Below are 57,671 nucleotides of genomic sequence, written 5' to 3'. Positions count from 1 at the left end.
CACTCCGACGAAGGATCGAACACGTATGCGACCTTGGACTAGCATAAGAATTCGCGAGGGTGGCGTGACAACGGCTCTACCAGGGCTCTGTACCCTCTGACCGGTGACAGACGCCGGGCCTTTACCCCACGGGGCCACATCTCAAATTCAGCGAGGAGCGAACCCGCGTGACCGCCGATACGTCCGTGCCGTCCACAGCGCTGCTGACAGCAGACCGTGACGGCTCCAACTACACCGCGCGGCACCTGCTCGTCCTTGAAGGACTCGAAGCGGTCCGCAAACGCCCCGGAATGTACATCGGGTCGACCGACAGCCGCGGCCTCATGCACTGCCTCTGGGAAATCATCGACAACTCCGTCGACGAGGCCCTGGGCGGACACTGCGACCGCATCGACGTGATCCTCCACGAGGACGGCTCGGTCGAGGTCAAGGACAACGGCCGGGGCATCCCCGTCGACGTCGAGCCCAAGACGGGGCTCTCCGGCGTCGAGGTCGTGATGACCAAGCTCCACGCGGGCGGCAAGTTCGGCGGCGGCTCGTACGCGGCCTCGGGCGGTCTGCACGGCGTGGGCGCCTCCGTCGTCAACGCCCTCTCCGCCCGTCTCGACGTCGAGGTGGACCGCAACGGCACCACCCACGCGATCAGCTTCCGGCGCGGTGTCCCCGGAATGTTCACCGAGCAGGGACCCGACAGCCCCTTCGACCCCGCGAACGGGCTGCGCAAGGCGAAGCGGGTGCCCAAGAACCGTATCGGCACCCGCGTGCGCTACTGGGCCGACCGGCAGATCTTCCTCAAGGACGCCAAGCTCTCCCTGGAGACGCTGCACCAGCGCGCCCGCCAGACCGCCTTCCTGGTCCCCGGGCTGACCATCGTCGTTCGGGACGAGCGGGGCATCGACGAGGGCGCGGGCGGCCCGGTCGAGGACACCTTCCGCTTCGACGGCGGCATCAGCGAGTTCTGCGAGTACCTGGCGCAGGACAAGGCCGTCTGCGACGTGCTGCGCCTCACCGGCCAGGGCACCTTCAAGGAGACCGTGCCGGTCCTGGACGACCGGGGCCACATGACCCCCACCGAGGTCACCCGCGAGCTGGGCGTCGATGTGGCGCTGCGCTGGGGCACCGGGTACGACACGACGCTCAAGTCGTTCGTCAACATCATCGCCACCCCCAAGGGCGGCACCCATGTGAGCGGATTCGAGCGTTCCCTGACCAAAACCGTCAACGAGGTGCTGCGCTCGGCCAAGATGCTGCGCGTCGCCGAGGACGACATCGTCAAGGACGACGCCCTGGAAGGTCTCACCGCCGTGGTCACGGTGCGGCTCGCGGAGCCCCAGTTCGAGGGCCAGACCAAGGAGGTCCTGGGCACCTCGGCGGCCAACCGGATCGTCGCCAACGTCATCGCCAAGGAGCTCAAGGAGTTCCTGACCTCGACGAAGCGCGACGCGAAGGCGCAGGCCCGCGCCGTACTGGAGAAGGCGGTCGCCGCCGCCCGCACCCGGATCGCGGCCCGCCAGCACAAGGACGCGCAGCGCAGGAAGACCGCGCTGGAGTCCTCCTCGCTGCCGGCCAAGCTCGCCGACTGCCGCAGCGACGACGTGGACCGCAGCGAGCTGTTCATCGTGGAGGGGGACTCCGCGCTCGGTACGGCGAAGCTCGCCAGGAACAGCGAGTTCCAGGCGCTGCTGCCGATCCGCGGCAAGATCCTCAATGTCCAGAAGGCATCCGTCACGGACATGCTCAAGAACGCCGAGTGCGGAGCGATCATCCAGGTCATAGGGGCGGGCTCGGGCCGGACCTTCGACATCGACGCCGCCCGCTACGGCAAGATCGTGCTCCTCGTCGACGCCGATGTCGACGGCGCTCACATCCGCATCCTGCTGCTCACGCTCTTCCAGCGCTACATGCGTCCGATGGTGGAGGCGGGCCGCGTCTACGCCGCCGTACCGCCGCTGCACCGGATCGAGCTGGTCCAGCCCAAGAAGGGCCAGGACAAGTACGTGTACACGTACTCGGACAACGAGCTGCGCCAGACGTTGCTGGAGTACCAGCGCAAGAACATCCGGTTCAAGGACTCCATCCAGCGCTACAAGGGCCTCGGAGAGATGGACGCCGACCAGCTCGCGGAGACGACGATGGACCCGCGCCACCGCACCCTGCGGCGCATCAACATCGGCGACCTGGAGTCGTCCGAGCAGATCTTCGATCTGCTGATGGGCAACGAGGTGGCGCCCCGCAAGGAGTTCATCACCAGCTCCGCCGCGACCCTGGACCGCTCGCGCATCGACGCCTGACCACCACCGCCCCGGGCAGCTCGCGGGGCACGCACGGCGCGGGACACGGCCTCCACCCACGGGTGGAGGCCGTTCCTCCACCCGGGACAGACATCACCTGATGGGGTGAAGTCGGGGAGAGACCGACAGCCGGTCCCCGTGCTCCGACCATCCTTGCTACGCGCGCCGAAACGGTTCGCTGACAAGGAGAGTTGACCGGTGGAGAAGCAGGAAGGGCGCGACGCCGCAGCGGTGCGGCTCGACGACCCGTGGTACGACGCGCTGGCCTCGGACTGGGGCGACCCGGACGGTACGGGGGCGGGTACGGCCTCCGGGCCCGGGCCGCGCCCCGGCCGGGGGGACGCGGCCGGAGCGGGCCGGCCAGCCGCCGACATCTACCGGGAGGTCCAGCGCAGCGCCGCCTTCCAGGAAGTACGCGGCAGGTACCGGAGGTTCGTCGTCCCCGCCTCGCTCGCCTTCTTCGTCTGGTACTTGGCGTACGTCGTCGCCGCGACCGCCGCGCCGGAGCTGATGGCCCGGCCGGTGGTGGGCGCGGTGAACGTGGCGATGGCCGCCGGTCTCGGACAGTTCCTCTCCACCTTCCTGCTGACCTGGGCGTACGCCCGCCACGCCCGGCTGCACCGGGACCGCGCGGCGCTCGAACTGCGCTGGGCCGTCTTCGACCACGAGCGCGCGGCGAAGGCCGAGCGCGACGGGCCGTCCGGGCCGTCCGCGGCGTCCGGGACGGCCCGGACGGGCGAGAGGGACGGGCGATGAGCGGCGACCACCAGACCCTGGCCCTGGTGCTGTTCAGCGCGTTCGTCGCGGTCACCCTCGCCATCACCACCTGGGTGAGCCGCCACCGCCACGGCACCGCCGAGGAGTTCTACGCCGGCGGCCGGCTCTTCTCGCCCATGGAGAACGGCTTCGCCATAGCCGGCGACTACATGTCCGCCGCCTCCTTCCTCGGCATCTCCGGTCTGATAGCCCTCTTCGGCTACGACGGCATGCTCTACTCGGTCGGCTTCCTCGTCGCCTGGCTGGTCGTCCTCTTCCTGGTCGCCGAACTCGTCCGTAACTGCGGCCGGTTCACCCTCGCCGACGTCGTCGCCTCCCGGATGGCCGAGCGGCCCGTCCGGATCGCCGCGGGCACCTCCTCCGTCACCGTCTCCGTGCTCTACCTCGTCGCGCAGATGGTCGGCGCGGGGAGCCTGGTCGCGCTGCTCCTCGGCGGGACGAGCGGCGCCGCGCGCACCTGGACCGTGATCGGCGTGGGCGCGCTGATGGTCGTCTACGTCTCGCTCGGCGGGATGCGCGCCACGACCTGGATCCAGATCGTCAAGGCGGTCCTGCTGCTGGCCGGTGCCGTCGCGCTGACCGTACTCGTCCTGGTCCGCTTCCACGGCGACGTCAACGCGCTGCTGAACAGCGCCGCCGCCCACAGCGGCCACGGCGCCGGCTTCCTCGTCCCCGGGCTGAAGTACGGCGGCGACTGGACCGCGCGCCTCGACTTCATCAGCCTGGGGCTCGCCCTCGTCCTCGGCACGGCCGGGCTGCCGCACATCCTGTCGCGCTTCTACACCGTGCCGACCGCGCGCGCCGCCCGCCGCTCGGTCGTCTGGTCCATCGGACTCATCGGCGGCTTCTACCTGATGACGATCGTGCTCGGCTTCGGCGCCGCGGCCCTCATCGGCTCGGACGCCGTCCGTACCTCCAACGCCGCGGGGAACACCGCGGTGCCGCTGCTCGCGCTCGCACTCGGCGGCGGCGCCGGTTCGACCGGCGGAACGATCCTGTTCGCCGTGGTCGCCGCCATCGCCTTCGCCACCATCCTCGCCGTCGTCGCGGGCATCACCCTCGCCTCCTCGGCCTCCGTCGCCCACGACCTGTACGCCTCGCTGCGGCGCCGGCGCCCCGGCTCCACGCCACGCGGCGAGGTCGCGGTGGCGCGGATCGCCGCGGCCGGTATCGGCGCCGTCGCCATCGCGCTCAGCCTGCTCGCACAGGAGCTGAACGTCGCCTTCCTGGTGGGGCTCGCCTTCGCCGTCGCCGCCTCGGCCAATCTGCCGGTGCTGCTCTACTCGCTGTTCTGGCGGAACTTCACCACGCGCGGCGCCGTCTGGTCCGTCTACGGCGGGCTGATCCCGGCTCTCCTGCTGGTGGCGCTCTCGCCGGTGGTGTCGGGGAGCCCCGCGTCCGTCCTCCCCGGGGTCGACTTCCATGTCTTCCCGCTGGAGAACCCGGGACTGGTCTCGATCCCGCTGGGCTTCCTCGCCGGGTGGATCGGTACGGTCACCTCCACCGAGCCGCCGGACGCGGCCCGCCACGCGGAGACCGAGGTCAGGTCGCTGACCGGCGCGGGAGCGGTCTGACGGGTCCCTGTGCGGTACGGGGGCGGTACGGTCCTGGGGAAGCCCGGCGCCCCCCGTACGTCAGACGCTCGCCGCCCACGCGTAGCGGTGCTCCGGGCGCCCCGTCTCGCCGTACCGCAGCGTCAGCCGTACCCGCCCCGACTGCTCCAGCAGCTTGAGATAGCGCTGCGCGGTCTGCCGGCTCATCCCCGCGTGCTCCGCGATCTCCTGGGCCGAGAGCGGCCCTTCGGCCTTCATGAGCACCTGACGGATCAGCTCGGCTGTGGTGGGGGAGTGGCCCTTGGGGAGGGAGGGGGCGCTCGCTGCGGAGAGCGCCCCGAACATCCGGTCCACCTCCGACTGCTCCGCCTCGCCGCCGCTCTCCAGGGTGCGGCGGAGCGTCGCGTACGCCTCCAGCTTGGCCCGCAGTCCGGCGAAATTGAACGGTTTGACCAGGTACTGGAGCGCGCCGTGGCGCATCGCCGACTGGACGGTGGCGACATCGCGCGCGGCCGTCACCATGATCACATCGGTCTGGTGGCCGAGCCGCCGCAGCTCACGGACGACGGCGAGCCCGTTCTCGTCCGGCAGGTAGTGGTCGAGCAGGATCAGATCGACGGCGTGCTCGGAGATGCTGGTCAGCGCTTCCGCGGCGGAGTGGGCCTGGGCGACGACGCGGAAGCCGGCCACCTTGGCCACATAGGCCGTGTTGATGCGCGCGACGCGGACGTCGTCGTCCACGACCAGTACATCGATCATTGTCTCTCCCCTGCCGTCGCCTGCTCCTGTGACGTACCGGCCGAGGGATCGGGTCCCACAGGCCCCTCGGATCCCACGGGCCCCGGGGTGCCCTCCTGCCCGGCCTCGGTCAGCGCCTCAGGGAGGACGACCGTGAACCGCGCGCCGCCGCCCGCCGCCGAGCCCACCCGCGCGCTGCCGCCCTGCCGCTCCGCGAGCCTGCGGACCAGGGCGAGGCCGAGCCCGCGCCTGCCGTGCGCCGGCGGCTTCTTGGTCGACCAGCCCTCTGTGAAGACCAGCTCGCGCCGCTCCTCGGGGATCCCGGGGCCGCTGTCGGAGACCACCGCCACGACGGTACGGCCCTCGGCGCGCAGCTCCACCTCGATACGCGGCTCCGGGGAACCGACCGCCGCGTCCAGCGCGTTGTCGACGAGGTTGCCCACGATCGTGACCAGGCCCTGCGGGTCCACCAGCCGGTCGGGCAGCAGGGTGGCGGGCGCCAGCCGCAGGGACACGCCGCGCTCGGCGGCGACCGTCGCCTTGCCGACCAGCAGGGCGGCCGGGAGAGGGTCGTGGATCCGCTCGGTGATCTGCTCGGCGGTGGCCCGGTGCACCCCGACCACCTCGGTGACGAACTCCACCGCCTCCTCGTGCAGCTCCAGCTCCAGCAGCCCCAGCAGTGTGTGCATCCGGTTCGCGTGCTCGTGGTCCTGGGCGCGCAGGGCGTCGATCAGCCCGCGGGTGGCGTCCAGCTCCCGGCCGAGCCGCTCCAGCTCGGTGCGGTCGCGCAGGGTGACGACCGCGCCCCCGTCGTCGGTGGGCATCCGGTTGGCGACCAGGACGCGGCTGCCCCGTACGGTGAGCAGGTCCTCGCCCCGTACCCGCCCGGTCAGCACCTCGGTGGTACGGCCTTCGCCCAGCACCTCGCCGAGCGGACGGCCCGTCGCGTCGGGACCGAGCCCCAGCAGCCGCTGCGCCTCGTCGTTCATCAGCCGGATCCGGCCGAAGCCGTCCAGCGCGACGACGCCCTCGCGCAGGCTGTGCAGCATGGCCTCACGCTCGGTGAGCAGGGCCGAGATGTCGGAGAACGCCAGGTCGTGGGTCCGGCGCTGGAGACGCCTGGAGATCAGGTACGCGGCGAGCGCCCCGGCCGCCAGGGCGGCGCCCGCGTACGCGAGGAGCCCGGGGATCGCGGCGAGGAGCCGGTCGCGGACGCTGTCGTACGCGATCCCGACCGAGACGGCGCCGACGATCGTGCCGTGGCTGTCGCGCAGCGGCACCTTGCCCCGGGCGGAGCGGCCGAGCGTGCCGTTGTCCAGCTCCATGACGTCCTTGCCGGCGAGGGCGTCGCTGGGGTCGGTGGAGACGACCCTGCCGATCTCGTCGACGTCGGTGTGGGACCAGCGCACCCCGCGCTTGTCCATGACCACGACGTACTCGGCGCCGGTGGCCCGCCTGATCCGTTCGGCCTCGGCCTGTACGGGTCCTTCGACCGTCGGCCGGGTGGCCAGCAGGTCCTCGGCGACGGGTACGGAGGCGGTGGTCTCGGCGATCGCGAGCGCGCGGCGCATCGCCTGGTCGTCCAGCTCGGCGCTGAAGGGGGCCAGGAAGAGGCCGGTGGCCAGCACGGTGACGCCCGCGGCGATGGCGAGCTGCATCAGCAGCACCTGGGAGAAGACCCGGCGCGGCCAGCCGAATCTTCGTCGTCCGCCCGCGGTGCTCGGTCCGGCACTCATGTACACGAACGGTAGAGGGCGCGCCGCGCTTTCCGAAATTTCGGCGGAATCGGTACGCGGCGGATCCTCGCCGGACGGCCGGCCCGATACCCGGCGAAGCCGGGTCGGGGCGCCCATATCCTGGAGCCGGGCGGCGGATTCATGATCGTCCGCCCGGGGCCCGACGCGGGTGCGCGGGACCGGACGACGCAGCACGGAGGCGCGAGGCGTGAGCAGGAAGCAGATCCCGGTGGTGGTTCTCACGGGCTTTCTGGGATCGGGGAAGACGACCCTGCTCAACCATCTGCTGCGCCGTCGCGCCGGCAACAGGATCGCGGTGGTCGTCAACGACTTCGGGGCGATCGAGATCGACGCCATGACGGTCGCTGGGCAGATCGGTTCGACGGTCTCGCTCGGCAACGGCTGTCTGTGCTGTGCCGTCGACGCGAGCGAGCTGGACGGCTACCTGGAGCGGCTGACCCGCCCGTCGGCCCGTATCGACCTGATCGTCATCGAGGCCAGCGGCCTGGCCGAGCCTGAGGAACTCGTCCGGATGATCCTCGCCGGGGACAACCCGCACACGGTGTACGGGGGGCTGGTCGAGGTGGTGGACGCCGCAGAGTTCGACGCGACCCGGGCGCGCCATCCGGAGATCGACCGCCATCTCGCGCTCGCCGATCTGGTGGTCCTGAACAAGACCGACCGGGTGGCGGCGGCGGATCACGTACGGATCCTCGACCTCCTGGAGTCGCTCGGTCCTGGGACGCCGGTGGTCTCCGCGTCGTACGGACGGGTCGACCCGGAGTTGCTCTTCGACCCCGCCGTCCGGCCCGCCGAGGAGGAGAAGGCACGCCAGCTCTCCTTCGAGGACCTGCACGAGGACGAGGACCCGCACGTGGACGGGGGACCGCACGACGGCGAGGACCGCGCCGGCCAGGACGCGGGCCACGGCGCGGGCCACGGCGCCGGTCACGAGGGGCATCTCCACACGGCGTACGAGAGCGTGTCGTTCACCGCGTCCGCCCCGATGCGTCCGCGCCGGCTGATGGCGTTCCTGGACTCCCGGCCCCCGGGGCTCTACCGGATCAAGGGCTTCGTGGACTTCGGCGCAGGCGACCCGGACCACCGGTACGGGGTGCACGCGGTCGGCCGCTTCCTGCGTTTCCGTCCGGAGCCCTGGGGCCGGGGTACGGAGCGGCTCACCCAGCTCGTCCTGATCGGCTCGGGCATCGACCCGGACGCGCTGCTGAAGGAGCTGGAGGCGTGCCAGGAGACCGAGGCGGAGGCGCGCGAGCGGGCGGGCGCGGGGGAGGGAGCCGAGGCCACGGCCGATCAGCGGGACATGTGGGGCGTCCTGCGCTACGTACCGGACCCGTCGGAGCCCGGAGACCTGTCGGAGCCGGGGGACCTCTCGGAGGCCGTGGATGCCGCGGAGCCCGTAGATCCCTCGGAATCCTGAGTTCCCTCGGACCGCGGAGACGTCCCGGACCGCGGAGACGTCCCGGACCACGGAAAGCCCTCGGGGGCCGGGTCCGAGGACCCGGCCCCCGAGGGCGGTCACCAGCTCACGTCCGCCGTCAGTGCGCGGGCCCGGCCAGTACGTCGACCACCGCCGTGAACGGTGTGCCCGAACCGTCCCTGCGCGGGTCGGGGGCCGGCAGTTCGACCGGTGTGCCGTTCTTCTGCGCCGCGCGCGCCGGGCTCGCCCCCGCCCAGGCCAGGGCCAGCATGTCCTCGCCCTTCAGGAAGCGGTGACAGCGCACCCCGCCCGTCGCCCTGCCCTTGCGCGGGTACTGGTCGAACGGGGTGAGCTTCGCCGTACGTACGGAGTCGTCCAGCGTGCCGTGCGACCCGGTGACCGTGAACACCACCGCGTCCGCCGCCGGGTCGACCGCGGTGAACGAGATCACCGTGGCGTCGTCGGCCAGCTTGACGCCCGCCATGCCGCCCGCGGCCCGGCCCTGCGGCCGTACCTGCCCCGCCGGATAGCGCAGGAGCTGGGCGTCCGAGGTGATGAAGACGAGGTCCTCCTCGCCCGTCCGCAGCTCGGCGCCGCCGACGACCCGGTCGCCGTCCTTGAGGGAGATGACCTCCAACTCCTCCTTGTTGGACGGGTAGTCGGGGACGACCCGTTTGACGACGCCCTGGAGCGTGCCGAGCGCGAGCCCGGGGGACGACTCGTCCAGCGTCGTCAGACAGACGAGGTCCTCGCCGTCGTCCAGCGCCAGGAACTCGGCGACCGGCGCCCCGCCCGACAGGTTGGGTGTCGCGGCCGTGTCCGGGAGCCGTGGCAGGTCGATCACGGCGATCCGCAGCAGCCGTCCCGTGGAGGTCACCGCGCCGATGTCGCCGCGCGCGGTCGCCGGGACGGCCGAGACGATCACGTCGTGCTTGACGCGCCGGCCCTCGCCCGCGTCCAGCGGCTCGCCGTTGGCCGTACGGGCCAGCAGCCCGGTGGAGGAGAGCAGCACCCGGCACGGGTCGTCCGCGACCTCCAGCGGCACCGAGGCCACCGCGGCGGCGCCCGACTCCAGCAGGACCGTACGGCGCGGGGTGCCGAACTTCTTCGCCACCGCGGCCAGTTCCGTCGAGACGAGCTTGCGCAGCTCGCTGTCGGAATCCAGGATGCCGGTCAGCTCGTCGATCTCGCCGTTGAGGCGGTCGCGCTCGCTCTCCAGCTCGATCCGGTCGAACCGGGTGAGCCGGCGCAGCGGCGTGTCCAGGATGTACTGCGTCTGGATGTCGCTGAGCGAGAAGTGCTCGATCAGCCGCTCCTTGGCCTGCGCCGAGTTGTCGCTCGACCGGATCAGCCGGATGACCTCGTCGATGTCGATGAGCGCGACGAGCAGCCCCTCGACCAGATGCAGCCGGTCGCGCCGCTTCGTCCTGCGGAACTCGCTGCGGCGGCGTACCACCGTGAACCGGTGGTCCAGATAGACCTCCAGCAGTTCCTTGAAGCCCAGCGTCAGCGGCTGGCCGTCCACCAGCGCCACGTTGTTGATGCCGAAGGACTCCTCCAGCGGCGTCAGCTTGTAGAGCTGCTCCAGCACCGCCTCCGGCACGAAGCCGTTCTTGACCTCGATGACCAGGCGCAGCCCGTGCGAGCGGTCCGTGAGGTCCTTGACGTCGGCGATGCCCTGGAGCTTCTTCGCGGAGACCAGGTCCTTGATCTTCGCGATGACCTTCTCGGGGCCGACCGTGAAGGGCAGTTCCGTGACGACGATGCCCTTGCGGCGCGGGGTGACGTCCTCCACCGTCGCCGTCGACCGGATCTTGAAGGTGCCCCGGCCCTTCTCGTACGCGTCCTTGATGCCCGTCAGACCGACGATCCGGCCGCCGGTCGGCAGGTCGGGACCCGGTACGAAACGCATCAGCGTCTCCAGGTCGGCGGCCGGGTGCTTGATGAGGTGGCGGGCGGCCGCCACGACCTCGCCCAGGTTGTGCGGCGGCATGTTCGTCGCCATGCCGACCGCGATACCGGTGGCCCCGTTGACCAGAAGATTGGGATACGCGGCCGGAAGTGTGACCGGTTCGCGCTCCTGGCCGTCGTAGTTCGGCTCGAAATCGACGGTGTCCTCGTCGATGGACTCCGTCATGAGCGACGTCGCGTCGGCCATCCGGGCCTCGGTGTACCGCATGGCGGCCGGCGGGTCGTCGTTCCCGAGGGAGCCGAAGTTGCCGTGGCCGTCCACCAGCGGCAGCCGCATCGAGAACGGCTGCGCCATGCGGACCATGGCGTCGTAGATCGACGCGTCCCCGTGCGGGTGGAGCTTTCCCATCACCTCGCCGACGACGCGGGCGCACTTCACGTAACCGCGGTCGGGGCGCAGGCCCATCTCGTTCATCTGGTACACGATGCGGCGGTGCACCGGCTTCATGCCGTCCCGGGCGTCGGGCAGGGCCCGGGAGTAGATCACCGAGTACGCGTACTCAAGGAAGGAGCCCTGCATTTCATCGACCACGTCGATGTCGAGGATCTTCTCCTCGAAGTCCTCCGGCGGCGGGGTCTTGGTGCTGCGGCGGGCCATCGCGGCTGCGGCTCCTTCACAAGTTCTGTACGGCAACTTCTGGAACTGACGCGGACCATTGTGGACCGCGCCACTGACAACGCCGACCTCGACCCGTCGTTGGGACGGGAAGGGGCGCGTGTCGGAAGGGTGCCAGATCCCGGACCTGTTACGGGAACTTCGCCAGGTGTCGGCACGCTTGCATACAGTGGCAGGACTTCTCCATATCGCGATCGAAGGGACGTACATGCCCATGGGTCACACGGCCACAGCGCAGGCCGGTTCCGGCGGCCTGACAGCGACTGAGCACCGCCTGGCCAACGGCCTCCGCGTGGTGCTCTCCGAGGACCACCTGACCCCGGTCGCCGCGGTCTGCCTCTGGTACGACGTCGGCTCACGCCACGAAGTCAAGGGCCGTACCGGCCTTGCCCACCTCTTCGAGCACCTGATGTTCCAGGGCTCGGCGCAGGTGTCGGGGAACGGCCACTTCGAGCTGGTGCAGGGGGCCGGCGGCTCCCTCAACGGCACCACCAGTTTCGAACGCACCAACTATTTCGAGACCATGCCCACCCACCAGCTCGAACTGGCGCTCTGGCTGGAAGCCGACCGGATGGGCTCCTTGCTCGCCGCGCTCGACGAGGAGTCCATGGAGAACCAGCGGGACGTCGTCAAGAACGAGCGCCGCCAGCGGTACGACAATGTGCCATACGGTACGGCCTTCGAACGACTGACCGCGCTCTCGTACCCCGAGGGCCACCCGTACCACCACACGCCGATCGGCTCGATGGCCGACCTGGACGCCGCCACCCTGGAGGACGCCCGCGCGTTCTTCCGTACGAACTACGCGCCGAACAACGCGGTGCTCTCCGTCGTCGGCGACATCGACCCCGAGCGCACCCTCGCCTGGATCGAGAAGTACTTCGGCTCCATCCCCTCGCACGACGGCAAGCAGCCGCCGCGCGACGGCACCCTCCCCGACACCATCGGCGAGCAGCTCCGCGAGGAGGTGCACGAGGAGGTCCCGGCCCGCGCGCTGATGGCCGCCTACCGGCTGCCGCACGACGGCACCCGCGAGTGCGACGCCGCCGACCTGGCGCTCACCGTCCTCGGCGGCGGCGAGTCCTCCCGCCTCCACAACCGGCTGGTACGCCGCGACCGCACCGCGGTCGCCGCCGGCTTCGGGCTGCTGCGGCTCGCGGGCGCCCCCTCGCTCGGCTGGCTGGACGTGAAGACGTCCGGCGGGGTCGAGGTCCCGGCGATCGAGACGGCCGTCGACGAGGAGCTGGCCAGGTTCGCCGCCGAGGGCCCCACCGCCGAGGAGATGGAGCGGGCCCAGGCCCAGCTCGAACGCGAATGGCTGGACCGGCTCGGCACGGTCGCCGGCCGCGCCGACGAACTGTGCCGGTTCGCCGTCCTGTTCGGCGACCCGCAGCTCGCGCTGACCGCCGTCGACCGCGTCCTGGACATCACCGCGGACGAGGTCAGGGCCGTCGCCGCGGCGCGGCTGCGCCCCGACAACCGGGCGGTGCTGGTGTACGAGCCGATCGCCCCCGAAGACGCGGCGGACGCCGACGAGACCGACGAGCACGAGGGGGCGGACCAGTGACCGACGCTGCCGTGACCATGGAGTTCCACCCGCAGCCGACCGCCGGCGAGGCCAGGCCCTGGGCCTTCCCCGCCCCCGAGCGCTCCACGCTCGGCAACGGCCTGACGGTGCTGCGCTGCGACCGTCCCGGCCAGCAGGTGGTCGCCGTCGAGATCAATCTCGACGCCCCGCTGGACGCCGAGCCGGAAGGGCTCGACGGCATCGCCACGATCATGGCGCGGGCGCTCTCCGAGGGCACCGACAAGCACAGCGCCGAGGAGTTCGCCGCCGAGCTGGAGCGCTGCGGCGCCACCCTCGACGCGCACGCGGACCACCCGGGCCTGCGGGTCTCCCTGGAGGTCCCCGTCTCCCGGCTGCTCAAGGCACTCGGCCTGCTCGCCGAGGCGCTGCGCGCCCCCGCCTTCGCGGACAGCGAGATCGAGCGGCTCGTACGGAACCGGCTCGACGAGATCCCGCACGAGACCGCCAACCCGGGCCGCCGCGCCGCCAAGCAGCTCTCCAAGGAGCTGTTCCCGGCCTCCCTGCGCATGTCACGACCGCGCCAGGGCACCGAGGAGACCGTGGAGCGCATCGACGCCGCGGGCGTCCGCGCCTTCTACGAGGCGCACGTACGCCCCGCCACGGCCACCGCGGTGATCGTCGGCGACCTGGCGGGCGTCGACCTGGACGCGATCCTCGCGGACACCCTCGGCGCCTGGACGGGCGACACGGCCGCGTCCAGGACCGCACCGGCCATCACGGCCGACGACACCGGCCGGGTCGTCATCGTGGACCGCCCCGGCGCCGTCCAGACCCAGCTTCTGATCGGCCGGATCGGCGCCGACCGGCACGACCGCGTCTGGCCCGCGCAGGTGCTGGGCACGTACTGCCTGGGCGGCACGCTCACCTCCCGGCTCGACCGCGTCCTGCGTGAGGAGAAGGGCTACACCTACGGCGTACGCGCCTTCGGCCAGGTGCTGCGCTCCCCGGCGCCGTCCTCCCCGGACGGGGGGACGGGCGCCGCGATGCTCGCCATCAGCGGCTCCGTGGACACCGCGTCCACCGGACCGGCGCTCGACGACCTCTGGAAGGTGCTGCGCACCCTCGCCGCCGAAGGGCTCACGGACGCCGAGCGCGACGTGGCCGTGCAGAACCTGGTGGGGGTCGCGCCGCTGAAGTACGAGACGGCCGCCTCCGTCGCCGCCACGCTGGCCGACCAGGTCGAGCAGCACCTCCCGGACGACTTCCAGGCGCGGCTCTACGCGCGGCTGGCCGAGACGGGCACGGTCGAGGCGACGGCCGCCGCCGTCAACGCCTTCCCGGTGGACCGGCTCGTCACCGTTCTGGTCGGGGACGCGGCGCAGATCAAGGAGCCGGTCGAGGCTCTCGGAATCGGTGAAGTGACGGTTGTCACAGGCTGATTCGTCTTTCCGTGGAACCCCGGCGACCGAGGTCGCCGGGGTTCTGCTTTATGTCCCCTTTGGTGGGGAGGATGCCCGTCTGCCCTGTGGTGTGCGCTACAAAAAACCTTGTCTGTTTGGTTATTGAAAGACGAGCCGCTTAGCGTCGGTCCGGCTGTTCGCCGTTGCGCCGCATCAGTGGCATCGGGCAGCCATCGCCGAGTCCCCGTCAGGCGCGAGCCTGGGGAGCCGGGGACCCACGTCCCTGGGGTGAATCGGACGGCCTTCGCGGGCACACCGCGCGGAGGGGTCCGTAGGAGACCTTCCTGCTCCGAACCCGTCAGCTAACCCGGTAGGCGAGAGGGAAGGAAAGGACCAGCCACTCCATGGCGTTCACCCGTGCCACCGGGAAGCACCGCGCCCCGAACCGCATCACCTGCAAGGGCGCGAGCGCCGCCGGGTTCGCGACGCTGACCGCGACCGGCGTCATCGGCTCCCTCGCCTCCCCGGCGCTCGCCGCCGACAGCTCCACCGAGGCCGCCACGCACACCGGACTGACCCAGGTCATCGCCATCGGCGACGCCGTCGCCGGCGCGGTCGACGACCAGGCCGAGGCTCAGCGCCACGCCGCCGAGAAGGTCGAACGGCTGAAGGCCGAGGCCACGGCGCGCGCCGCCGCGAAGGCCGAGGCGGAGCGCAAGGCGGAGGCCCGCGCGAAGGAGCTGCGCGAGGAGCGGGTGCGCGCCGCGCGCGCCGAGGAGCGCAAGCGGCTGGGCACCTTCCAGCTTCCCGTCGCCGGCTCGTACGTCACCACCGGCTACCAGTCCGGCGGCTCCCTCTGGTCCTCCGGCAGCCACTCGGGCGTCGACTTCCGCGCCGCGTCCGGCACCTCGGTCGTGGCCGTCGGCATGGGCACCGTGGTCGAGGCCGGCTGGGGCGGCTCGTACGGCAACAACATCGTCCTCAGGATGGCGGACGGCACCTACACCCAGTACGGCCACCTCTCCTCGATCGGCGTCTCGGTCGGCCAGAGCGTCACCCCGGGCCAGCAGATCGGCCTCTCGGGCGCCACCGGCAACGTCACCGGGCCGCACCTCCACTTCGAGGCCAGGACGAGCGCCGACTACGGCTCCGACATGGACCCGGTCGCGTACCTCCGCGCGCACGGCGTGGCGGTCTGACACCTCCCGCCCCACCCGCGCACCGCTTCCCCCGAAGGCCCCGGCTCCGCGCCGGGGCCTTCGCCGTGCTCCCGCGCTGGCCAAAAGATATCCATGGATTCCGGGCACCCATCGGAAATTCGCGTTGATTGCAATAGAGTCACGGAACAGGCGTCAATCGGCAGCGTTTCGCGCGGATTAAGGCGGAGGTTCGGACATGCGCATTCCCGCGCACTCGGTATGCACGGCCATTCGCGACGACATCGTCTCCGGACTGTTCGAGCGGGGCAGCCGGCTCACCGAGGAGCAGCTCGCGCGGCGCTACGGCGTCTCCCGCGTCCCGGTACGCGAAGCCCTGCGCACGCTGGAGTCGGAGGGCTTCGTGACCACGCGCCGCCATGTCGGCGCCTGTGTCGCCGAGCCCACGGAGCAGGAGGCCGCCGACCTGCTGGAGGTACGGCTGCTGCTGGAGCCGCTGGGCGCGGCGCGCGCCGCCCAGCGCCGTACGGAGGCCCACCTCAAGGTCCTGCGCGGCCTGGTCAGACTGGGCCAGGAACGGGCCCGTAGAGGCCAGGGCGAGGATCTGCGCTCGCTGGGCGCCTGGTTCCACGAGACGCTCGCCCAGGCGTCGGGAAGCCCCGCGCTCACCTCGCTGCTCACCCAGCTCCGCCACAAGATCGCCTGGATGTACGTGGTCGAGCAGCCCAGTCACCCGGTGGAGTCCTGGGCGGAGCACGGCGCGATCGTGGACGCGGTGGCGCGCGGCGACGGCGAACGCGCGCGGGCGCTCACCACCCTGCACGCGGAGCGCACGATGGCGGTGCACCGGCTGCGCCGCCCCGGGCACGGCCCCGACCCCGGCCGGGCCCGGGAAAAGGTGAGGGCTTCGCAACACGCCGTAAACATCGCGAGCGCACAGCATTAACAATCGAGCCGTATACAAAGAGAATAAATAGGTGCGGCCTATTCTTTGCTGCCCGCACGAAAAGACGGAGCCGTGGTCCACCGAATTCGGTGGACCACGGCTCCGTCGTGGAAATACGCTCCGGATCAGACCGTTTCGGGGAGCTCGTCGAGCCCCTCGGCGACCAGCTTGGCCAGCCGGTCCAGGGCGGCGTCCGCACCCTCGGCGTCGGAGGCCAGCACGATCTCCTCGCCGCCTTGCGCGCCCAGACCGAGCACCGCGAGCATCGACGCGGCGTTGACGGGGTCGCCGTCGGCCTTCGCGATCGTCATGGGGACGCCGGCGGCCGTGGCGGCGCGGACGAAGATGGAGGCGGGACGGGCGTGCAGGCCCTCGGCCCAGCCGACATTGACGCGGCGCTCAGCCATGGTGTTGCCCTTCAAGTCGCAAAAAGTCTCAAAACAGGTGTCCGTACCAGACTCTCATGGGGCGCGGGACGGCCCCCCGTCGCCCCCGATCACCGGTCACCGAGACCGCCCGCGCCGTAGGCTGGCGACATGGAGCACCCGCGGGACCACGCGTATCCAGGGCACTGGGAGGCGGACGTGGTGCTGCGCGACGGCGGCACGGCCCGGATCAGGCCCATCACCACCGAGGACGCGCAGCGGCTGGTCAGCTTCTACGAACAGGTCTCCGACGAGTCGAAGTACTACCGCTTCTTCGCCCCCTACCCGCGCCTCTCCGACCGCGACGTCCACCGCTTCACGCACCACGACTACGTGGACCGGGTCGGGCTCGCCGCGACGGTGGGCGGCGAGTTCATCGCGACCGTACGGTACGACCGCACCGACGAGCGCGGACTCCCCGCCTCCGCCCCCGCAGACGAGGCCGAGGTCGCCTTCCTCGTCCAGGACGCGCACCAGGGCCGCGGTGTCGCCTCCGCCCTCCTGGAGCACATCGGCGCGGTCGCCCGCGAGCGGGGCATCCGCCGTTTTGCCGCCGAGGTGCTGCCCGCCAACGCCAAGATGATCAAGGTGTTCCGGGACGCCGGGTACACCCAGAAGCGCAGCTTCGAGGACGGCGCCGTACGGCTCACCCTCGACCTGGAGCCGACCGCCGAGTCCCTGGCCGTCCAGCGCGGCCGTGAGCAGCGCGCGGAGGCCCGCTCCGTACAGCGCCTGCTGACCCCCGGCTCGGTCGCCGTCGTCGGGACCGGCCGCGCCCCCGGCGGCGTCGGCCGCACCGTGCTGCGCAACCTCCGCGACGCGGGCTTCGCGGGCCGCCTGTACGCGGTGAACAGCGCGTTCCCCGAGTCCACCGAGAGACTCGACGGCGTCCCCGCCGTACGCTCCGTCACCCGGATCGGTGAACCCGTCGACCTCGCGGTCCTCGCCGTCCCCGCCGACCGGGTGCCGGAAGCGGTCGAGGACTGCGGCCGCTCCGGCGTACAGGGCCTGGTGGTCCTCTCCGCCGGTTACGCGGAGAGCGGCGCCGAGGGCCGCGAACGCCAGCACGAACTGGTGCGGCGGGCCCGCTCGTACGGCATGCGCATCGTCGGCCCCAACGCCTTCGGGATCATCAACACCGCCGACGGCGCCCGGCTGAACGCCTCCCTCGCGCCCCAGCCGCCCGCACGCGGCCGGATCGGCCTGTTCACCCAGTCCGGTGCGATCGGCATCGCGCTGCTCGCCGGGCTCCACCGGCGCGGCGCCGGCCTGTCGTCCTTCATCTCGGCGGGCAACCGCGCGGACGTCTCGGGCAACGACATCCTCCAGTACTGGTTCGAGGACCCGGACACCGATGTCGCGCTGCTCTACCTCGAATCGATCGGCAACCCGCGCAAGTTCACCCGGCTCGCCCGGCGCACGGCCGCGGTCAAGCCGGTCGTCGTGGTGAAGGGCGCCCGGCACAGCGGCAGCGCCCCGCCGGGACACACCGTCCCCGTCACCCGCATCCCGGACGCCACGGTCTCGGCGCTACTGCGGCAGGCCGGGGTGATCCGCGTCGACACGGTCACCGAACTCGTCGACGCGGGCCTGCTGCTCGCCTCCCAGCCGCTCCCCGCGGGCCCGCGGGTCGCGATCCTCGGCAACTCCGAGTCGCTCGGCCTCCTCACGTACGACGCCTGCCTCACGGAGGGCCTGCGCCCCCTGCCGCCCCAGGACCTCACCACCGCCGCGGCGCCCGACGACTTCCGTACGGCGCTCACGGCGGCGCTGGCCGACCCCGGCTGCGACGCCGTCGTGGTGACCGCGATACCCCGGGTGGGGGAGACGGGCACGACGGACCCCGCCGACGGCGGCGCGCTGGGCACCGCGCTCAGGACTGCCGCGGCGACGGCCCCGGCGAAGCCGGTCACGGTGGTCCACGTCGAGATCGGCGGCCTGCCGGAGGCCCTGTCGGCGGCGACGAACAGCGGCCCGTCCCGGCCGTCACCGCCGACGCGGACGCCTCCGGAGCCTGCGCCCGAACCGTCCCCGCCGCCTGAGCCGTCCCCGCCGCCCGAGGTGCCTCCGTCCGCCGATGCCGATGCCCCCGCCCCCGCGCCCACCGCCGTACGCATCCCCGCCTACCCCGCCGCCGAACGCGCGGTCCGGGCGCTCGCCGAGGCCGTCCGGTACGCGCGGTGGCGGCGCCAGGCCGCCGAGCCCGGCAAGGTCCCCGAGTTCCTGGACGACGCCATCGACGCGAGCGGGGCCGCCGCCCTCATAGAGCGGCTCCTCGGCGCGGCCCCCGACGCCCGCCGCGTCTCCCTCACCCCCGACGACGCCCACGAGCTGCTCGCCCTCTACGGCATCCCCGTACGGCCGACCCTGCCCGCGCCGGGGCCCGACGCGGCCGTCGCCGCCGCCGCGCGGCTCGGCTACCCCGTCGCCCTGAAGACGACCGCCCCGCATCTGCGCCACCGCGCCGACCTCGGCGGCGTACGGCTCGACCTCGCCGACGAGGCACAACTGCGGCTCGCCCACCGCGAACTGACCGAGACGCTCGGCACCGCCGTCGAGCTGCGTCCCGTCGTCCAGGCCATGGCGCCCCGCGGCGTGGACACCGTCGTACGGGCCGCCATCGACGCCGCCGCCGGCGCCGTGCTCTCCTTCGGGCTGGCCGGCGCCCCCTCCGAGCTCCTCGGCGACCTCGCCCACCGGCTGGTCCCCGTCACCGACCGGGACGCCGCCGAGCTGATCCGGTCGATCCGTACGGCGCCGCTCCTCTTCGGCTGGCGCGGCTCCGCACCGGTCGACACCCCTGCCCTGGAGGAGGTGCTGCTGCGGGTGTCCCGGCTGGTCGACGACCACCCCGAGGTCGTCTCCGTCACCCTGGAGCCCGTCGTCGTCGCCACGCACGGGGTCTCGGTGCTCGGCGCCGCCGTCCGTCTCGCACCGCCGCCCGCCCGCGACGATCTGGGCCCGCGCACCCTTCCCAGCTACTACTAGGGCACTACGAGGCCACTGCTCAGCGGTTACCCCCGGGACAGGGCGTCTCCGGCAGCCATCCGGCCACCGTAGGATGAGCCCATGGCGAAGACCGGTACGACGACCCAGGGGCTGCGCACGGCGATCGAGCGCAGCGGCTACTACCCGGCTCTCGTGGCCGAGGCGGTGGAGGCCGCTGTCGGCGGTGAGCCGATCTCGTCGTACCTGGTGCACCAGGAGACCACGTTCGACGCCAACGAGGTGCGGCGGCATGTCACCGTCCTCGTGCTGACGGCCCACCGCTTCATCGTCAGCCACACCGACGAGCAGGCCGCCGACTCCAGCTCCCCGACGCCGTACGCCACCACCTCCACCGAGTCGGTCAAGATCGACCGCATCTCCTCCGTCGTGGTCAGCCGTGTCGTCGCCAACCCGGAGTCGTACAAGCCAGGCGCCCTGCCGCGCGAGGTCGTCCTCACCATCGGCTGGGGCGCCGTCTCCCGTATCGACCTGGAGCCCGCCGCCTGCGGCGACCCCAACTGCGAGGCGGACCACGGCTACACGGGCAGCTCCACCGCCGACGACCTGAGCCTGCGTGTCAGCGAGGCGGGCGACGGTCCGGACGCCGTGCGACAGACGCTCGCGTTCGCGCAGGCGCTCTCCGAGGCGATCGCGGCCACGGCGGCCACCGCGGCGACCGGCCGCTGATGGCAGCCGAACCCCTCTGGCCGGAGCCCGTCCCGCTCGCCCTCTCCAGCGCGCCGCTGCCGCAGTACGGCAGTGGCTCGCTCGCCGATCTGCTGCCGACGCTCGCCGCGGGCCAGGGTGTACCGGATCTGACCGCGACGATCACCGAACTGACCCCCGCCGACCGGAACTGCGTCTTTCTGATCGACGGCCTCGGCTGGGAGCAGCTCAAGGCCCACCCGGACGAAGCGCCGTACATGACGTCGCTGCTGGCCACCTCGCGCGGCTCCACGGGGCGCCCCCTCACCGCGGGCTTCCCCGCCACGACCGCGACCTCCCTCGCCTCCGTCGGTACGGGGCTGCCCCCCTCCGCGCACGGCCTGCCCGGCTACACCGTCCGCGACCCCGCGACCGGCGCGCTGATGAACCAGCTCCGCTGGAAGCCGTGGACCGCGCCGCACGTCTGGCAGCCGTACCCCACCGTCTTCACGCTGGCCGACGCGGCGGGCGTGCACACCGCGCAGGTGTCCTCCCCGACCTTCCAGCACACCCCGCTCACCAAGGTCGCGCTGAGCGGCGGCTCCTTCTTCGGCCGGCTCTCCGGCGAGGACCGGATGGACCTGGCCGCCGAGCAGCTCGCCGCGGGCGACCGGTCGCTGGTCTACACGTACTACAGCGAGGTCGACGGCAAGGGCCACCGCTTCGGGGTCGACTCCGACGCCTGGCGCGGCCAGTTGATGTACGTCGACCGGCTCGTCCAGCGCCTCGCCGAACAACTTCCGCCCCGTACCGCGCTCTACGTCACCGCCGACCACGGCATGATCGACATCCCCTTCGACGACGAGTCGCGCCTCGACTTCGACGAGGACTGGGAGCTGCGCGCCGGGGTCGCCCTGCTGGGCGGCGAGGGCCGGGCCCGTCATGTCTACGCCGTACCGGGCGCCGCCGCCGATGTCCTCACGGTCTGGCGCGAGGTGCTCGGCGAGCGGTTCTGGGTGGCGAGCCGCGACGAGGCGATCGCGGAGGGCTGGTTCGGACCGCCCGGCGCTATGGACGAGCGGGTGTACGGCCGGATCGGCGATGTCGTCGCCGCGGCCCACGACGACGTGGTGATCACGGCCTCCGTCCGGGAGCCGCACGAGTCGCAGATGGTCGGGATGCACGGCTCGATGACCCCCGTCGAGCAGCTCGTCCCCCTTCTCGAAGTACGCTCGTAACCGCTCGTACGCCCGTACGACGCCCTGACCGACCCCTGTGGCCGGCCCCGTACGACCGTGCGGACCCCTGTACGGTGCCGGTGCGGCGCCCGTCGACCGCAGCAGCCGAAGACCCGAAAGGCCGTCACCCCCTCATGCCAGAGCTGGTGTTCTTCTCCGGAACGATGGACTGCGGAAAGAGCACCCTCGCTCTGCAGATCGAGCACAACCGCTCGGCGCGCGGGCTCCAGGGCATGATCTTCACCCGCGACGACCGGGCCGGCGAGGGCAAGCTCTCCTCCCGCCTCGGCCTGGTCACCGACGCCGTCGAGGCCGCGGAGGGCTTCGACTTCTACGCGTATCTCGTGGAGCGGCTCTCCCAGGGCGGCCGGTGCGACTACGTCATCGCCGACGAGGCGCAGTTCCTCGCCCCGGTCCAGGTCGACCAGCTCGCCCGGGTCGTGGACGACCTGGAGCTGGACGTCTTCACCTTCGGCATCACCACCGACTTCCGCTCCAAGCTCTTCCCCGGCTCGCAGCGGCTGGTGGAGCTGGCCGACCGGGTCGAGGTCCTTCAGGTGGAGGCGCTCTGCTGGTGCGGCGCCCGCGCCACGCACAACGCGCGGACCGTCGGCGGCGCCATGGTGGTCGAGGGCGCGCAGGTCGTCGTCGGGGACGTCCACCAGGGCCGCGACGAGGTCGGCTACGAGGTGCTGTGCCGGCGCCACCACCGGCGCCGGATGACCGCGGCGACCGCACGGGCCGCCACGCTCTCCCCGGACGTCCTGCCGGTCTAGCGCATGGCCGCCGCCGGGGCCCGCGCCGCCCGTACGATCAGGCCCTAGACCGACCGTACGATCGTGAAGACCGCGCCCTCCGGGTCCGCGACCGTCGCGTGCCGTCCGTTCACGCCCTCGCGCGGCTGCTGGAGCACCTGCCCGCCCAGCTCCGTGACCAGCCGCGCGGCGGCGTCGGTGTCCTCCACCTCGAAGTGCGTCATCCAGTGCGCGCCCCGCTCCCGGGTGAGCGCGCGGCCCACCCCGTGCAGCGAGGCGACGGGACGGCCCCGCAGACGCAGGGTCAGGAAGTCGAAGTCGGCCGAGACCACCGCCTCCAGGTCGTAGCCGAAGAGCGCCGCGTAGAACTTGCCGACCGAGGACGTCTCGCGGGTGATCAGTTCGTTCCAGACGGGTGTGCCGTGCGCCCCGGCCACCGCCGTCCCCGTGTGCGCCGCCGCCTGCCAGATCCCGAAGACCGCGCCACTCGGGTCGGCGGCGATGGCCATCCGGCCGGCCTCCGCCGCGTCCAGCGGGCCGACGCCGACCGTGCCGCCGCAGCTCCTGATCGTCTCGGCCGTCAGATCCGCGTTGTCCGTGGCCAGGTAGGTCATCCAGGCGATGGGGAGATGCCGGTCGGGCGGCAACTGGCCGATCCCCGCGATCTCCTTGCCGTCGAGCAGCCCGCGGACGTACGGTCCGAGCTGCTGCGGCCCCGGCTCGAACTCCCAGCCGAACAGCGCTCCGTAGAACTCCTCCGTCGCGGCAAGTCCGTGCACCATCAGACTCACCCAGCAGGGTGTTCCAGGCGTGCGCCGGGTCGCTGCCTCGGTCATCGTCACTGTCTCCTCGGACCTTCGTGGTGGCCGTGCGGACCGGGCGCGCCGCGGGAGTAACTGCCGGTGGAACCGCGGAAGTACACGCGGAACCACCTGGGGAGGAACGGGACGGAAGCGGCCGTGCGCCCGTGCCGATGCTCGCACCCGGCGGCGCGCGGCGCCGCCCGGCCGCGCCGCACTTGGCGGGATCTCGATTCGCTGTTTACCGGCTGTTTCACGGGCCGTTACATCGCACGGTCCACCGCCGCTCCCGCCGCGGGGCGGCGGTACGGGAGGATGACGTTCATGACAGCCATCATCACAGCGGCCGAACTCACCGGCGAGTCGGCGGGTCCGCGTCCGCCCGTACTCCTCGACATCCGCTACCAGCTCGGCGGACCGCCCGGCCGCCCGCAGTACGAGGCGGGGCATCTGCCCGGCGCCGTGTACGTGGACCTCGACGCGGAGCTGGCCGGTCCGCCGGGCGAGGGCGGCCGTCATCCGCTGCCCGATGTGGCGGCCTTCGGCGCGGCGATGCGCCGTGCGGGTGTCGGCGCGGACACGCCGGTGGTCACGTACGACGGGGGCCTGGGGTGGGCGGCGGCCCGCGCCTGGTGGCTGCTGCGCTGGACGGGGCACGGCGACGTCCGGGTCCTGGACGGCGGTCTGGCCGGCTGGACGGGCCCGCTCTCCACCGAGATCCCGGAGCCGGCGGAAGGCGACTTCCGCCCCGTACCGGGCGCGCTCCCGGTGCTCGACGCGGACAGCGCCGCGGCCCTGGCCCGGGACGGGCTGCTGCTGGACGCCCGCGCCGCCGAGCGCTACCGCGGCGACGTCGAACCGATCGACCGGATCGGCGGCCACATCCCCGGCGCCGTCTCGGCTCCCACAGCGGAGAACATGGCCGAAAACGGCACCTTCCGCCCGGCGGCGGAACTCGCGGCCCGCTTCGAGGCGCTGGGAGCCACGGGCCGGAGCGTCGGCGTCTACTGCGGCTCGGGCGTCTCCGCCGCCCAGGAGGTACTGGCCCTGGAGCTGGCGGGCATCGGCGCGGCGCTCTACGCGGGCTCGTGGTCGCAGTGGTCGTCGGACCCCGACCGCCCGGTCGCCAAGGGGCCCGACCCCCGGTAACCAGGCGTGCCGGGCACCGGGAGAGCGCGCGAGGGGCGGGTACGCACCGCACGCGGTGAGTACCCGCCCCTCGGACTGCGTATAGGAGGGTGTGCGAACCCTGTCAGCCCCTGCCCGACCTGCTCAGTCCGTACCTGCTCCGCCCGTACCTGTTCTGCCTGTACCTGTTCGGTCCGTACCCGCTCTGTCAGTCCTGCTTCTTGCGGCGGGTGCCGAAGACGATCTCGTCCCAGCTCGGCACCGCGGCCCGCCGCCCGGGGCGGACGCCGTCCGCCTCCGCCTGTCGGTCCGTCGTGCCCGTGAGCCGGTCGCGGTGACCGGCCACCGAGCGCGGCATCAGTACGTCCGCGTACGCGGAACCGGCGCCGGCCGAGGCGGCGGGCGCCTCCTCCGCGTCGGGCTCGTCCTCCGGGTCCACGCCCCCGGGCTCCGGCGGCGCGGGGCGCTCGGGCACGACCATGTCGCCGCGGAAGCTCGGCACGGCCTCCAGCAGGCTGGTGAGCGAGTCGCGTTCGTCGGTGTCGTCCGGCTCCGGGGCGACGGGGCGCTCCAACTGCCGGTCGAGGGAACGGTCCAGCGGCCGGTCGCGCGGCAGCCGGGCGATCCGCGGTACGAACGGGAAGCTCGGCTCCTTCGTGACCGTGTCGTCGGTGTCGCCGATCAGCGCGCGCGCCTCGTCGTCGACGGCCTGGACGAGCCGCCGGGGCGGGTCGTACGTCCAGCTCGCCGAGTGCGGCTCGCCCGCGACCAGATAGACCAGCAGTACTTCCCAGGTGCCGTCGTCACGGCGCCACGAGTCCCACTGCACGGTCTCCTTGTCGGCGCCGCGCAGCGTCAGCCGCTCCTGGACCGCCTCGCCGAGCTGGGGTCCGGTGTTCTCACCGGGGCGGCGTACGGCGGTCTTCCTGGCCCGCTCGGCCATGAAGGCGCGCTCCGCGAGCACCGGGCCCTCGAAGCGGCGGACCCGGTCCACCGGGATCCCCGCGTGCTGCGCCACTTCCTCGGCCGTGGCACCGGCTCGTATACGCGCCTGGATGTCCCGTGGTCTGAGGTGGCTCTCCACCTCGATCTCGATCTGGCCGAGACGCGCGCGGTCGTTGCGTACGGCGGCGCGCAGCCGCTCGTCGATGGGGAGCGTGTACTCCGTGCTGTCGGCAGCCTTGAGCACCAGTCGTGTGCCGTCGTTGGAGACGGCCACGACACGCAGTTCGGGCATGGGAACCTCCCGGGTGGTGCCTGCCGACGTCACGTGCGTCGCTGCTTCCGCTAGTCGAGTGTGGCCTGCCCGGGTGCAGCCTGCCACAACCTTTCCGTGCTGCCCGGCGTGTCGGGCATGGGCCCTGGATCGCCGATGACACGGTTACCCTTTGCGACGCGAAGTGACGAAATGGTCACTCCGTGCAACAGGCGCCCGTGCGGTGCCGCGGCTCCGCCGGATCGAGTGCCATGTTCGGCTCCCTTCCCGTAGGTCCCGGACACCCATGAGGGGGTCCGGCCCCAGGGCTCGCCACAGTACTCCATTCGGGCCATCCGGGTGGACCGGCACGCCGCCCAAGTTCTCACGGCGCCGGGGAGTTGATGCCTCGGTGCGGTCCATGAGTGGCCGGATGTGGGTGTCCTGCTTCACAGAACCCGCCGAAGCGGAACTATCCGCTTCGCTCAGAGGTCACTCCCTGGTGCAAGGTGGGACAGATGTGCAAGCAGGGGCTGTAGATGGATCAGAGGCTGACGACCAGTACGCGAACGGGTGAGAAGCCGGAAAACGGCGCGACGGGCCCAGGCGCCGACCCGGAGGAAGGGGAGCGGAAGGGGCCCCGGATCGAACTGAGCCTGCCGCAGGTCGCGGGCAGCGCGCTCGCGGCGATCGCCGCGGCGGTGCTCGCCTCCCAACTCGGCGTGTACGGCACGATCATCGGCGCGGGCGTGGTCAGCGTGGTCGCCACCTGTGGCGGTTCGGTCTTCCAGCACCTGTTCAGCCGTACGGGGGAACAGATCCGCGTCGCGGCCGTCCAGGCGAAGCCCGGAGGGCGGCAGGTTCCGATATCGCCCGAACGGGGTGATCCGGGTCGACGGGATGACTCCACCGGCTCCGCCGATTCCGGACGTGGCGTCGACGCGACCAGGCTGATGCCCCAGGTGCCTCAGGCAGCTCCCGGGTCCCAGGCGTCTCCGGAGTCCCCGGCGTCTCCGAGCGAGGGGTTCACCCGCGCCACGACGCACGGCACGCGCGTCCGCGGCTGGAAGCGCCCGGTCCTCGCGGCCGGGATCGTCTTCGGCGTCGCGATGGGCGGGATCACCGGGTACGAGCTGATCTCCGGTCAGGACCTGAGCGGAGGTACGGGAACGACCGTCGGCTCCGTCGTGAGCGGCGGACACCGGACCACCCCCTCCACCCCGACCGACCCCTCCGCCACGCCTTCCCCCGACACCACTGCCTCCACCGGCGGCGACACGGGCACCACCCCGGAGGGCGGCACCTCGCCGTCCCCCTCCGGCGGCGGGCGGAGCGACGGGACGGACCAGGAGAGCGGCACAGGCTCCGGCTCGGACACCGGCACCGACCCGACGGGCACCCCGTCCGCCCCGGCCTCCGGCCCGACGGACTCCACGGGTTCCACCTCCGACTCCACCGGCGACGGCGACTCCGGCGCCTCGTCCGCCCCGGCCCCGACGCCCTCGGGCAGCGCCGACACCACGGCCGGCGGCGACGGCGGGACCACGAGCGGGGAGTAGGAGACGTACGGCGCGCATCGGTCCCCGTCAGTCCCCGAGGACCCGGCGCAGATAGTCGTTCCCGAACAGCCGGTCCGGGTCGAGCCGGTCCCGTACCGCCGTGAACTCCGCGAAGCGCGGGTACACCCCGGCGAGATACCCCGCGTCCCGTGTGTGGATCTTGCCCCAGTGCGGCCGGCCGCCGTGCGCGGTCATGATGCGTTCCACCGCCGTGAAGTACGAGCGGTGCGGCGTGCCCCGGTAGAGGTGCACGGCGATGTACGCGGTCTCCCGGCCCGAGGCCGTCGAGAGCGCGATGTCGTCGGCGGGCGCCGTGCGTATCTCCACCGGGAAACTCACCTTCAGAGGTGAGCGCTCGATCATCGCCTTGACCTCGCGCAGCGCCCCGACCGCCGCCTCCCTCGGCAGCGCGTACTCCATCTCCACGAAGCGCACCCGCCGCGGCGAGGTGAAGACCTTGTACGGAATGTCCGTGTAGGTACGGGCGGAGAGCGCCTGGCTGGAGACCTTGGCGAGGGCGGGGATCGTCGCGGGTACGGCGCGGCCGAGCGCGCAGGCCACCCGGAAGGCGCCGTTGGAGAGGAGTTCGTCCTCGATCCACCCGGGGACCCGGCCGGGCGGCGCCGCGGGACCGGCGCTGCGGTTGTTGCGCTTGGTGTTGCAGTTGCCGGTGTGCGGGAACCAGTAGAACTCGAAGTGCTCGTTCTCGGCCACGTGCTGGTCGAACTCCGCCGTGACCCGGTCGAAGGGCATCGGCTCCTCACGGGCCGTCAGCAGGAAGACCGGCTCCACCGCGAAGGTGACCGCGGTGATCACGCCCAGCGCGCCGAGGCCGATCCGCGCCACGGCGAAGATCTCCGGGTTCTCCTCGGCCGAGCAGCGCAGCAGCGCCCCGTCCGCCGTGACCAGTTCGAGCGCCCGGATCTGGGCGGCGACCGACGCGGAGTCGCGGCCGGTGCCATGGGTGCCGGTGGAGGTCGCGCCCGCGACGGTCTGCTCCATGATGTCGCCCATGTTCGTCAGCGACAGGCCCTCCCGGGCCAGCGCCGTGTTGAGGCGCTTGAGCGGGGTGCCGGCCGCCACCGTGACGGTGCCCGCGGCCCGGTCGATCTCCCGGATGCCGGTGAGCAGGTCAGGACGTACGAACACGCCGTCCGTTGCGGCGACGGAGGTGAACGAGTGCCCCGTGCCGACCGCCTTGACCCGGAGCCCGTCGGCCGCCGCCGCGCGGATCTCCCCGATCAGCTCCTCGACGGAGGAGGGGGACACCGTACGGGCCGGCCGGGCGGTCACGGTCCCCGCCCAGTTACGCCACGCGCTCGTGGTCGTCGTGCTCCTCAGGACTGTCCGGTCCCCGGTCATCCGCCCCATGCCCTCCCCGCCTCGGTACCGGCTCACGCAGCCGGCGGTACCCCAGGAACGCCACCGCGGCCGCGACGGCGCCCGCCACCACGGGCACCCTGTACCCCGCACGGGCCCCGGCGGCGTCGACCACCCAGCCGGCGGCCGAGGAGCCGAGCGCTATGCCGACCGCGAGCCCGGTACTGGTCCAGGTCATGCCCTCGGTCAGCTTGGTGCGCGGTACATGCGCTTCGACGAGGGCCATGGTGGTCACCATGGTCGGGGCAACGGAGAGGCCCGCGACGAAGAGCGCCACGGCCAGGAGCGGCAGGCTCCCGGCCAGTTGGAGGGGGATCATACTCACGGCCATCGCGCAGACACCCACCAGCCACCTCCGGGCCGGGGGACCGGCGAGGTGCAGCAGCCCGAACACCACGCCCGCGCAGCAGGACCCCAGCGCGTAGACGGAGAGCACCAGGCTCGCCGCCGCCTTGTCCCCCCGCTCCTCGGCGAAGGCGACCGTGACCACGTCGACCGCGCCGAAGATCGCCCCCGTCGCCACGAAGGTCGCCACCAGCACCCGCAGCCCGGCCGAACCGAGCGCCGAACCCCCGGTGTGCTCCGCGCGGGGCCGCGGTACGGGCTCGGTGGCCCGCTGCGCCGTCAGCCACAGGACACCGACCACCAGGAACACCCCGGCGACCAGCGGGCCCGCCTCGGGGAACCAGGCCGTCGAGAGCCCGATCGAGACGATCGGGCCGAAGATGAAGCAGATCTCGTCGATCACGGACTCCCAGGAGTACGCGGTGTGCAGCGCGCGCGGGGAGTCCCGGTGGACCGTCGCCCAGCGCGCCCGCACCATCGCCCCCACGCTCGGCATGCACCCGGTACCGGCCGCGAAGACGAAGAGCGTCCAGTCGGGGGCGCCCTGCTGGGCGCAGAGCAGCAGCCCCGCGATCGCCGTCACCGAGACGAGCATCGCCGGGCGCAGCACCCGCCGCTGGCCGTGCCGGTCGACCAGCCGGGAGACCTGCGGGCCGAGCACCGCGGCCGACATGGCCATCGCCGCCGAGACGGCGCCCGCGAGGCCGTACCGGCCGGTGAGCTGGGAGATCATCGTGACGGCGCCGATGCTCAGCATGGCGAGCGGCATCCGGCCGATCAGCCCGGCGGCGCTGAATCCCTTCGTACCGGGAACGTCGAACAGCGCACGGTAGGAACGGGGCAACGCAGGCAACGGACGCTCCGGTAAGCGATGATTCTGGCCGCGACAGCTTACGGCTGCCCAGGCGCCGCGCGCCTCCGGTTTTCCGCCGGGTTCCCGGGCGTTCCCCGGACCCGGCGGGGCGGGGCCGCCGCCCGGCGTACCGGGGCGGATGGCAGGATCGGAGCATGCCAGAACAGCCGGCGACTTCGCCCTACGACGCTCTGCTCCTGCTGTCCTTCGGTGGCCCCGAAGGCCCGGACGACGTGGTTCCGTTCCTGGAGAACGTCACCCGGGGCCGTGGCATCCCGAGGGAACGGCTCAAGGAGGTCGGCCGGCACTACTTCCTGTTCGGCGGGGTCAGCCCGATCAACGAACAGAACCGGGTGCTGCTGGACGCGCTGCGCAAGGACTTCGCCGGGCACGGCCTGGACCTGCCGGTCTACTGGGGCAACCGCAACTGGGCGCCGTACCTGACCGACACGCTGCGCGAGATGGCCGCCGACGGGCGCCGCCGGATCGCCGTCCTCGCCACCAGCGCGTACGCCTCGTACTCCGGCTGCCGCCAGTACCGCGAGGACCTGGCGGGCGCCCTCGCCACCCTGGCCGACGAGGGGATCGAACCGCCCCGCGTGGACAAGCTGCGCCACTACTTCAACCACCCCGGCTTCCTGGAGCCCATGACCGACGGGGTGCTCGCCTCCCTCGCCGACCTGCCCGAGGACGTACGGGCGGGGGCGCATCTCGCCTTCACCACCCACTCCATCCCGATCGCCGCGGCCGACACCTCGGGCCCGGCCGGGGGACACGGCGAGGGCGGCGCGTACGTCGCCCAGCACCTCGACGTCGCCCGGCTGGTGGTGGCCGCCGTCCGCGAGGAGACCGGGATCGCCCACCCCTGGCAGCTCGTCTACCAGTCACGCAGCGGCGCCCCGCACATCCCCTGGCTGGAACCGGACATCTGCGACCACCTGGAGACGCTGCACGGGGAGGGCGTCCCCGCCGTCGTGATGGCCCCCATCGGCTTCGTCTCCGACCACATGGAGGTCCTGTACGACCTCGACACGGAGGCCACCGCCAAGGCCGCCGAGCTGGGGCTGCCCGTACGCCGCTCGGCCACCGTCGGCGCGGACCCCCGGTTCGCCGCCGCCGTACGCGACCTCGTCCTGGAACGCGCCGCGGCCGAGCGCGGACGCGCCGTGGAGCGGTGTGCCCTCGGCGCGCTCGGCCCCAGCCACGACCTCTGCCCCGTCGGCTGCTGCCCGGCGCGCGCCCCCAAGCCCGCCGCCGCGGGTGCCGACAGCCCGTACGCCTGAAGGAGCCCGCTGTGACCGACGCCCTCACCGGTGAACTGCTCGCGCTCGCCCTGGAGGCCGCCCGCCGGGCCGGCGCGCTGCTGCGCGACGGACGCCCCGACGATCTGGCCGTCGCCGCCACGAAGTCCAGCCCCATCGATGTCGTCACCGAGATGGACATCGCCGCGGAGAAGCTGATCACCGGCTATCTCGCGGACCATCGCCCCGACGACGGCTTCCTCGGCGAGGAGGGCGCCAGTACGGCGGGCAGCAGCGGAGTCCGCTGGGTCATCGACCCGCTGGACGGCACCGTCAACTACCTCTACGGGCTGCCCACCTGGTCCGTCTCCATCGCCGCCGAACGCGACGGGGAGACTCTGGTGGGCGTCGTCGAGGCCCCGATGCGCCGCGAGACCTTCCGGGCCGTGCTCGGCGGCGGCGCCTTCCTGGGGGACCGCCCGCTGCGCTGCCGCCCCGCGCCGCCGCTGGAGCAGGCCCTGGTCTCCACCGGCTTCAACTACGTGACCACCGTCCGTGCCCACCAGGCGGAGATCGCCCAGCGGCTGATCCCGCGACTGCGGGACATCCGGCGCGGCGGCTCGGCGGCCATCGACCTCTGCGACGTGGCGGCCGGCCGGCTGGACGGCTACTACGAACGGGGGCTGCACCCGTGGGACCTCGCGGCGGGCGATCTCATCGCCCGTGAGGCGGGCGCCCGGACGGGTGGGCGCCCCGGTACCCGCCCCGGCTTCGATCTGGCCGTGGCAGCCCCGCCAGGCGTCTTCGAGCCCCTTCAGGAGCTGCTGGAGGGGTACGGCGCCTGGCACGACTGACCCGGCACCACGACCGCCCCGGCGCCGCGACCGAACCGGCGCGCACGACTGACCCGGCGCACGGAAGGGCCCCGGCACCGTCCCCTCGGTGCCGGGGCCCTTCTCAGCAGATCGTGTGCGGCTCTTCGTTGGATGCTCTGATATTTCGTATGTCTGTACGACTGTGTCCGTACGACTGCGATGTATCGGGTCAGACGCCGGCGGCGCCGACCTCCACACCGTGCTCGGCGGCGAGCCGACGCAGGTCGTCCAGCTCTTCCTGTTCGACATCCGCGAGGAAGTCGTCACCCGTCTCACGTGCTCGGGTGAGGTCTGTTTCCGTGGCCTTTATGCGCTGGAGAAGCCCGGCGGTGAACGCGTCCATTGCGCCCCCTCGTCGTGGGTCAGTGGCACGGGGGTGTGCCGACGGCGGGAAGATCAGGCGCCCACTGTCTTCTGGAGGACAGTTATCCGGTGGGCAGATAAGGGTGTGGCATGCCACAAACAGGGCGTGATCTCGGGTGTGAAGTCGTCTTCCCCAGGGTCCGTCTCCGAGAAACCTCTCTGACCCGACGAATCCCGTCCCGCCCCGGACGTGCCTGGTCACCCGGCATCGTCTTACCGCCGGTTTATGGCCGATACGGGCAGGATGGGCCCGCACAGCGACTGTGACGACCTGCCCTGATCACAGGAGACGGGCCCAGAGGAAGGAAAAACGACGTGCGCGTACTCGTCGTCGAGGACGAGCAACTGCTCGCCGATGCGGTGGCCACCGGACTGCGCCGGGAGGCCATGGCCGTCGACGTCGTGTACGACGGTGCGGCGGCCCTGGAGCGGATCGGGGTCAACGACTACGACGTGGTGGTGCTCGACAGAGACCTCCCGGTCGTGCACGGCGACGACGTCTGCCGCAAGATCGTCGAGCTGGGGATGCCCACCCGGGTCCTGATGCTGACCGCCTCGGGCGATGTCAGCGACCGGGTCGAGGGCCTGGAGCTGGGCGCGGACGACTATCTGCCCAAGCCCTTCGCCTTCACCGAGCTGACCGCCCGGGTCAGGGCGCTGGGACGGCGTACGACGGTGCCGCTGCCGCCCGTCCTGGAGCGCTCCGGGATCAAGCTCGACCCCAACCGCCGCGAGGTCTTCCGCGACGGCAAGGAGATCCAGCTCGCGCCCAAGGAGTTCGCGGTCCTGGAGGTCCTGATGCGCAGCGAGGGCGCGGTCGTCTCGGCCGAGCAACTCCTGGAGAAGGCGTGGGACGAGAACACCGACCCGTTCACCAATGTCGTCCGCGTGACGGTGATGACCCTGCGGCGCAAGCTCGGTGAGCCGCCCGTGATCGTCACCGTGCCCGGCTCCGGCTACCGGATCTGAGGCCGGTGGCCACCACCCCGGCGCCGCCGGCGGCGCCTCCGAAGCCGACCTGGGACCCGAGAAAGCCCGACCAGTCGCTCCCCTGGGTCCGCCCCACCATCCGCATACGTCTGACGCTGCTCTACGGCGGGATGTTCCTGATCGCGGGCATCCTGCTGCTCTCGATCATCTACCTGCTGGCCGCCCAGGCCCTGCACGTCGGCAGTGAGCTGCCGTTCCAGATCGTCAGCGGCAAGGTGAGCAGCGACACCTGCAACTTCCCCGACCAGGCGACGCCCGACCGCTTCAACACCGCGATGAACGCCTGCGTCAACCACCAGCGCCAGCAGGCGCTCGACGATCTGCTCAGCCGCTCGCTCTTCGCGCTGGTCGGGCTGAGCGTCATCGCGTTCGCCTTCGGCTACGCGATGGCCGGCCGGGTGCTGTCCCCGCTGGGCCGGATCACCCGTACCGCGCGCCGCGTGGTCGGCACCGACCTCGCGCGCCGGATCGAGCTGGACGGCCCGGACGACGAGCTGAAGGAGCTCGCCGACACCTTCGACGAGATGCTGGAACGGCTGGAGCGCGCCTTCACCGCGCAGCAGCGCTTCGTCGCGAACGCGTCGCACGAGCTCCGTACGCCGCTCGCGATCAACCGGACCCTCCTGGAGGTCCATCTCTCGGATCCGGGGGCTCCCATGGAGCTCCAGCAGCTCGGGAAGACCCTTCTGGCGACCAACGAGCGCAGCGAGCAACTGGTGGAGGGGCTGCTGCTGCTCGCCCGCAGCGACAACCAGCTCGTGGAGCGCAAGCCGGTCGACCTCGCGGAGGTCGCCACCCGCGCCGTGGACCAGGCGCTCTCCGAGGCGGAGGCGAAGGGCGTGGAGATCCGTTCGGAGTGCGTTCCGGCGGTCGTCCAGGGCAACGGCGTCCTGCTGGAGCGGATCGCCCTGAACCTGGTGCAGAACGCCGTGCGGTACAACATCCAGGAGGACGGCTGGGTGGAGGTCAGCACGGAACTCCAGCAGGGCCAGGCGGTCCTGGTGGTGTCGAACACGGGGCCCGTGGTCCCCGCGTACGAGATCGACAACCTCTTCGAGCCGTTCCGCCGCCTGCGTACGGAGCGGACCGGCAGCGACAAGGGGGTGGGTCTCGGTCTGTCGATCGCCCGCTCGGTCGCCCGCGCCCACGGCGGACGGATCTTCGCGGAGCCGCGTGAGGGGGGTGGACTGGTGATGCGTGTCACTCTCCCGATCTGAGAGACTGCGCTCGGTATTCATGCGGCGGATTACTTTGTTCGCTTTGCGCGGAATTTCCTCGATGAGTTTTTGGCGGATCCTTGTGTGATCGATCACAGGGGCGAATTCCCGCCTATCGACTCTGTGTGATCAAGCCTTCATCGGAAAGCCGGTAAAGTCCGGGTTTCCGGGGGTCGTGATCACGGGAAGTACACGGGGTGGCGCCCGTGCGGCAGGAAAGAGGGACCGTGTACGGTCCCCCTCGCCACCCGAAGCCGATCACTCCTGAGGAGTCCGGTTGGGTGTCGATTGAGTAACAGACCTTGATGTGAGGCAAAATCTCCGCCTCAGGTCGGGCACAAGTCCGGCCTCTCACGCGTTACGTGCGCTGAGACACCACAGACACCCAGAGGGGGAGAGCGACGACATGGCAACGGATTACGACACCCCACGCAAGACCGATGACGACGTCGATCAGGACAGCCTTGAGGAACTGAAGGCCCGTCGGAACGACAAGTCGACCTCGGCGGTCGACGTCGACGAGTTCGAGCAGGCCGAGGGCCTTGAGCTGCCCGGCGCGGATCTCTCCAACGAGGAGCTGTCCGTCCGGGTCCTGCCGCGGCAGGCCGACGAGTTCACGTGCATGAGCTGCTTCCTCGTGCACCACCGCTCCCAGCTCGCCCGGGAGAAGAACGGTCAGCCCATCTGCCGCGACTGCGACTGAGGTCCGACAGGCCGTGGCAGGCGACACACCGTTCCGGAAACGGCGCTTCCGGCGCAAGAACGCCCCGGAGGCACCGGATACGTATCAGGGCGGCTCAGGCCCGGCAGAAGGCGATCAGCCCGCTGCCGAGCACTCCGCCCTGCTGCCCCAGCACGGCGCGCACGAGGACGAGCGGGGCCGGTCGGCCTCGCTCGAAGCCGTCCGGGACGACCACGGCGGCCCCACGACCGGGGGCCGGCGCCTGGACAGCGTGAAACGGGGCGTGCGCAAGGGGAGTGACGGAGCCAAGGCGGCCCTGGCGTTCGTCGCCGACCGGATCATCGAGAACGCACCCCGGATCCCGGTCCGCGACCTCGCGACCCTGCGCGCCCAGTTCCCGGGCCTCGGCCCCGAGGAGCTGGCCGACAAACTGGTCGCGGGCGCCGCGAACAGCAGCTCCACCGTCGGGGCGGGCGTCGGCGCCGCCGCGATGATGCCCGTACCACCCGCGATGCCGGCCGAACTGGCCGCCGAGATCACCGCCGTCGCCGCGATCGAGCTGAAGCTCATCGCGGAGCTGCACGAGGTCTACGGACAGCGCGCGCCCGGCACGCTCAGGGAGCGCAGCGCCGCCTATCTGACGTCCTGGACCGAGGAGCGCGGCGTCGACATCACCAAGCCGTCGTCCTTCAACGGCGCGCTCAGCGGCGGCATGAAGCGCGAGCTGCGCCACCAGATCACCAAGCGCATGGTCCGCAGCCTGCCCAACCTGGTCCCCTTCATGATCGGGGCCGCCGTGGGCGCCCTGATGAACCGGCGGGACACCAAGAAGGTCGCCGAACACGTCCGCAAGGACCTGCGGACCCGCCAGGTGCCCTGGGACGCGCTGCCCGCCCTGCCGCCCCTGGAGCGGCCCGACGAGCTGCCGCCGGGTCTGCCCGAGGAGCTGGGCCACTAGCGGCCACCAGGACCTCCCCGCCGGGTCTCAGCCCGTACGTACCGCGTCCAGCGCCGCCGCCAGCGCCTGCGGGGTCCTGGTCGACAGATAGACGTACGGCGTCGGGTCGTCCGGATCCGTGATCTCCACCCGCAGCGCCGTCGGCACATAGCTGCGCAGCAGCATGAAGGCGCGCGGGTCGGCCTTCTCCAGCCGCCAGGCCCGCGCCTCCTCCGGATCCAGCACCTCGGCCGCGCCGAGCGCCGCGACGGGGATCCGCGCGTCGCCCGCGACCAGCGAGTCCGCCACCACCCGGATCCGCGCGGAGCCGTAAGCGCTGACCCCGGCCGCCGCGAGCGCGCCCGCCACGATCACCCCGCCGAGCATCGGCAGCGCGCCCAGTGGCAGCGTCATCAGGCCGCCTGCCACGGCGAGGAGAGCGGCGATACCCCACCAGGCGGGGGGTGCGGTCAGGCGTTCGTCGTAACGCGCGGGGGAAGGCTCCATGGAGCCAAGCTTGGCACGGTGCGCCCCACGGGCGACCGCGCGGGTAAGGTCTGCGCCTGTGAGTAACGTGCCATCCCCGGGGACGACCCCCGCACCCCGCGCGGAGCCAGAGGTGACCCCATGAGTCCGGTGCCCGGTGCTCCGGTGGACGTACTGATCCGCCGCGTCGACCCGGAGGTCCCGCTGCCCTCGTACGCGCACCCGGGCGACGCGGGGGCCGATCTGGTCACCACGGAGGCCGCCGAGCTGGCCCCCGGCGAGCGTGCCGTGCTGCCGACCGGCATCTCCGTCGCCCTGCCCGACGGCTACGCGGCCTTCGTGCACCCGCGCTCCGGGCTCGCCGCCCGCTGCGGGGTCGCGCTGGTGAATGCCCCCGGGACGGTGGATGCCGGGTACCGTGGGGAGATCAAAGTGATCGTGGTCAATCTGGACCCCCGCGAGAGCGTGCGGTTCGAGCGGTTCGACCGGATTGCCCAGCTCGTCGTCCAGCAGGTCGAGAAGGTGCGCTTCCACGAGGTGGCGGAGCTTCCCGGTTCCGCGCGGGCCGAGGGGGGCTTCGGGTCCACCGGCGGTCATGCCGCCGTGGGCGGGGTACAGGGTGGGAATCGATACGCTTCGGTCGTATCCGACCGGGAAGGACAGTGACGTGTTCGGACGTCGCAAGAAAAGTGGTTCCGCCGAGGACGAGGCGGGGACAGCGGGCGAGACCGAGCAGTTCATCGACGCCGCCGGTGAGGACACCGGGGACGCCGACGACACCGAGGCGGCGCCCGCGCCCCGCCGTGCGAACCTTCCGCCGGCGCCCAGGCCCGACGGTCCCTGGGACATCTCCGAGGTCTCCAGGCCCGACGAGGGCCGTGTCGACCTCGGGGGCATCTTCGTCCCCGCGGTCGAGGGCATGGAGCTGCGCGTAGAGGTCGCCGGTGACGCGATCGTCGCCGCCACGGTCGTCGTACGGGACAGCGCCGTACAGCTCCAAGCCTTCGCCGCGCCCAAGAAGGAGGGCATCTGGGGCGAGGTCCGCGAGGAGATCGCCACGGGCATCACCCAGCAGGGCGGCATCATCGACGAGGTCGAGGGTCCGCTGGGCTGGGAGCTGCGCGCGCAGGTCCCCGTACAGCTCCCGGACGGCACCGGAGGCGTACAGCTCGTGCGCTTCATCGGGGTCGACGGCCCGCGCTGGTTCCTGCGCGGGGTGATCTCCGGGCAGGGCGCGGTGCAGCCCGAGGCCGCCGGGCTGCTGGAGCAGATCTTCCGGGACACCGTCGTCGTCCGCGGGGAGGGCCCGATGGCGCCCCGCGACCCGATCGTCCTCAAGCTCCCGGACGACGCGCAGATGGTCGCCGAGGGCGTCCAGCAGGAGGACCAGGAGAGCTCACGCTTCTCCGGTGGGATGGGACAGCTCCAGCGCGGTCCCGAGATCACCGAGGTGCGCTGACACCCGTAAGGGCAGGAGATGGGCCGTACCCCGGGCGGGGTACGGCCCATCCGCGTGACGGGGCGCGCCGCGCGTCGGCCGCCCCCGTTCGCCGCGCCTCGGCCGGCCCCCGTCCCGCGCCGTCAGAATCGTGTCAAAACCGGCCCGGGACCCCCTCGTGGCGACCGCGCGCGTCGTCACCGGCGGTAGTTTCGTCAGGACGGTCGGCAGGTCGGGCACGCCGGCCCTTCTGGAAGACAATGGGGCCATGGGACGCGGCAAGCTTCGTATCTACCTGGGCGCGGCACCGGGCGTCGGCAAGACGTACGCGATGCTCTCCGAGGCGCACCGCCGGGTGGAGCGGGGCACGGACTGTGTCGTCGGGTTCGTCGAGCACCACGACCGGCCGCGTACGGAAGTGATGCTGCACGGCCTGGAGGCGGTCGAGCGGCGCGAACTGGAGTACCGCGGGACCGTCTTCACCGAGATGGACGTCGACGCCGTCCTGGAGCGCCGCCCCGCCGTCGCGCTGGTGGACGAGCTGGCCCACACCAACGTGCCCGGCTCCCGCAACGCCAAGCGCTGGCAGGACGTCGAGGAACTGCTCAAGGCCGGCATCGAGGTCGTCTCCACCGTCAACATCCAGCACCTGGAATCGCTCGGTGACGTCGTCGAGTCGATAACCGGGGTACGGCAGCGCGAGACCGTCCCCGACGAGATGGTCCGGCGCGCCGACCAGATCGAACTGGTCGACATGTCGCCCCAGGCGCTGCGCCGCCGGATGGCCCACGGCAACGTCTACAAGCCCGACAAGGTCGACGCCGCGCTCTCCCACTACTTCCGCCCCGGCAACCTCACCGCGCTGCGCGAGCTGGCGCTGCTCTGGGTCGCGGACCGGGTGGACGAATACCTCCAGCAGTACCGCGGCGAGCACAACATCCGTACCACCTGGCAGGCCCGCGAGCGGATCGTCGTCGGCCTCACCGGCGGCCCCGAGGGCCGTACGCTGATCCGCCGCGCCGCCCGGATGGCCGCCAAGGGGTCCGGCAGCGAGATCCTGGCCGTCTACATAGCCCGCAGCGACGGCCTCACGGCCGCCTCGCCCAAGGAGCTGGCGGTCCAGCGCAAGCTGGTCGAGGACCTGGGCGGCACCTTCCACCATGTGATCGGCGACGACATCCCCTCCGCGCTGCTGGAGTTCGCGCGCGGCGTCAACGCCACCCAGATCGTGCTGGGCTCCAGCCGCCGCAAGACCTGGCAGTACATCTTCGGCCCCGGTGTGGGCGCCACCGTGGCGCGCGAGTCGGGGCCCGACCTGGACGTGCACATCGTCACGCACGAGGAGGTCGCCAAGGGGCGCGGGCTGCCCGGCGCGCGCGGCGCCCGCCTCGGCCGCTCCCGGCTCATCTGGGGCTGGCTGGCCGGGGTCGTCGCGCCCGTCCTGCTGGCGGTGCTGCTGACCGCGCTGAACAACACCCTCGGGCTCGCCAACGACGTCCTGCTCTTCCTCTTCCTGACCGTACTGGCCGCCCTGCTCGGCGGGTTGCGGCCCGCGCTCGCCTCGGCCGCCGTGGGGTCGATGCTGCTCAACTTCTACTTCACGCCGCCCACCCACAACCTGACCATCCAGGACCCCAAGAACCTGGTCGCCATCGTGATCTTCTTCGCGGTGGCCGTGGCGGTGGCCTCCGTGGTGGACCTGGCGGCCCGCCGTACCCATACGGCCTCCCGGCTGCGCGCCGAGTCCGAGATCCTGTCCTTCCTCGCGGGCAGCGTGCTGCGCGGGGAGACGGCCCTGGACGCCCTGCTGGAGCGGGTCCGCGAGACCTTCGCCATGGAGTCCGTCGCGCTGCTCGAACGCAAGAGCGACGTCGACCCGTGGACCCGGGCCGGCAGCGTGGGCCCCCAGCCCGTCGACCGCCCCGAGTCCGCCGATGTGGACATGCCCGTCGGCGACCACATGGCGCTGGCGCTCTCCGGGCGGGTGCTGCCCGCGGAGGACCGCCGGGTGCTCGCCGCGTTCGCCGCGCAGGCCGCCGTCGTACTCGACCGCCAGCGCCTGGTCGGCGAGGCCGAGCAGGCCCGCGCGCTCGCCGAGGGCAACCGCATCCGTACGGCCCTGCTCGCCGCCGTCAGCCACGATCTGCGCACCCCGCTGGCCGGCATCAAGGCCGCGGTCTCCTCGCTCCGCTCCGACGACGTCGAATGGTCCGAGGAGGACCAGGCGGAGCTGCTGGAGGGCATCGAGCACGGCGCGGACCGCCTCGACCACCTCGTGGGCAACCTCCTCGACATGTCCCGGCTCCAGACCGGCACCGTCACCCCGCTGATGCGCGAGATCGACCTGGACGAGGTCGTCCCGATGGCGCTCGGCGGCGTACCGGAGAACAGCGTGGAGCTGGACATCCCCGAGTCGCTGCCCATGGTGGCCGTCGACCCCGGGCTGCTGGAGCGCGCGGTCGCCAACATCGTCGAGAACGCCGTCAAGTACAGCCCCGAGGGGCGGCGCGTCACCGTCGCCGCCAGCGCGCTCGGCGCCCGGGTCGAGGTACGGGTGGTGGACCGCGGCCCCGGCGTCCCCGAGGACGCCAAGGAACGTATCTTCGAACCCTTCCAGCGCCACGGCGACGCCCCGCGCGGGGCCGGCGTCGGCCTCGGGCTCGCCGTCGCCCGCGGCTTCGTGGACGCGATGGGCGGCACCCTCGCCGCCGAGGACACCCCCGGCGGCGGCCTGACCATGGTGCTCACCCTCTCCGCGGCGGCCGGCCCCGTGCCGGCGCGCCCCGAACCTCCCGCCCGGGTCGGCTCATGACCGGGACAGCAGAAAGGCGGACCTCTATGACCCGGGTGCTCGTGGTCGACGACGAGCCACAGATCGTACGGGCTCTCGTGATCAATCTGAGGGCACGCAAGTACGAGGTGGACGCGGCCTCCGACGGCGCGACCGCGCTGGAGCTGGCGGCGGCGCGCCACCCCGACGTGGTCGTGCTCGACCTCGGGCTGCCGGACATGGACGGTGTCGAGGTGATCAAGGGCCTGCGCGGCTGGACGCGCGTCCCGATCCTGGTGCTCTCCGCACGCCACACCTCCGACGAGAAGGTCGAGGCGCTGGACGCGGGCGCCGACGACTACGTCACCAAGCCGTTCGGCATGGACGAGCTGCTGGCCCGGCTGCGCGCCGCGGTCCGCCGGGCCGAACCGCTCGGCGGGGACGGCGACGAGACCGTCGCCGTGGTCGAGACGGCGGGGTTCACCGTCGACCTGGCGGCGAAGAAGGTGCACCGCGAGGGCCGCGACGTACGGCTCACCCCGACCGAATGGCACCTGCTGGAGGTCCTGGTACGGAACACGGGCCGGCTGGTCAGCCAGAAGCAGCTCCTCCAGGAGGTCTGGGGCCCCTCGTACGGCACCGAGACCAACTACCTGCGGGTCTACATGGCCCAGCTCCGGCGGAAGCTGGAGGCGGACCCCTCGCACCCCCGGCACTTCGTCACAGAGCCGGGCATGGGCTACCGCTTCGAACGGTGATCCGATTCCGGTGATCCGGTTGCGCCGTTGCGTTCTCCTGTCGCACCCGTACCCCGGTACCCTTCAGACATGAGTGCTGAGAAGCCGACCGGCCGCTTCCGCCGGATGCTCGACCGGCTCTCCAGCTCCCAGGAGGATCTGGAGTCCGAGGAGCTGCGCGAGGACGCCCAGGCGTCCGGATGCACCCGTATCTCCGAGTGCGACGACCGCCAGATCGTCCGGGTGGCTGGTACGTTGCGGACGGTCACCCTGCGACCCCGGGCCGGTGTGCCCGCGCTGGAGGCGGAGCTGTTCGACGGCACCGCGCCGTTGGACGTGGTGTGGCTGGGCCGGCGCTCCATCGTGGGCATAGAGCCGGGCCGCAAGCTGATCGCCTCCGGCCGGATCTCCCTGAGCCACGGCCGGCGGGTGCTGTTCAATCCCAAATACGAACTCCGACCGCTCGGACAGGAGTAGCCGGTGACGTCACCCGACAAGCCCACCGCCCCGACCGTTTCCCCCGCACCGTCCTCATCCGCGGCACCCGACCCGGACGGTGATGCGAAAGCCGTCACGGAGGCGGCGCTCTTCGAGGCGTTCGGCGGCGTGCGCGGCATGGTGGAGACGGTCCTTCCCGGCCTGCTCTTCGTCACGATCTTCACCGTCAACAAGGACCTGCACACCTCGGCGATCGCGGCGCTCGCCGTCTCGCTGCTGCTGGTGGTGGTGCGGCTGATCCGCCGGGACACCGTCAAGCACGCCTTCAGCGGGGTCTTCGGCGTCGCCTTCGGTGTCGTCTTCGCGATGATGACCGGCAACGCCAAGGACTTCTACCTCCCCGGCATGCTCTACACGCTGGGGCTGGCACTCGCCTACATCATCACCACGCTGGCGGGCGTGCCGCTGATCGGCCTGATCCTGGGCCCGGTCTTCAAGGAGAACCTCTCCTGGCGCACCCGCAACCCCGGCCGCAAGAAGGCGTACGCCAAGGCCAGTTGGGCCTGGGGGCTGATCCTGCTCGCCAAGTGCGCGATCCTCTTCCCGCTCTACTGGTGGGCGGACACGACACAGCTCGGCTGGGTGCTGATCTCGCTCAAGATCCCGCCGTTCCTGCTGGCCGTCTATCTGACCTGGGTCTTCCTCGCGAAGGCGCCCCCGCCGATCGACGTCTTCGCCGAGATGGAGGCGGAGGAGCAGGCCGAGAAGGAGCGCGCGGCGCAGGCCGCCGCCGTGACCGGCGACCGGGGCCCGGCCAGGCACCGGAGGTAGCACACGTACAGACGAATCGCCGGGGACGGGCAGCGGCCCGTCCCCGGCGATTCGTGCGTACCGGCGATCCGTCTCGGCGATGCGCGGGTACGGGACGTCCCGTCAGTCCGCGTCCCGTACGCACGCGTGCCGTCAGTCCGCGTCCGGTCAGTCCGCGGTGTCCTCGCGGCGTACCGACAGCAGATCCTCCAACTGCTCCTCGCGCGCCTGCGCCGCCACGAACAGCAGCTCGTCGCCCGCCTCCAGCGTCTCCTCCGGATGGGGCGTCAGCACCCGCGTCCCCCGGATGATCGTCACCAGCGAGGTGTCCTCCGGCCAGTTCACCGAACCGACCTGCGTCCCGGTCACCGCGGACTCCGGCGGCAGCGTCAGCTCGACCAGGTTGGCGTCGCCGTGGCTGAAGCGCAGCAGCCGTACGAGATCGCCGACGCTCACCGCCTCCTCCACCAGCGCCGACATCAGCCGCGGTGTCGACACGGCGACATCGACGCCCCACGACTCGTTGAACAGCCACTCGTTCTTGGGGTTGTTGACCCGGGCGACCACCCGCGGCACGCCGTACTCCGTCTTGGCGAGCAGCGACACGACCAGGTTGACCTTGTCGTCACCGGTCGCGGCGATCACCACGTTGCAGCGCTGGAGCGCCGCCTCGTCCAGCGAGGTGATCTCGCAGGCGTCCGCCAGCAGCCACTCGGCGAGCGGCACCCGCTCCACCGAGATGGCGGTCGGCGCCTTGTCGACCAGCAGCACCTCGTGCCCGTTCTCCAGCAGCTCCGCCGCGATGGAACGACCCACCGCGCCGGCCCCGGCAATCGCGACGCGCATCAGTTCCCGCCTCCGTCCGGGCCCTCGGCGAATGCCGCCTCGACCTTCTCTATGTCGTCCGTACGCATCATCACGTGGACGAGATCGCCCTCCTGGAGCACCGTCTGCGACGTCGGCAGCATCGCTTCGCCCAACCGGGTGAGGAACGCCACGCGGACGCCCGTCTCCTCCTGGAGCGTGCTGATCTTGTGGCCGATCCAGCTCTCCGCCGTATGGACCTCGGCGAGCTGCACCCCGCCGCTCGGGTCGCGCCACAGCGGCTCCGCCCCGGACGGCAGCAGACGGCGCATCATCTGGTCGGCGGTCCAGCGGACCGTGGCCACGGTCGGGATCCCGAGCCGCTGGTAGACCTCGGCGCGGCGCGGGTCGTAGATACGGGCCGCGACGTTCTCGATGCCGAACATCTCGCGGGCCACCCGGGCGGCGATGATGTTGGAGTTGTCACCGCTGCTCACCGCGGCGAACGCCCCGGCGTCCTCGATGCCCGCCTCGCGCAGGGTGTCCTGGTCGAAGCCGACACCGCTGACGCGGCGGCCACCGAAGCCGGAGCCGAGCCGGCGGAACGCTGTGGGGTCCTGGTCGATGACGGCGACCGTGTGCCCTTGCTGCTCCAGGTTCTGCGCGAGTGCGGCGCCCACCCGGCCGCAGCCCATGATGACGATATGCACGGCCCTACACCACACTCCCCGCAGGTCCTCTGACCTGCGTAAATGTCCTGCTCATGTCTCTCTTTCGGCTCGCCGGGCTACAGCGGCGGCCGGTTTGCGGTCGCCAGGCACCATCATGCCGGTGGAACCCGGAGCGGCCCCCTCGCGGGGGCCGGGGTGGCGCCCGCTGTTGCCCGAGACCAACGTATCGGTAAGGACCGACAGGCCGACGCCGGGCCGGTGCCCGGCGCGGACGGTGTGAGCATGACGGATGCCGGCCGGGTGTGAGCGTGACGGGTGCCGGCCGGGTGGCGACCGCCGCCAGGCGTCGGCGTCGGCACACCTCCCGACCACGGTGGGGCGACCCGGAACCCGTTGCACACCGGATGGGGGTGGTGCCCGCACACGTCACTGTTCGAACGCATACGATCCCTTCCGTGTCCAAACTGACCGACGTGCCCAAACGCATCCTGATCGGGCGGGCGCTGCGTAGCGACAGGCTGGGGGAGACCCTCCTCCCCAAGCGCATCGCCCTGCCCGTCTTCGCCTCCGACCCGCTGTCCTCGGTGGCGTACGCGCCCGGAGAAGTGCTCCTGGTCCTGTCCATCGCGGGGGTGTCGGCGTACCACTTCAGCCCGTGGATCGCCCTGGCCGTCGTCGTCCTGATGTTCACGGTCGTGGCGTCGTACCGGCAGAACGTGCACGCGTACCCGAGCGGTGGTGGCGACTACGAGGTCGCCACGACCAACCTCGGCCCCAAAGCGGGCCTCACCGTCGCGAGCGCCCTCCTCGTCGACTACGTGCTGACCGTCGCCGTGTCGATCTCCTCCGGCATCGAGAACCTCGGCTCCGCGATCCCGTTCGTAGTCGAGCACAAGGTCCTCTGCGCCGTCGCGGTCATCGTCCTGCTCACCCTGATGAACCTGCGCGGCGTACGCGAGTCGGGCAAGCTCTTCGCGATCCCCACCTACGTCTTCGTCGGCGGCGTCTTCATCATGATCGCCTGGGGCGCCTTCCGCGGTCTCGTCCTCGGCGAGTCCATGCAGGCCCCCACCGCCGACTACCAGATCAAGCCCGAGCACCAGGGGCTCGCCGGGTTCGCGCTGGTCTTCCTGCTGCTGCGGGCCTTCTCCTCCGGCTGCGCCGCCCTGACCGGCGTCGAGGCCATCAGCAACGGTGTTCCCGCCTTCCGCAAGCCCAAGAGCAAGAACGCGGCGACCACGCTCGCCCTGATGGGCGGCCTCGCCGTCACCATGTTCTGCGGCATCATCGGGCTGGCCATGGCCACCGACGTGAAGATGGCCGAGAACCCGGCCACCGACCTGATCAACGGGGGTGTCCCGGTCGGCTCCGGCTATGTCCAGAACCCGGTGATCTCCCAGGTCGCCGCCGCCGTCTTCGGCAGCGGGACGTTCTTCTTCGTCCTCCTCGCCGCGGCCACCGCGCTCGTCCTCTTCCTGGCCGCGAACACCGCGTACAACGGCTTCCCGCTGCTCGGCTCGATCCTCGCGCAGGACCGCTATCTGCCGCGCCAGCTCCACACCCGCGGCGACCGGCTCGCCTTCTCCAACGGCATCGTGCTGCTGGCCGGGGCCGCCGCGCTTCTCGTGGGCGTGTACGGGGCCGACTCGACCCGGCTGATCCAGCTCTACATCGTCGGCGTGTTCGTCTCGTTCACGCTCAGCCAGACCGGCATGGTCCGGCACTGGAACCGCCATCTGCGGACCGAGCGGAACGTCGCCAAGCGCCGCCACATGATCCGCTCCCGGGCGATCAACACCTTCGGCGCGTTCTTCACCGGGCTCGTGCTGATCGTCGTCCTCGCCACCAAGTTCACCCACGGCGCCTGGGTCGCCCTGCTCGGGATGGTGATCTTCTACGGCACGATGACCGCGATCCGCAAGCACTACGACCGGGTCGCCGCGGAGATCGCCGCCGCCGAGGACTCGGTCGCCGACACCGTACGGCCCTCGCGCGTCCACTCCATCGTGCTGGTCTCCAAGCTCCACAAGCCCACGCTGCGCGCCCTCGGCTACGCCAAGCTGATGCGCTCGGACACCCTGGAGGCGCTCTCCATCAACGTCGACGCGGCGGAGACGAAGGCGCTCAGGGAGGACTGGGAGCGGCGCGGCATCAACGTACCGCTGAAGATCCTCGACTCCCCGTACCGGGAGATCACCCGTCCGGTCATCGAGTACGTACGCGGACTGCGCACCGAGAATCCGCGCGACGCGATCAGCATCTACATCCCGGAGTACGTCGTCGGGCGCTGGTACGAGCACCTGCTGCACAACCAGAGCGCCCTGCGGCTCAAGGGGCGGCTGCTCTTCACACCGGGCGTGATGGTCACCTCGGTGCCGTACCAGCTCGAATCCTCGGAGCTGGCGAAGCAGCGGGCGAAGCGGCGCGGGATGTACAACGCGCCGGGCGCGGTGCGCCGCGGCCCGGTCGACGCGCGACCGAAGGACCCCGGTCCGGGGGAGTGACGGGGCGGTCCCGGCCGGACACGGGGCCGAAGTCCGCCGCGTAGACTGGTGGGCTGTCGTCCGGCCGGGACGCCCGTACCCCTTGATTCCCCCTGATCTTTTGGAGCCACCCCGTCATGAGCACAGAACCGCAGGCTTCGCTGATCGGGGAGGAGTACGAGGTCGAGGTGGGCCCCGTCGCCCATGGCGGCCACTGCATCGCCCGTAACGACGAGGGCCGGGTGCTCTTCGTACGGCACGCCCTGCCCGGCGAGCGGATCCGCGCCCGGGTGACGGAGGGCGAGGCGGACTCGCGCTACCTGCGCGCCGACGCCGTGGAGATCCTCGACGCCTCCAAGGACCGCGTCGAGGCCCCCTGCAAGTACGCGGGCCCCGGGCGGTGCGGCGGCTGCGACTGGCAGCACGCCAAGCCCGGCGCGCAGCGCCGCTTCAAGGGCGAGGTCATCGCGGAACAGCTCCAGCGGCTCGCCGGACTCACCCCTGAGGAAGCGGGCTGGGACGGTACGGTCATGCCCGCACCCGGCGACAAGCTCCCGGCGGGCGAGGTGCCGGCGTGGCGCTCGCGCGTGCAGTACGCCGTCGACGAGAAGGGCCGCGCCGGGCTCCGCAAGCACCGCTCGCACGACGTGGAACCGGTCGACCACTGCCTGATCGCCACGGAGGGCGTCAGCGAACTGGGCATCGAGCGCCGGGAATGGCCGCAGATCGCCACGGTCGAGGCCATCGCCGCCTCGGGCTCCGGCGACCGCCAGGTCGTCCTCACCCCGCGCGAGGGCGGCCGGCTCCCGCTGGTGGAACTGGACAAGCCCGTCTCCGTCCTCCGGGTGGAGGAGCACGACGGCGGGGTGCACCGCGTCCACGGCCGAGCCTTCGTCCGCGAACGCGCCGACGGCCGTACGTACCGCGTCGGCATGGGCGGCTTCTGGCAGGTCCACCCGCAGGCACCGCAACTGCTGGTGGAGGCCGTGATGCAGGGCCTGATGCCGAGGAAGGGCGAGACCGCCCTCGACCTGTACTGCGGGGTCGGCCTGTTCGCCGGGGCGATCGCGGAACGCGTCGGCGAGAGCGGCGCGGTCCTCGGCATCGAATCCGGCAAACGCGCGGTCGAGGACGCCCGCCACAACCTGAAGGACCTCCCGAGGGTCCGCATCGAACAGGGCAAGGTCGACCAGGTACTCCCGCGCACCCGCATCACGGAAACAGACCTGATCGTCCTGGACCCGCCCCGCGCGGGCGCGGGCAAACAGACGGTCAAACACCTCACCGGCCTGGGCGCCCGCCGCATCGCCTACGTCGCCTGCGACCCGGCGGCACTCGCGCGCGACCTGGCGTACTTCCGGGAGGGCGGGTACAAGCCGCGGACGCTGCGGGCGTTCGACCTGTTCCCGATGACGCACCATGTGGAGTGCGTGGCGATCCTTGAGCCTGCCGAAAAGGGCGCCTGACCTGCGGGTTTGGGTGGTGTGTGCTATGTGCATTGTGGGCGTTACGGGCGATATCTTGACGCTGAAATGACGCTCCGCGAGGCATCTTGACGCTCATTTGACGCTCGTTCTGATGGAGCGTCAGGCGCGAGTCCTTGCAGGTGGCAGGCGTCGGGTGCGAAGTCCTGCTGCCCTGCCTTTGCTGCTTGTTGGTGTGGCGCTGTCGGTTATGGCCTCATTTGTGGGTGAGGGGATGTGCGGTTCGCAAACGCCTGCTGGGCGAGTACCGGTGCGAGATCCGTGGTGCTGGGTCATGGCGGCGTGGGCTTCGTGCAGGGCGACTTCTCGGTCTTGCCGTGTCGCTTCCCGGTATGAATCAGAGTGAATGTGGCTACGTGTCGAGGCCACGGCTCACTGAAAGGGGCAGGACGTGACGGATCAGCCGGTTTTCTTGCTGGGGCAAGGGCTGCAGGTGGAGGTCAAGCGAGCCACCGACACCAGGGTCCGCCGCGAGGTGGTGGGGCAGATGCTCGACTACGCCGCTAACGGAGCCCGCTACTGGCCGGCGGCCCTGCTGCAGCACTCTTTCGAGGAGACGTGCAAGGCTGATGGCCGAGATCTGACCTTCTGTCACCACACTCCGCATCTCGGGGGAACCTCACTACCTGTCGGTGAGCGTGGAGAGCCGAATGGATTCAGTGAGGGCGGTTTCCGCGCCCGTTGAGTCCATGAGGCGTGCGGCGAGTGTTGCCTCGGCCAGACGGGAGGGGAGCGCCTCGCTGAACTTGAGACCGCGGATCGCGTGGCCGTCGACTTGGGGGAGGGCGAGGTTCGCTTGGGCGTCGCGCAAGGCGTTCTGCCAGCGTGGCGGTGTGAGGTCCTCGCGAAGCCGGATCCAGTCGCCGTTCGTTCGGCGGTGCGGAACGACGACGGAGGGGAGCGTGGCGGACAGTGTGGCGTTCGCGCGGTGCCCGGCCCAGGTCCACCATCGAACGTCCCCGCCGCCGCGCCGGACGATCAGTGTTCCGCCGGGGTGGACCGTGTCCAGGAACATCTCGCGTGCTTCTGTGAGCCGCAGAGAGGCCCGGTTGGTGAGGCGTACCGGAGGGTCTTCTCCCAGTAGGACGTCCCTGGTCGCACGAGTGAGGGTGAAGGAGCGGACGCGCTCGGCTCCGAACCCGTTCCAGCGGGCGCGCCCGCCTTCGTCGACCGGTTCCACGAAGCAGCGCTTGCGGTGCCAGTCGATGTACGTCACCTGCCAGTTGCGGCCCGCGAGCAGGAGTCGGCGGGGGCCTTTGATCTCCTCGGTGAGCAGATCGGGGTCGGTGCGACCGATTTCGGTGCGGCCGTTGAACACGGTGAACTCAGGGGGCGCGGTGAAGACGGCGGTGAGATTCATGAAGTGGCGGTGCCCGTAGCGCCGTTCGGCCTCGGGGCCGATGAACAGCAGGCCGCCGTCTTGGTCCAGATAGCCCTCCTGGACGAGGTGGTTGACGACACGTTCGGCTCCTGCGTGGAACGGGGTGAGTCCGTTCCACCACTGCTGCCAGAGGTTTTCGCCGACCCGGTGCTCCTGGAGGCATAGCGCGAGGATCTGCTGGGCGATCAGGTGACGAGGCTCTGGGGGAGCGATGACGGGTTCGACCCAGCCGCGGGACCACTGCAGGAGCAGAGCCGCCGAGGAGAGCAGGGCCTCCTCGCTCACCGAGAGAAACAAGCAGTTGCGGAGAGTGCCCGGCCGGCGGCCGGTCCGTCCGATGCGTTGGAGGAATGAGGCGACGGTAGCGGGGGCGTCGAGTTGGATCACCCGGTCCAAGTCGCCTACGTCGATGCCGAGTTCGAGTGTGCTGGTGGAGACGATGACGCAGTCCCGGGCCTCGGCGAATGCTGTTTCGGCACGGCGCCGTTCGTCGACAGAGAGGGAGGCGTGGGAGAGGAAGGTGGTGATCCCTCTCAGGCGGAGCTGTTCGCCGAGTTCCTCGACGGTGCGGCGGCTCTCGCAGAAGACGAGTCGCTTCTCGCCGCGGTGCAGCGCGGCAATGACAGTGGCGGCGTTGGAGACAGACCCCACGTAGTCGAGTTCAATGTCACCAGGAGGATGGGCCGGGACCGTTCCCTCTGCCGCGTGGCGGAGCGCTTCACGCTGCTCGTCTGCCAGATGGGGAGCGACGACCTGGCCCGGGCGGGTGCCGTGTCCGGAGCCCTGGAGCCAGGTCAGCAGGTCGTCGGGGTTCCCGACGGTTGCGGACAGGCCGATCCGCTGGAGTGGGCGCCCGGTGACGCGTGTGAGTCGTTCCAGTACGGCCAGTAGGTGCCAGCCTCGGTCGTCACCGGCGAAGGCGTGGACTTCGTCGACGACGATGCTGTGCAGGCCGCTGAAGAAGGCGCGGTGGTCGACATGGGTACTCACCAACATAGATTCCAGCGATTCCGGGGTGGTGAGCAGGATGTCGGGCCGTTGGGTCAGGATGCGGCGCCGCTTTGTGCTCGCGATGTCACCGTGCCAGAGCCCGACGGTTCGGCCCAGCCAGTCGGCGTAGGTCTCAAGGCGCGGGTGGAGGTTGTTCAGGAGAGCCTTGAGCGGACATACGTACAGAACGCTGGTGCCCTTCCAGCCTCGCTGGTTCATGCGTGTCAGCAGAGGGAAGGCGGCGGCCTCCGTCTTCCCGCCGGCGGTGGGGGCCAGGAGAACCGTGTCCTGTCCGCTTAGGAGAGGCTCGATGGCTTGTTCCTGCAGGGGGCGTAGGGAGCGCCAGCCGAGGGAGTTGACGATGTGGTGCCCCAGGACTGGATCGAGGAGATCGAACACGTCTGCTGGAGTGGTCATGGCAGTTCCAGCGCGATGTCTCCGGCGCCGGTGGCCGCGCTGCGTTCGGTCTCGCTGAGTTCGGAGGTGTTCAGGGTGAGGGAGTAGTGCCGACGGGGATCGAAGTCTTCGAATTCATCGACGCGGTCCAGCACGTCGGCAACGAGTTTTCGCAGGTAGAGGCGGGGTGCGATGCCGACTTTGCCTCCGAGGGAACCGGTGAGTGCGGCGGCGAGTTCGTCGAGGTAGGCATCGTCGACCCGAGCGGTGAGGATGTCAGGGTGCTGGGCACCGCCTACGTACAGGTCGCGTACCTTGCGGCCGAGGTCGCCGAGCGAGGCCAGGTCGAAACCGGGCAGGCGCAGTTGTACGGCGCGTGGCGAGTCGAAGCGGGGATCGGTGGTGAAGTCGGTAGCCAGGCGTTGAGCGAGGGGCGCGAGACGCTGCACGCCTTGCTGTCCGTCGTAGAAGGCGGGGGTGCCGGTGATGACGAGAAAGAGACCCGGAAACCGTCCGGCGTCGATCTCGTCGAGAAGCTGGCGGAGTGCGTTGAGTGATTTCTCCCGGACGTCGCCGCGTACTCGTTGCAGGGTCTCCACTTCGTCGAGTACGAGCAGCAGACCCGGGTGGCCGCAGTCGCGCAGGACGGTCAGTAGCCCCTGGAGGAATCCGAGGGCGGCGAAGTGGTCGAGGTCGCCGCGGATGCCGGCGGCCCGCTTCGCGGAAGCGGCGACCGAACGCTGGCCCGCCAGCCAGGCGATGAGTGCCTCGGCGTGGGCACCGTTGTCGTCCGCGACGGCCTGACGGTAGCCGCGCAGGGCGGCGGAGAATGCGGGGGTGGTGCGGGCGACGTCGGCGAGTCTGCGCTCCAGGAGCTGGTCGACGGCCTGGGCCAGAGCCTTCTCGTCATCGTCGGACACCTCGCCGGTGGCGAGGACTTCTTCCTCCAGCGCGTAGAACCAGGAATCGATGATGGCCCTGAGCGCGGAGGGCTGATGCGTGGAGGTGGTGAGGCGCTCGACGAGCCGCCGGTAGACCGTTTCGAGGCGGTGCAGGGGCGTCTCGGTTTCGGAGATCTGCACCTCGCTGATCGCGAGCCCGCGCCGTTTGGCGCGCTCCGCGAGCCAGCGGGCGAAGAAGGTCTTGCCCGAGCCGTACTCGCCACGTAGTGCGTGGAAGGCGGCCCCGCCGCGTGTGACGGTGTCCAGGTCGTCGTCGAGGCTGGCCTCGAAGCGTTGCAGGCCGACGGCGAACAGGCCCAGGCCGGCCTGCGGCACGGTGCCGCGCCGCAGGGCGTCGATTACGTCCTTGCGCCGCGCTGCGCTGATGTCGGGGGCGCTCATGGTGTGTCTCCCAGGAACTGCTGCTGGAGCAACGCCTTGTCGAGCTGGACGGTGCGGCCTGCCTCTACAAGGCGGAGCACGGCATAGCCATCCACGTTGAGAAGGCGTTCCAGCACGGTGGCGAAACGTTCGGGATTGCGCTGCGACTTGCCGGTGGCGGCCTGGGCCGCAGCGGCCACTGCACCGGGGGACAGCTTCCCGCCCGCGTCGACCAGCGCGTCGATGACGGCGGCGACGGCTCGCTCGGGCGGTGCGAGGCGGACGAACTCACGCTGTGCCTCGTAGGCGTCGCTCTGCACGGTCCGCTCGCCCAGCGTGCCCTGGCCGGGAAGTAGGAACATGCCTGGGGCCGGCTGCCCGGAAGGAGCTGGCACGGGCTCGTCAGGGGTGGTGGCCCGTGCGGCACTCGGGACGCTGCCCAGCCACCAGTCGGGCTGGGTGCGTTCGGTCGGCAGCAGGGTCCACCCGGACGGGACCGGCCCTTCGGCGGGCACCAGAGCGATCACTGGGATGACGACCTCGGCGAGCGAGACCCCGCCGTGGTATCCGGCCTTCCGAGCGGTGTAGCGCAGGTCCTCACGCCAGGGCGCGGTGACCCGGCCGCCCGAGGTGAGCACGCGCGGGCCGGTCAACTCCACTTCGCCGGCCTGTGCCGCTCCAGTGCGCCAGCGAGCCCCGCCCGCTCCGGCTGCCTCCGGCTGCCGGTGATCGCGAGGAGTGCGGTCCAAGACGTGACCGTGGTCCGAGACGAGGAGGACGGGGCGGCCGTAGTCGCGCGCCGCGTTCAGTAGATCGGGCAGCTTGGCAATGTCGTCGATTCGCCACCGGCCGCGTGCTGCCTCCCGGCCGTCGTCCAGGGCGTCGTCGATGGTGTTGAGTACGACGGCGACCACGTCGTCGGAGGCCAGAGCCCGTACGAGATCAGGGCTGAGACGGTGCCCGGGAAGCCCTTCGAACCCGCCCTTGTGGAACAGCTGGGCCTCACGCCGCCGCTTCTTCCAGAAGGTCTCGAAGCCCATGCGCTCGACGCTCTGCCCGCCCTCGCTGGCCTTCCCACACAGTAGGGAAGCTCTGCTGATCCTCGTGACGGAAGGGATCATGGACACGGCTGCCTGGCGGGCGGCCTCGCGGCCGGCGCCGGGCTTCGGCACCACTTCGGTCCAGACGCGGCGGTCCAGCTCGGCTGCCAGATGGACGGCCACATCCGCGCTCATCCCGTCCAGGACGAGGATCAGCGGGCGGCCGCCGTCGCGGGCGAGCGGGGCGGCGGCTTCGCCCAGGACGTCCTCGATGAGCAGGGAATCCCCGGGCGCCTGCTGCGAGGCCGTCTCGGTCCACAGCGCGAGTGCGTGGGCGAACTCTTCGTCCAGGGCGTCCCGGCGCTTGCGTACGGCCTTGATGAGCCGGTGGTAGGAGTCGGAGAGGGCCGCGTCGCGCGAGGTGTCGCCCTCGGCGAGGACGCTGACCGCAAGGTCGACCCAGGCGGTCGACGCCAGGTGTTCCCGTACCGTCTGGGACACCGAAGTCACCTGTGGCTTTGGTGCGTTCAGCCAGCGGACCAGCCGGACCGCAGTGTGCGCGCGGTCGGTGGATTCGGCGTTGAGAGCGGCGAGATAGTGGTCGGTCAGGTCACGCAGTGCGGCTTCGGCGCGCGGGGCGCGGCCGTGCAGAACGGTGGTGAGTGACTGCAGCCGGGCGCGGTATCCGGAGGGCAGGAGGCGGTCCGTGCCGATCAGCTCGGCGAGGCGGGAGTCCGCGGCGAGCTGATCGGCACGTTCGAGGACGGCCAGCACACGGTCGCGGGCCTCGCGACGTTGCGTTCCCGTGCCCTCGGCCTGCGCGATCCAACGGGTGACGACACCGGTCGCCGCCTCCGAGAACGGCCTGAGCGCGTCGAACGAGGACAGAGCGCTGCCGAACAGCGTGCCCAGGGTGAAACCCGCGGGCTCCGCGGAACTGGAAGTGAGCGCGGCCGACGCGAGGACTCCCAGGGGGAGCGCGTCGCGTCCCCGGCCGTCTGCGGCCAATGCGAGCAGGGTGGGAGCCGCAGGGCCCACAGTCGTCCCGAGCCAGCTGCCCAGGCCCGTCCGTTCGGCGGAGGGCAGAGCCGCGAACAGCGCCGGTCCGGCCGGCCCGCGGGTCCACGCGAACAGCGTGTCTGCGTCGAGATCGAGGGTGTTGGCCTGGATATCGCCCAGCTTGAGCCGGGCGGCGATCAGTGCCTGGATCGCCCGGTCCCGCGTCAGTACGGCGCCGCTGTGCGGCCAGCCGTCGACCGGTTCGGCCTCAAGGAGGGCGTCGAGCAGCCAGGACTCGCCGACCATGCGGGTGTCGAGGTCGGTGGCCCCGAAGAGCTGCTTGACGATATCTGCCCGGTTGACGGTGAGCGGCCGCCGACGCACGGCGTGGGCACGGACGTCCCAGCCGAGCTGGTCGACCGGAACGCCGCTGGTGACGACGAGCACGCTGTCGCCGTGATGGCCCGAGTCCTCGCCGTCACCCAGGTCCACGCTGCTCCCGTCGGTGAGATGGCGCCGCCAGGCGTCGGAGATTCCTAGGGGGGAGTCCTGGCTGGTGATCCGGACTCGCCTGTTCTCGCCGTCGACGCGGAGCGTGAACTCGCTGTCCTGTTCACCTCCCTCGAACACGGCGTCGACCAGGACCAGGCATCTTCCGCCGGCGGACGGGAGTTCCGACTCCAGGAGGACCTCGATGGCACGCCGTCCAACGGCCGGCCGGGCCGCCATCAGGCGGAGTCCTTAGGCGTGTGTTCGCCGTCGTGCACCGCTCGCCAGGCGATCTCCACCGTCACCTGGGGATGCGCACTGCGGAACTCCTCGATTTCGCGCCGTACGGCGGCCAGTTCATTGGCAAGGGCGGCTTCCAGGGAGGTCGTTCCGGGAGAGAGGAACCTTCGGGCGGCCTGCGCCCGGGCCGAGCCCGCCCCGGTCCCGGCGACGGATCCGGCACCGTCGCCGGGACCGGGCGAGGAGCTGCCGTCCGACGGCCGCACCGGGTGCGTGGACGGAACGGAAGGGCTGCCGCCTTCCCCCAGTGAGATCTGCCCGGCAGTGGGCGAGGGTGGGGTTGGTTCGGCCGGAGCAGGAGCCCGCTCCACTCTGAGCGCCGCGTCCACGATAGCCAGCGCGGTCTCCCGGACCGAGCCGAGGGCGGGTACCAGCGAGCGCTCGAACTCCGAAGCACGGGCCGCCTCCGCGATCTGGCCGAGGAGCCGCTGGGCGCGGTCGCCCACTGAATCATCCCGGGCGGACAGGTCACGGACACTGCCGAGCAGTCGCCAGTCCGTGTCGTCCAGCGCGGCCAGTACATCGACGGCGGTGTCCATTGTGGTCGACAGATCCCGTTCCGTGCTGTCGTACGAGGCGGTGGCGAGTTCCCGCACCAGACCGGTCGCGTCCTTGCTGTGCAGACCAATCCTGGCAAGAAGGCTGTTGGCCTCGCGTAGCAGGCCGGAGCGCGGGTACGGCTGCCCGTCGCCCAGGCCGAGAAGGTCGGCGTGACGGTCCAGCGAGGCACGCACCCCGCCCACGGCCTTCTCGTAGACCTCAGCCTTCTCCCTGACCTCTTCGGCGAGCTTGTTCACGGTGCGGGCGTACTTCGCGGGCTTGGACGAGATTCCGAACAGACGTCCGGCACGGTCCCGGGCCTGTGCGTACTCGTCGTCGCTCGGCAGCGGCTGCGAGCGCAGCGCCCAACCGGGCCCGATCTCGGCCAGTACCGGTGCGGCCTGCGCGGGGCCGGAGTGGTACTCCCAGGCCCGGTCGTCGAGCAGGGCGTACGCGGCGATGACCAGGTTGCTGGTCTGCTTCTCCAGACCGCTGTAGCCCAGGTCCCTCACGATCCACCGGCGGATGTCCTCCACTGGGAGAACCGAGGTGTCCCGGGTCTCCGCGTCCCGCCCGGCAGCCTGGTTGATCCGGGTGCGCCAGTCCGCACGCAGGACCAGAGGCCCGTCGTGGACGGTGCCCAACTCCAGGGGTTCGGCGATCCGTTTGACGGTTCTGAGGTGGTGGTCGTCGACCTCGACCCGGCCGCCATCGTCCATTGCCTTGGTGAACCACTCCAGCGTGGTTTTGATCTCGCCGGCAGTGACGGCCTTCGGCTGCCCCGTTTTCGGGTCGTTGCCAAAGTCGGGGTGCTGAGGGTGGAGCGCGGCGAACAGACCGTCGGCGAGGTGCCGCACATTATCGGAGAACGTGTTCCCCCCTTCGGGCTGAGGATGCCGAAAGCGCGGTTCGAGGGACAGCACGTGTTCCCCGTCGGGGACCTCCGCTCCGCGGGTGCCGTCCTTGACAGCTGCGATGCCGTACACCTCGGCGAGCGCGCCGGTCAGAGTACGGGTGAGAGTCTCCCGGCCGACCTCCAGCTGACGGCGGGCCTTGGCCCGGTCGTCCGGCGGGTAGTTGCGGGTGTACTCGGCCAGCCGGTCGCGTTCGAGCAGGAACAGAATGCGCATCAGCCGACCCAGCTGGGCCTTGCGCTGCTCGGAGAAAAAGTCCGGCAGCCACACCAGGGTCGGCGCCTCGTGGCCGGCCTTGATGAGGTCCTTCACCCGCTGGTAGTCGTAACTGGGGAAGAAGGTGTCCTCATCGAAGGGGTAGTCGACGACGAATCGGATATTGCCCTCGGTTGCCGGGGCGAACTGCTCGTCTGGCACGTCACGGGCATCCCTGACGTTACCGAAGACGAATTCGGCGGTCCGCCTGGTACCCCGCCAGATGATCTCCTTCTCGGCGAGGATCCGGCCGTCCTTGACACCGAGCAATTCCCAGAGCCGGTCACGCAGCCACACCCGGCGCACTCCGGCCTTGTCCTCGCCGGCGACAGCGTCGAGCAGCGGCTCCACATCCAGATCGGACAGGTGCAAGGAGAAGACCGGATCGCCCTCCCCCTCGGAGCGCAGCTCGGTGGGGAACTCCGCTTGGAGGGCCCGCATCCGGTCGATGACCTTGTCCTTGACGGGTACGGTCCGCGAGCGCACCGACCCGTGGTTCAGGGCGGCGAGACGCCCCCCGGTCAGCCGGCGCAGAGCGGGCACGTCAGGCGCGAGCGCGGCGAGCAGCAGTGTCTTGACGAACCGTTCGTCGGCCAGGAAGTCCGGGTGGTCGGTCGCCCCGTACTTCTCCAGGAGATGGTGGCGGGCCCGGCCGTGGAAGAGCCTGGCGGACTCCGCCTCGTGCTTCAGCTTGTCGGTGAAGGCCGCCCCGATGCCGTCCACCAGGACGTCCCACAGGTCCCCGAGCGGAATCAGCAGTCCGACGGCGGCATCGGCGTTCTTCTCCAGGAGCTGCTGGACCAGCTTCAGACCAGTGCGCTCCCGCTGCAGCGCGCCGGACAGTGCGACCAGGACGTTGAGCAGGGCGGGCGAGAGCGGGTAGACGGAACGAAAGTCCTCCCAGGTCGCCTGCGTGGCACCGCCCCCGTCGAGGAGGACGTCCTTGACGAGCTGGCCTGACTTGTCGATACCGGCGAATGCGCGGTCCAGGACGGCGTCCTGCCCTGGAAGGGGCTTGAGGACCCGCTCCTTGATGATGTCGGGGAGGTTGCGGTCCTCCAGGTTGACGACGCTGACGCGCTCCTTCAGGTATTCGAGCGCCTGCTCCATGTTCTTCACGTCGGAGCCGAGGATGTCGGAGCCGACCAGCTGCGACA

General features: G+C 71.3%; 44 protein-coding genes and 1 riboswitch (1 of these 45 running past the window's edge). Of the genes, 28 read left to right on the top strand and 16 right to left on the bottom strand.

What is annotated here, in order from left to right; translation table 11 throughout:
* Nucleotides 1-167: 167 nt before the first annotated feature.
* From ACIO3P_RS10115 to ACIO3P_RS10105, 3 genes are all read left to right on the top strand, one after another.
* Nucleotides 168-2,291: a DNA topoisomerase IV subunit B gene (locus tag ACIO3P_RS10115; protein WP_329822519.1), complete on the top strand. Its 2,124-nt coding sequence runs from the start codon at nucleotides 168-170 to the stop codon at nucleotides 2,289-2,291.
* A 198-nt stretch (nucleotides 2,292-2,489) separates the two neighbouring features.
* A complete protein-coding gene (locus ACIO3P_RS10110) occupies nucleotides 2,490-3,047 on the top strand; it encodes a DUF485 domain-containing protein (RefSeq protein ID WP_401848139.1) in 558 nt (185 codons plus the stop codon).
* Nucleotides 3,044-4,642: a cation acetate symporter gene (locus ACIO3P_RS10105; RefSeq protein WP_401848140.1), complete on the top strand. Its 1,599-nt coding sequence runs from the start codon at nucleotides 3,044-3,046 to the stop codon at nucleotides 4,640-4,642. The genes ACIO3P_RS10110 and ACIO3P_RS10105 overlap by 4 nt, the downstream gene beginning before the upstream one ends.
* A gap of 60 nt (nucleotides 4,643-4,702) precedes the next feature.
* On the opposite strand, the gene ACIO3P_RS10100 is transcribed toward ACIO3P_RS10105, so the two are convergent.
* Both ACIO3P_RS10100 and ACIO3P_RS10095 read right to left on the bottom strand, forming a co-directional pair.
* Nucleotides 4,703-5,380 carry a response regulator gene (locus ACIO3P_RS10100; RefSeq protein WP_329822516.1) on the bottom strand — a complete coding sequence of 226 codons (678 nt, stop codon included), beginning with the start codon at nucleotides 5,378-5,380 and terminating at the stop codon, nucleotides 4,703-4,705.
* On the bottom strand, nucleotides 5,377-7,095 hold the full coding sequence (locus ACIO3P_RS10095) for an ATP-binding protein (RefSeq protein WP_401848142.1): 1,719 nt from the start codon (nucleotides 7,093-7,095) through the stop codon (nucleotides 5,377-5,379). The genes ACIO3P_RS10100 and ACIO3P_RS10095 overlap by 4 nt, the downstream gene beginning before the upstream one ends.
* 208 nt (nucleotides 7,096-7,303) lie before the next feature.
* On the opposite strand from ACIO3P_RS10095, the gene ACIO3P_RS10090 reads away from it, so the two are divergent.
* The gene (locus ACIO3P_RS10090) at nucleotides 7,304-8,533 is read left to right on the top strand and encodes a CobW family GTP-binding protein (RefSeq protein ID WP_401848144.1); all 1,230 of its coding nucleotides are present in this window, start codon (nucleotides 7,304-7,306) and stop codon (nucleotides 8,531-8,533) included.
* 118 nt (nucleotides 8,534-8,651) lie between these two features.
* Here the strand turns inward: ACIO3P_RS10090 and ACIO3P_RS10085 are convergent, their stop codons facing one another.
* Nucleotides 8,652-11,102 (bottom strand): DNA topoisomerase IV subunit A, encoded by a 2,451-nt coding sequence (locus tag ACIO3P_RS10085; protein WP_329822513.1) that lies wholly within the window; start codon nucleotides 11,100-11,102, stop codon nucleotides 8,652-8,654.
* A 226-nt stretch (nucleotides 11,103-11,328) separates the two neighbouring features.
* Between ACIO3P_RS10085 and ACIO3P_RS10080 the strand changes: the two genes are divergently transcribed.
* The 4 genes from ACIO3P_RS10080 to ACIO3P_RS10065 all read left to right on the top strand — a co-directional run bounded on the left by ACIO3P_RS10080 (nucleotide 11,329) and on the right by ACIO3P_RS10065 (nucleotide 16,151).
* The gene (locus tag ACIO3P_RS10080; protein ID WP_329822512.1) at nucleotides 11,329-12,687 is read left to right on the top strand and encodes a pitrilysin family protein; all 1,359 of its coding nucleotides are present in this window, start codon (nucleotides 11,329-11,331) and stop codon (nucleotides 12,685-12,687) included.
* A gap of 17 nt (nucleotides 12,688-12,704) precedes the next feature.
* Complete coding sequence (locus ACIO3P_RS10075; RefSeq protein WP_329822578.1) at nucleotides 12,705-14,087, top strand: pitrilysin family protein; 1,383 nt, start codon at nucleotides 12,705-12,707, stop codon at nucleotides 14,085-14,087.
* A gap of 185 nt (nucleotides 14,088-14,272) precedes the next feature.
* Nucleotides 14,273-14,440: riboswitch (cyclic di-AMP (ydaO/yuaA leader) on the top strand.
* Nucleotides 14,441-14,452: 12 nt separating this feature from the next.
* Nucleotides 14,453-15,247 carry a M23 family metallopeptidase gene (locus tag ACIO3P_RS10070; protein ID WP_329822511.1) on the top strand — a complete coding sequence of 265 codons (795 nt, stop codon included), beginning with the start codon at nucleotides 14,453-14,455 and terminating at the stop codon, nucleotides 15,245-15,247.
* Between the two features lie 196 nt (nucleotides 15,248-15,443).
* Nucleotides 15,444-16,151: a GntR family transcriptional regulator gene (locus ACIO3P_RS10065; protein ID WP_329822510.1), complete on the top strand. Its 708-nt coding sequence runs from the start codon at nucleotides 15,444-15,446 to the stop codon at nucleotides 16,149-16,151.
* A 125-nt stretch (nucleotides 16,152-16,276) separates the two neighbouring features.
* Here ACIO3P_RS10065 and ACIO3P_RS10060 read toward each other — a convergent pair whose 3' ends face one another.
* Complete coding sequence (locus ACIO3P_RS10060; RefSeq protein WP_329821515.1) at nucleotides 16,277-16,558, bottom strand: HPr family phosphocarrier protein; 282 nt, start codon at nucleotides 16,556-16,558, stop codon at nucleotides 16,277-16,279.
* 129 nt (nucleotides 16,559-16,687) lie between these two features.
* Here ACIO3P_RS10060 and ACIO3P_RS10055 point away from each other — a divergent pair, with 129 nt between their 5' ends.
* The 4 genes from ACIO3P_RS10055 to ACIO3P_RS10040 all read left to right on the top strand — a co-directional run bounded on the left by ACIO3P_RS10055 (nucleotide 16,688) and on the right by ACIO3P_RS10040 (nucleotide 22,223).
* Nucleotides 16,688-19,564 carry a GNAT family N-acetyltransferase gene (locus ACIO3P_RS10055; RefSeq protein ID WP_401848145.1) on the top strand — a complete coding sequence of 959 codons (2,877 nt, stop codon included), beginning with the start codon at nucleotides 16,688-16,690 and terminating at the stop codon, nucleotides 19,562-19,564.
* 81 nt (nucleotides 19,565-19,645) lie between these two features.
* Nucleotides 19,646-20,251, top strand: a complete 606-nt coding sequence (locus tag ACIO3P_RS10050) for a DUF5998 family protein (RefSeq protein ID WP_329821512.1) — start codon at nucleotides 19,646-19,648, stop codon at nucleotides 20,249-20,251.
* Nucleotides 20,251-21,447: an alkaline phosphatase family protein gene (locus tag ACIO3P_RS10045; protein WP_329821511.1), complete on the top strand. Its 1,197-nt coding sequence runs from the start codon at nucleotides 20,251-20,253 to the stop codon at nucleotides 21,445-21,447. The genes ACIO3P_RS10050 and ACIO3P_RS10045 overlap by 1 nt, the downstream gene beginning before the upstream one ends.
* A gap of 134 nt (nucleotides 21,448-21,581) precedes the next feature.
* Nucleotides 21,582-22,223, top strand: coding sequence for a thymidine kinase (locus tag ACIO3P_RS10040; RefSeq protein WP_329821510.1), 642 nt, complete (start codon nucleotides 21,582-21,584; stop codon nucleotides 22,221-22,223).
* Between the two features lie 44 nt (nucleotides 22,224-22,267).
* Here the strand turns inward: ACIO3P_RS10040 and ACIO3P_RS10035 are convergent, their stop codons facing one another.
* Entirely contained in the window at nucleotides 22,268-23,038 is a 771-nt protein-coding gene (locus ACIO3P_RS10035; protein WP_329821509.1) for a VOC family protein, read from the bottom strand.
* Nucleotides 23,039-23,326: 288 nt separating this feature from the next.
* Between ACIO3P_RS10035 and ACIO3P_RS10030 the strand changes: the two genes are divergently transcribed.
* Nucleotides 23,327-24,151, top strand: coding sequence for a sulfurtransferase (locus tag ACIO3P_RS10030; RefSeq protein WP_329821508.1), 825 nt, complete (start codon nucleotides 23,327-23,329; stop codon nucleotides 24,149-24,151).
* A 187-nt stretch (nucleotides 24,152-24,338) separates the two neighbouring features.
* Here the strand turns inward: ACIO3P_RS10030 and sepH are convergent, their stop codons facing one another.
* On the bottom strand, nucleotides 24,339-25,367 hold the full coding sequence (gene sepH, locus ACIO3P_RS10025) for a septation protein SepH (protein WP_329821506.1): 1,029 nt from the start codon (nucleotides 25,365-25,367) through the stop codon (nucleotides 24,339-24,341).
* A 497-nt stretch (nucleotides 25,368-25,864) separates the two neighbouring features.
* Here sepH and ACIO3P_RS10020 point away from each other — a divergent pair, with 497 nt between their 5' ends.
* Nucleotides 25,865-26,884 (top strand): hypothetical protein, encoded by a 1,020-nt coding sequence (locus tag ACIO3P_RS10020; protein WP_401848147.1) that lies wholly within the window; start codon nucleotides 25,865-25,867, stop codon nucleotides 26,882-26,884.
* A 27-nt stretch (nucleotides 26,885-26,911) separates the two neighbouring features.
* On the opposite strand, the gene ACIO3P_RS10015 is transcribed toward ACIO3P_RS10020, so the two are convergent.
* The gene (locus ACIO3P_RS10015; RefSeq protein WP_401848818.1) at nucleotides 26,912-28,246 is read right to left on the bottom strand and encodes a D-arabinono-1,4-lactone oxidase; all 1,335 of its coding nucleotides are present in this window, start codon (nucleotides 28,244-28,246) and stop codon (nucleotides 26,912-26,914) included.
* Nucleotides 28,191-29,453, bottom strand: a complete 1,263-nt coding sequence (locus tag ACIO3P_RS10010) for an MFS transporter (RefSeq protein ID WP_401785035.1) — start codon at nucleotides 29,451-29,453, stop codon at nucleotides 28,191-28,193. Before ACIO3P_RS10010 ends, ACIO3P_RS10015 begins: the two co-directional genes overlap by 56 nt.
* Before the next feature lie 164 nt (nucleotides 29,454-29,617).
* On the opposite strand from ACIO3P_RS10010, the gene ACIO3P_RS10005 reads away from it, so the two are divergent.
* Complete coding sequence (locus ACIO3P_RS10005) at nucleotides 29,618-30,745, top strand: ferrochelatase (protein WP_401848149.1); 1,128 nt, start codon at nucleotides 29,618-29,620, stop codon at nucleotides 30,743-30,745.
* A gap of 11 nt (nucleotides 30,746-30,756) precedes the next feature.
* Nucleotides 30,757-31,557 carry an inositol monophosphatase family protein gene (locus ACIO3P_RS10000; RefSeq protein WP_329821502.1) on the top strand — a complete coding sequence of 267 codons (801 nt, stop codon included), beginning with the start codon at nucleotides 30,757-30,759 and terminating at the stop codon, nucleotides 31,555-31,557.
* A gap of 190 nt (nucleotides 31,558-31,747) precedes the next feature.
* On the opposite strand, the gene ACIO3P_RS09995 is transcribed toward ACIO3P_RS10000, so the two are convergent.
* Nucleotides 31,748-31,921: a hypothetical protein gene (locus ACIO3P_RS09995; protein ID WP_329821500.1), complete on the bottom strand. Its 174-nt coding sequence runs from the start codon at nucleotides 31,919-31,921 to the stop codon at nucleotides 31,748-31,750.
* 335 nt (nucleotides 31,922-32,256) lie between these two features.
* Between ACIO3P_RS09995 and ACIO3P_RS09990 the strand changes: the two genes are divergently transcribed.
* The 4 genes from ACIO3P_RS09990 to ACIO3P_RS09975 all read left to right on the top strand — a co-directional run bounded on the left by ACIO3P_RS09990 (nucleotide 32,257) and on the right by ACIO3P_RS09975 (nucleotide 35,788).
* Nucleotides 32,257-32,910 carry a response regulator transcription factor gene (locus tag ACIO3P_RS09990; RefSeq protein WP_329821498.1) on the top strand — a complete coding sequence of 218 codons (654 nt, stop codon included), beginning with the start codon at nucleotides 32,257-32,259 and terminating at the stop codon, nucleotides 32,908-32,910.
* 5 nt (nucleotides 32,911-32,915) lie between these two features.
* Nucleotides 32,916-34,148: a HAMP domain-containing sensor histidine kinase gene (locus ACIO3P_RS09985; protein ID WP_329821497.1), complete on the top strand. Its 1,233-nt coding sequence runs from the start codon at nucleotides 32,916-32,918 to the stop codon at nucleotides 34,146-34,148.
* Between the two features lie 406 nt (nucleotides 34,149-34,554).
* Entirely contained in the window at nucleotides 34,555-34,851 is a 297-nt protein-coding gene (locus ACIO3P_RS09980; protein WP_030350183.1) for a DUF4193 domain-containing protein, read from the top strand.
* 13 nt (nucleotides 34,852-34,864) lie between these two features.
* Nucleotides 34,865-35,788 (top strand): hypothetical protein, encoded by a 924-nt coding sequence (locus tag ACIO3P_RS09975; RefSeq protein WP_401848151.1) that lies wholly within the window; start codon nucleotides 34,865-34,867, stop codon nucleotides 35,786-35,788.
* Nucleotides 35,789-35,815: 27 nt separating this feature from the next.
* On the opposite strand, the gene ACIO3P_RS09970 is transcribed toward ACIO3P_RS09975, so the two are convergent.
* Nucleotides 35,816-36,274 (bottom strand): DUF3093 domain-containing protein, encoded by a 459-nt coding sequence (locus ACIO3P_RS09970; protein WP_401785044.1) that lies wholly within the window; start codon nucleotides 36,272-36,274, stop codon nucleotides 35,816-35,818.
* 129 nt (nucleotides 36,275-36,403) lie between these two features.
* Between ACIO3P_RS09970 and dut the strand changes: the two genes are divergently transcribed.
* The 6 genes from dut (at nucleotide 36,404) to ACIO3P_RS09940 (ending at nucleotide 42,467) form a co-directional block, all read left to right on the top strand.
* Nucleotides 36,404-36,919 carry a dUTP diphosphatase gene (dut, locus tag ACIO3P_RS09965; protein WP_329821517.1) on the top strand — a complete coding sequence of 172 codons (516 nt, stop codon included), beginning with the start codon at nucleotides 36,404-36,406 and terminating at the stop codon, nucleotides 36,917-36,919.
* Nucleotide 36,920: 1 nt separating this feature from the next.
* Nucleotides 36,921-37,712 (top strand): DUF3710 domain-containing protein, encoded by a 792-nt coding sequence (locus tag ACIO3P_RS09960; RefSeq protein WP_401785046.1) that lies wholly within the window; start codon nucleotides 36,921-36,923, stop codon nucleotides 37,710-37,712.
* A 247-nt stretch (nucleotides 37,713-37,959) separates the two neighbouring features.
* Nucleotides 37,960-40,503: a sensor histidine kinase KdpD gene (locus ACIO3P_RS09955; protein WP_329821493.1), complete on the top strand. Its 2,544-nt coding sequence runs from the start codon at nucleotides 37,960-37,962 to the stop codon at nucleotides 40,501-40,503.
* A gap of 26 nt (nucleotides 40,504-40,529) precedes the next feature.
* Nucleotides 40,530-41,219, top strand: a complete 690-nt coding sequence (locus ACIO3P_RS09950; protein WP_329821492.1) for a response regulator — start codon at nucleotides 40,530-40,532, stop codon at nucleotides 41,217-41,219.
* 69 nt (nucleotides 41,220-41,288) lie between these two features.
* Nucleotides 41,289-41,675, top strand: a complete 387-nt coding sequence (locus tag ACIO3P_RS09945; protein ID WP_399298842.1) for an OB-fold nucleic acid binding domain-containing protein — start codon at nucleotides 41,289-41,291, stop codon at nucleotides 41,673-41,675.
* Between the two features lie 3 nt (nucleotides 41,676-41,678).
* Nucleotides 41,679-42,467, top strand: a complete 789-nt coding sequence (locus ACIO3P_RS09940) for a DUF3159 domain-containing protein (RefSeq protein WP_401848152.1) — start codon at nucleotides 41,679-41,681, stop codon at nucleotides 42,465-42,467.
* A gap of 147 nt (nucleotides 42,468-42,614) precedes the next feature.
* On the opposite strand, the gene ACIO3P_RS09935 is transcribed toward ACIO3P_RS09940, so the two are convergent.
* Complete coding sequence (locus ACIO3P_RS09935; protein WP_329821490.1) at nucleotides 42,615-43,292, bottom strand: TrkA family potassium uptake protein; 678 nt, start codon at nucleotides 43,290-43,292, stop codon at nucleotides 42,615-42,617.
* Nucleotides 43,292-43,960 (bottom strand): TrkA family potassium uptake protein, encoded by a 669-nt coding sequence (locus tag ACIO3P_RS09930; RefSeq protein WP_329821489.1) that lies wholly within the window; start codon nucleotides 43,958-43,960, stop codon nucleotides 43,292-43,294. The genes ACIO3P_RS09935 and ACIO3P_RS09930 overlap by 1 nt, the downstream gene beginning before the upstream one ends.
* A 416-nt stretch (nucleotides 43,961-44,376) precedes the next feature.
* Here ACIO3P_RS09930 and ACIO3P_RS09925 point away from each other — a divergent pair, with 416 nt between their 5' ends.
* Both ACIO3P_RS09925 and ACIO3P_RS09920 read left to right on the top strand, forming a co-directional pair.
* A complete protein-coding gene (locus ACIO3P_RS09925) occupies nucleotides 44,377-46,425 on the top strand; it encodes an APC family permease (protein ID WP_401848154.1) in 2,049 nt (682 codons plus the stop codon).
* A 116-nt stretch (nucleotides 46,426-46,541) separates the two neighbouring features.
* On the top strand, nucleotides 46,542-47,870 hold the full coding sequence (locus ACIO3P_RS09920) for a class I SAM-dependent RNA methyltransferase (protein ID WP_401848156.1): 1,329 nt from the start codon (nucleotides 46,542-46,544) through the stop codon (nucleotides 47,868-47,870).
* Between the two features lie 640 nt (nucleotides 47,871-48,510).
* Here ACIO3P_RS09920 and ACIO3P_RS09915 read toward each other — a convergent pair.
* The 4 genes in view from ACIO3P_RS09915 to ACIO3P_RS09900 are tightly spaced (each overlapping or abutting the next) and all read right to left on the bottom strand, a layout consistent with a single transcriptional unit that may run on beyond the window.
* Nucleotides 48,511-50,676 (bottom strand): DEAD/DEAH box helicase, encoded by a 2,166-nt coding sequence (locus ACIO3P_RS09915; RefSeq protein ID WP_401848158.1) that lies wholly within the window; start codon nucleotides 50,674-50,676, stop codon nucleotides 48,511-48,513.
* Complete coding sequence (gene brxD, locus ACIO3P_RS09910; protein WP_401848160.1) at nucleotides 50,673-51,998, bottom strand: BREX system ATP-binding protein BrxD; 1,326 nt, start codon at nucleotides 51,996-51,998, stop codon at nucleotides 50,673-50,675. The genes ACIO3P_RS09915 and brxD overlap by 4 nt, the downstream gene beginning before the upstream one ends.
* On the bottom strand, nucleotides 51,995-54,745 hold the full coding sequence (gene pglZ / locus ACIO3P_RS09905) for a BREX-2 system phosphatase PglZ (protein WP_401848162.1): 2,751 nt from the start codon (nucleotides 54,743-54,745) through the stop codon (nucleotides 51,995-51,997). The genes brxD and pglZ overlap by 4 nt, the downstream gene beginning before the upstream one ends.
* Nucleotides 54,745-57,671, bottom strand: the 3' portion of a protein-coding gene (locus tag ACIO3P_RS09900; protein WP_401848164.1) for a hypothetical protein. 1,000 nt of this gene lie beyond the right edge of the window; 2,927 of the gene's 3,927 nt are visible here — the last part of the coding sequence; its start codon lies off the right edge, out of view; it ends in the stop codon at nucleotides 54,745-54,747. Before ACIO3P_RS09900 ends, pglZ begins: the two co-directional genes overlap by 1 nt.

The organism is Streptomyces sp. NPDC087310 (assembly GCF_044744405.1).
In the GTDB taxonomy this organism is placed as follows: Bacteria; Actinomycetota; Actinomycetes; order Streptomycetales; family Streptomycetaceae; genus Streptomyces.
The sequence above is the reverse complement of the archived record's forward strand: the minus strand, read 5'-3'. Positions and strand labels throughout refer to the sequence as shown.

Bases quoted from the DNA above. Each gene is read 5' to 3' on its own strand.
- ACIO3P_RS10105 (WP_401848140.1), top strand. From the start codon at position 3,044: ATGAGCGGCGACCACCAGACCCTGGCCCTGGTGCTGTTCAGCGCGTTC.
- ACIO3P_RS10100 (WP_329822516.1), bottom strand. From the start codon at position 5,380: ATGATCGATGTACTGGTCGTGGACGACGACGTCCGCGTCGCGCGCATC.
- ACIO3P_RS10095 (WP_401848142.1), bottom strand. From the start codon at position 7,095: ATGAGTGCCGGACCGAGCACCGCGGGCGGACGACGAAGATTCGGCTGG.
- ACIO3P_RS10085 (WP_329822513.1), bottom strand. From the start codon at position 11,102: ATGGCCCGCCGCAGCACCAAGACCCCGCCGCCGGAGGACTTCGAGGAG.
- ACIO3P_RS10080 (WP_329822512.1), top strand. From the start codon at position 11,329: ATGCCCATGGGTCACACGGCCACAGCGCAGGCCGGTTCCGGCGGCCTG.
- ACIO3P_RS10075 (WP_329822578.1), top strand. From the start codon at position 12,705: ATGGAGTTCCACCCGCAGCCGACCGCCGGCGAGGCCAGGCCCTGGGCC.
- ACIO3P_RS10070 (WP_329822511.1), top strand. From the start codon at position 14,453: ATGGCGTTCACCCGTGCCACCGGGAAGCACCGCGCCCCGAACCGCATC.
- ACIO3P_RS10065 (WP_329822510.1), top strand. From the start codon at position 15,444: ATGCGCATTCCCGCGCACTCGGTATGCACGGCCATTCGCGACGACATC.
- ACIO3P_RS10060 (WP_329821515.1), bottom strand. From the start codon at position 16,558: ATGGCTGAGCGCCGCGTCAATGTCGGCTGGGCCGAGGGCCTGCACGCC.
- ACIO3P_RS10055 (WP_401848145.1), top strand. From the start codon at position 16,688: ATGGAGCACCCGCGGGACCACGCGTATCCAGGGCACTGGGAGGCGGAC.
- ACIO3P_RS10050 (WP_329821512.1), top strand. From the start codon at position 19,646: ATGGCGAAGACCGGTACGACGACCCAGGGGCTGCGCACGGCGATCGAG.
- ACIO3P_RS10045 (WP_329821511.1), top strand. From the start codon at position 20,251: ATGGCAGCCGAACCCCTCTGGCCGGAGCCCGTCCCGCTCGCCCTCTCC.
- ACIO3P_RS10040 (WP_329821510.1), top strand. From the start codon at position 21,582: ATGCCAGAGCTGGTGTTCTTCTCCGGAACGATGGACTGCGGAAAGAGC.
- ACIO3P_RS10035 (WP_329821509.1), bottom strand. From the start codon at position 23,038: ATGACCGAGGCAGCGACCCGGCGCACGCCTGGAACACCCTGCTGGGTG.
- ACIO3P_RS10030 (WP_329821508.1), top strand. From the start codon at position 23,327: ATGACAGCCATCATCACAGCGGCCGAACTCACCGGCGAGTCGGCGGGT.
- sepH (WP_329821506.1), bottom strand. From the start codon at position 25,367: ATGCCCGAACTGCGTGTCGTGGCCGTCTCCAACGACGGCACACGACTG.
- ACIO3P_RS10020 (WP_401848147.1), top strand. From the start codon at position 25,865: ATGGATCAGAGGCTGACGACCAGTACGCGAACGGGTGAGAAGCCGGAA.
- ACIO3P_RS10015 (WP_401848818.1), bottom strand. From the start codon at position 28,246: ATGACCGGGGACCGGACAGTCCTGAGGAGCACGACGACCACGAGCGCG.
- ACIO3P_RS10005 (WP_401848149.1), top strand. From the start codon at position 29,618: ATGCCAGAACAGCCGGCGACTTCGCCCTACGACGCTCTGCTCCTGCTG.
- ACIO3P_RS09995 (WP_329821500.1), bottom strand. From the start codon at position 31,921: ATGGACGCGTTCACCGCCGGGCTTCTCCAGCGCATAAAGGCCACGGAA.
- ACIO3P_RS09980 (WP_030350183.1), top strand. From the start codon at position 34,555: ATGGCAACGGATTACGACACCCCACGCAAGACCGATGACGACGTCGAT.
- ACIO3P_RS09970 (WP_401785044.1), bottom strand. From the start codon at position 36,274: ATGGAGCCTTCCCCCGCGCGTTACGACGAACGCCTGACCGCACCCCCC.
- ACIO3P_RS09955 (WP_329821493.1), top strand. From the start codon at position 37,960: ATGGGACGCGGCAAGCTTCGTATCTACCTGGGCGCGGCACCGGGCGTC.
- ACIO3P_RS09950 (WP_329821492.1), top strand. From the start codon at position 40,530: ATGACCCGGGTGCTCGTGGTCGACGACGAGCCACAGATCGTACGGGCT.
- ACIO3P_RS09945 (WP_399298842.1), top strand. From the start codon at position 41,289: ATGAGTGCTGAGAAGCCGACCGGCCGCTTCCGCCGGATGCTCGACCGG.
- ACIO3P_RS09935 (WP_329821490.1), bottom strand. From the start codon at position 43,292: ATGCGCGTCGCGATTGCCGGGGCCGGCGCGGTGGGTCGTTCCATCGCG.
- ACIO3P_RS09920 (WP_401848156.1), top strand. From the start codon at position 46,542: ATGAGCACAGAACCGCAGGCTTCGCTGATCGGGGAGGAGTACGAGGTC.
- ACIO3P_RS09915 (WP_401848158.1), bottom strand. From the start codon at position 50,676: ATGACCACTCCAGCAGACGTGTTCGATCTCCTCGATCCAGTCCTGGGG.
- brxD (WP_401848160.1), bottom strand. From the start codon at position 51,998: ATGAGCGCCCCCGACATCAGCGCAGCGCGGCGCAAGGACGTAATCGAC.
- pglZ (WP_401848162.1), bottom strand. From the start codon at position 54,745: ATGGCGGCCCGGCCGGCCGTTGGACGGCGTGCCATCGAGGTCCTCCTG.